General features: G+C 59.4%; 52 protein-coding genes and 1 other RNA gene (2 of these 53 running past the window's edge). 37 read left to right on the top strand and 16 right to left on the bottom strand.

The window, feature by feature from the left end; translation table 11 throughout:
* The 4 genes from ACQZ6F_RS08370 to ACQZ6F_RS08355 all read right to left on the bottom strand — a co-directional run.
* Window positions 1–624, bottom strand: the 5' portion of a protein-coding gene (locus ACQZ6F_RS08370) for a lytic murein transglycosylase (protein WP_449092139.1). Its footprint begins 621 nt before the window's first position; 624 of the gene's 1,245 nt are visible here — the first part of the coding sequence; the start codon lies at window positions 622–624; the stop codon falls past the left edge of the window.
* 73 nt (window positions 625–697) lie between these two features.
* Window positions 698–1,495, bottom strand: coding sequence for a glycoside hydrolase family 25 protein (locus ACQZ6F_RS08365; RefSeq protein ID WP_077469082.1), 798 nt, complete (start codon window positions 1,493–1,495; stop codon window positions 698–700).
* Window positions 1,496–1,709: 214 nt separating this feature from the next.
* Window positions 1,710–2,384, bottom strand: a complete 675-nt coding sequence (locus ACQZ6F_RS08360; RefSeq protein ID WP_449092140.1) for a class I SAM-dependent methyltransferase — start codon at window positions 2,382–2,384, stop codon at window positions 1,710–1,712.
* Window positions 2,381–3,628 carry a DUF3419 family protein gene (locus ACQZ6F_RS08355; protein WP_449092141.1) on the bottom strand — a complete coding sequence of 416 codons (1,248 nt, stop codon included), beginning with the start codon at window positions 3,626–3,628 and terminating at the stop codon, window positions 2,381–2,383. Before ACQZ6F_RS08355 ends, ACQZ6F_RS08360 begins: the two co-directional genes overlap by 4 nt.
* 191 nt (window positions 3,629–3,819) lie before the next feature.
* On the opposite strand from ACQZ6F_RS08355, the gene ACQZ6F_RS08350 reads away from it, so the two are divergent.
* Window positions 3,820–5,208, top strand: coding sequence for a serine hydrolase domain-containing protein (locus ACQZ6F_RS08350; protein ID WP_077469077.1), 1,389 nt, complete (start codon window positions 3,820–3,822; stop codon window positions 5,206–5,208).
* A 29-nt stretch (window positions 5,209–5,237) separates the two neighbouring features.
* Here the strand turns inward: ACQZ6F_RS08350 and ACQZ6F_RS08345 are convergent, their stop codons facing one another.
* From ACQZ6F_RS08345 to ACQZ6F_RS08335, 3 genes are all read right to left on the bottom strand, one after another.
* Window positions 5,238–6,380, bottom strand: a complete 1,143-nt coding sequence (locus ACQZ6F_RS08345; protein WP_449092142.1) for a transglycosylase SLT domain-containing protein — start codon at window positions 6,378–6,380, stop codon at window positions 5,238–5,240.
* Window positions 6,381–6,513: 133 nt separating this feature from the next.
* Window positions 6,514–7,149, bottom strand: coding sequence for a LysE family translocator (locus ACQZ6F_RS08340; protein ID WP_449092143.1), 636 nt, complete (start codon window positions 7,147–7,149; stop codon window positions 6,514–6,516).
* 80 nt (window positions 7,150–7,229) lie between these two features.
* The gene (locus tag ACQZ6F_RS08335; protein ID WP_449092144.1) at window positions 7,230–8,441 is read right to left on the bottom strand and encodes a pyrophosphate--fructose-6-phosphate 1-phosphotransferase; all 1,212 of its coding nucleotides are present in this window, start codon (window positions 8,439–8,441) and stop codon (window positions 7,230–7,232) included.
* Window positions 8,442–8,729: 288 nt separating this feature from the next.
* Here ACQZ6F_RS08335 and ACQZ6F_RS08330 point away from each other — a divergent pair, with 288 nt between their 5' ends.
* The 17 genes from ACQZ6F_RS08330 to murB all read left to right on the top strand — a co-directional run bounded on the left by ACQZ6F_RS08330 (window position 8,730) and on the right by murB (window position 27,336).
* Window positions 8,730–9,440, top strand: a complete 711-nt coding sequence (locus tag ACQZ6F_RS08330; protein WP_068398364.1) for a J domain-containing protein — start codon at window positions 8,730–8,732, stop codon at window positions 9,438–9,440.
* Window positions 9,437–10,198, top strand: coding sequence for an N-acetylmuramoyl-L-alanine amidase (locus ACQZ6F_RS08325; RefSeq protein WP_077469069.1), 762 nt, complete (start codon window positions 9,437–9,439; stop codon window positions 10,196–10,198). The genes ACQZ6F_RS08330 and ACQZ6F_RS08325 overlap by 4 nt, the downstream gene beginning before the upstream one ends.
* Before the next feature lie 266 nt (window positions 10,199–10,464).
* On the top strand, window positions 10,465–11,022 hold the full coding sequence (locus ACQZ6F_RS08320) for a lytic transglycosylase domain-containing protein (protein ID WP_077469067.1): 558 nt from the start codon (window positions 10,465–10,467) through the stop codon (window positions 11,020–11,022).
* Window positions 11,023–11,104: 82 nt separating this feature from the next.
* Entirely contained in the window at window positions 11,105–12,298 is a 1,194-nt protein-coding gene (locus ACQZ6F_RS08315) for an NAD(P)/FAD-dependent oxidoreductase (protein ID WP_449092145.1), read from the top strand.
* Window positions 12,299–12,364: 66 nt separating this feature from the next.
* An RNA gene (gene rnpB, locus ACQZ6F_RS08310) (RNase P RNA component class A) lies at window positions 12,365–12,764 on the top strand.
* 429 nt (window positions 12,765–13,193) lie between these two features.
* Window positions 13,194–13,634: a division/cell wall cluster transcriptional repressor MraZ gene (gene mraZ / locus ACQZ6F_RS08305; protein ID WP_034476995.1), complete on the top strand. Its 441-nt coding sequence runs from the start codon at window positions 13,194–13,196 to the stop codon at window positions 13,632–13,634.
* 14 nt (window positions 13,635–13,648) lie between these two features.
* Window positions 13,649–14,674 (top strand): 16S rRNA (cytosine(1402)-N(4))-methyltransferase RsmH, encoded by a 1,026-nt coding sequence (gene rsmH / locus ACQZ6F_RS08300; RefSeq protein WP_449092146.1) that lies wholly within the window; start codon window positions 13,649–13,651, stop codon window positions 14,672–14,674.
* Between the two features lies 1 nt (window position 14,675).
* The gene (gene ftsL, locus ACQZ6F_RS08295) at window positions 14,676–15,200 is read left to right on the top strand and encodes a cell division protein FtsL (RefSeq protein ID WP_068398382.1); all 525 of its coding nucleotides are present in this window, start codon (window positions 14,676–14,678) and stop codon (window positions 15,198–15,200) included.
* Window positions 15,200–16,954: a peptidoglycan D,D-transpeptidase FtsI family protein gene (locus tag ACQZ6F_RS08290; RefSeq protein WP_077469059.1), complete on the top strand. Its 1,755-nt coding sequence runs from the start codon at window positions 15,200–15,202 to the stop codon at window positions 16,952–16,954. The genes ftsL and ACQZ6F_RS08290 overlap by 1 nt, the downstream gene beginning before the upstream one ends.
* 65 nt (window positions 16,955–17,019) lie before the next feature.
* A complete protein-coding gene (locus ACQZ6F_RS08285) occupies window positions 17,020–18,483 on the top strand; it encodes a UDP-N-acetylmuramoyl-L-alanyl-D-glutamate--2,6-diaminopimelate ligase (protein ID WP_449092147.1) in 1,464 nt (487 codons plus the stop codon).
* Window positions 18,480–19,940 carry a UDP-N-acetylmuramoylalanyl-D-glutamyl-2,6-diaminopimelate--D-alanyl-D-alanine ligase gene (locus ACQZ6F_RS08280; protein ID WP_449092148.1) on the top strand — a complete coding sequence of 487 codons (1,461 nt, stop codon included), beginning with the start codon at window positions 18,480–18,482 and terminating at the stop codon, window positions 19,938–19,940. The genes ACQZ6F_RS08285 and ACQZ6F_RS08280 overlap by 4 nt, the downstream gene beginning before the upstream one ends.
* A gap of 11 nt (window positions 19,941–19,951) precedes the next feature.
* Complete coding sequence (mraY, locus tag ACQZ6F_RS08275) at window positions 19,952–21,073, top strand: phospho-N-acetylmuramoyl-pentapeptide-transferase (RefSeq protein WP_077469054.1); 1,122 nt, start codon at window positions 19,952–19,954, stop codon at window positions 21,071–21,073.
* 7 nt (window positions 21,074–21,080) lie between these two features.
* On the top strand, window positions 21,081–22,493 hold the full coding sequence (murD, locus tag ACQZ6F_RS08270; RefSeq protein WP_449092149.1) for a UDP-N-acetylmuramoyl-L-alanine--D-glutamate ligase: 1,413 nt from the start codon (window positions 21,081–21,083) through the stop codon (window positions 22,491–22,493).
* A gap of 1 nt (window position 22,494) precedes the next feature.
* Complete coding sequence (ftsW, locus tag ACQZ6F_RS08265; protein WP_077469050.1) at window positions 22,495–23,649, top strand: putative lipid II flippase FtsW; 1,155 nt, start codon at window positions 22,495–22,497, stop codon at window positions 23,647–23,649.
* Window positions 23,650–23,831: 182 nt separating this feature from the next.
* Window positions 23,832–24,953, top strand: a complete 1,122-nt coding sequence (murG, locus tag ACQZ6F_RS08260) for an undecaprenyldiphospho-muramoylpentapeptide beta-N-acetylglucosaminyltransferase (RefSeq protein WP_077469049.1) — start codon at window positions 23,832–23,834, stop codon at window positions 24,951–24,953.
* Window positions 24,950–26,365 carry a UDP-N-acetylmuramate--L-alanine ligase gene (gene murC, locus ACQZ6F_RS08255; RefSeq protein ID WP_449092150.1) on the top strand — a complete coding sequence of 472 codons (1,416 nt, stop codon included), beginning with the start codon at window positions 24,950–24,952 and terminating at the stop codon, window positions 26,363–26,365. Before murG ends, murC begins: the two co-directional genes overlap by 4 nt.
* On the top strand, window positions 26,362–27,336 hold the full coding sequence (murB, locus tag ACQZ6F_RS08250) for a UDP-N-acetylmuramate dehydrogenase (protein ID WP_077469046.1): 975 nt from the start codon (window positions 26,362–26,364) through the stop codon (window positions 27,334–27,336). The genes murC and murB overlap by 4 nt, the downstream gene beginning before the upstream one ends.
* A gap of 89 nt (window positions 27,337–27,425) precedes the next feature.
* On the opposite strand, the gene ACQZ6F_RS08245 is transcribed toward murB, so the two are convergent.
* Entirely contained in the window at window positions 27,426–28,757 is a 1,332-nt protein-coding gene (locus ACQZ6F_RS08245; protein WP_068398409.1) for an MFS transporter, read from the bottom strand.
* 255 nt (window positions 28,758–29,012) lie between these two features.
* On the opposite strand from ACQZ6F_RS08245, the gene aqpZ reads away from it, so the two are divergent.
* The 10 genes from aqpZ to ligA all read left to right on the top strand — a co-directional run bounded on the left by aqpZ (window position 29,013) and on the right by ligA (window position 42,828).
* Window positions 29,013–29,699 (top strand): aquaporin Z, encoded by a 687-nt coding sequence (gene aqpZ, locus ACQZ6F_RS08240; protein ID WP_077469044.1) that lies wholly within the window; start codon window positions 29,013–29,015, stop codon window positions 29,697–29,699.
* 299 nt (window positions 29,700–29,998) lie between these two features.
* Complete coding sequence (locus tag ACQZ6F_RS08235) at window positions 29,999–30,925, top strand: D-alanine--D-alanine ligase (protein WP_449092151.1); 927 nt, start codon at window positions 29,999–30,001, stop codon at window positions 30,923–30,925.
* Window positions 30,913–31,845: a cell division protein FtsQ/DivIB gene (locus ACQZ6F_RS08230; RefSeq protein WP_077469041.1), complete on the top strand. Its 933-nt coding sequence runs from the start codon at window positions 30,913–30,915 to the stop codon at window positions 31,843–31,845. Before ACQZ6F_RS08235 ends, ACQZ6F_RS08230 begins: the two co-directional genes overlap by 13 nt.
* Window positions 31,842–33,173 (top strand): cell division protein FtsA, encoded by a 1,332-nt coding sequence (gene ftsA, locus ACQZ6F_RS08225; RefSeq protein WP_068398421.1) that lies wholly within the window; start codon window positions 31,842–31,844, stop codon window positions 33,171–33,173. The genes ACQZ6F_RS08230 and ftsA overlap by 4 nt, the downstream gene beginning before the upstream one ends.
* 103 nt (window positions 33,174–33,276) lie before the next feature.
* The gene (gene ftsZ, locus ACQZ6F_RS08220) at window positions 33,277–35,010 is read left to right on the top strand and encodes a cell division protein FtsZ (RefSeq protein WP_077469039.1); all 1,734 of its coding nucleotides are present in this window, start codon (window positions 33,277–33,279) and stop codon (window positions 35,008–35,010) included.
* A gap of 333 nt (window positions 35,011–35,343) precedes the next feature.
* The gene (gene lpxC, locus ACQZ6F_RS08215; protein ID WP_449092152.1) at window positions 35,344–36,300 is read left to right on the top strand and encodes a UDP-3-O-acyl-N-acetylglucosamine deacetylase; all 957 of its coding nucleotides are present in this window, start codon (window positions 35,344–35,346) and stop codon (window positions 36,298–36,300) included.
* 284 nt (window positions 36,301–36,584) lie between these two features.
* A complete protein-coding gene (locus ACQZ6F_RS08210) occupies window positions 36,585–37,454 on the top strand; it encodes an outer membrane protein assembly factor BamD (protein WP_205910640.1) in 870 nt (289 codons plus the stop codon).
* Between the two features lie 12 nt (window positions 37,455–37,466).
* Window positions 37,467–39,140 carry a DNA repair protein RecN gene (recN, locus tag ACQZ6F_RS08205; protein ID WP_449092153.1) on the top strand — a complete coding sequence of 558 codons (1,674 nt, stop codon included), beginning with the start codon at window positions 37,467–37,469 and terminating at the stop codon, window positions 39,138–39,140.
* Window positions 39,141–39,218: 78 nt separating this feature from the next.
* Window positions 39,219–40,481 carry a serine hydrolase domain-containing protein gene (locus ACQZ6F_RS08200; protein ID WP_449092154.1) on the top strand — a complete coding sequence of 421 codons (1,263 nt, stop codon included), beginning with the start codon at window positions 39,219–39,221 and terminating at the stop codon, window positions 40,479–40,481.
* A 193-nt stretch (window positions 40,482–40,674) separates the two neighbouring features.
* Window positions 40,675–42,828: an NAD-dependent DNA ligase LigA gene (gene ligA / locus ACQZ6F_RS08195; RefSeq protein WP_449092155.1), complete on the top strand. Its 2,154-nt coding sequence runs from the start codon at window positions 40,675–40,677 to the stop codon at window positions 42,826–42,828.
* Window positions 42,829–42,867: 39 nt separating this feature from the next.
* On the opposite strand, the gene ACQZ6F_RS08190 is transcribed toward ligA, so the two are convergent.
* Window positions 42,868–43,404 carry a GNAT family N-acetyltransferase gene (locus ACQZ6F_RS08190; RefSeq protein ID WP_449092156.1) on the bottom strand — a complete coding sequence of 179 codons (537 nt, stop codon included), beginning with the start codon at window positions 43,402–43,404 and terminating at the stop codon, window positions 42,868–42,870.
* A 338-nt stretch (window positions 43,405–43,742) separates the two neighbouring features.
* Between ACQZ6F_RS08190 and ACQZ6F_RS08185 the strand changes: the two genes are divergently transcribed.
* From ACQZ6F_RS08185 to ACQZ6F_RS08175, 3 genes are all read left to right on the top strand, one after another.
* On the top strand, window positions 43,743–44,069 hold the full coding sequence (locus tag ACQZ6F_RS08185) for an ArsR/SmtB family transcription factor (protein ID WP_449092157.1): 327 nt from the start codon (window positions 43,743–43,745) through the stop codon (window positions 44,067–44,069).
* Between the two features lie 38 nt (window positions 44,070–44,107).
* Window positions 44,108–44,551: an SRPBCC family protein gene (locus tag ACQZ6F_RS08180; protein WP_449092158.1), complete on the top strand. Its 444-nt coding sequence runs from the start codon at window positions 44,108–44,110 to the stop codon at window positions 44,549–44,551.
* A gap of 173 nt (window positions 44,552–44,724) precedes the next feature.
* Window positions 44,725–45,219, top strand: a complete 495-nt coding sequence (locus tag ACQZ6F_RS08175; protein WP_267550157.1) for a CreA family protein — start codon at window positions 44,725–44,727, stop codon at window positions 45,217–45,219.
* 269 nt (window positions 45,220–45,488) lie between these two features.
* Here ACQZ6F_RS08175 and ACQZ6F_RS08170 read toward each other — a convergent pair whose 3' ends face one another.
* Complete coding sequence (locus ACQZ6F_RS08170; protein WP_068398452.1) at window positions 45,489–45,953, bottom strand: chemotaxis protein CheW; 465 nt, start codon at window positions 45,951–45,953, stop codon at window positions 45,489–45,491.
* A 448-nt stretch (window positions 45,954–46,401) separates the two neighbouring features.
* Between ACQZ6F_RS08170 and ACQZ6F_RS08165 the strand changes: the two genes are divergently transcribed.
* Genes ACQZ6F_RS08165 through ACQZ6F_RS08155 form a run of 3 tightly spaced genes read left to right on the top strand, consistent with a single transcriptional unit; the run spans window position 46,402 to window position 49,059 of the window.
* A complete protein-coding gene (locus ACQZ6F_RS08165; protein ID WP_449092159.1) occupies window positions 46,402–47,004 on the top strand; it encodes an SCO family protein in 603 nt (200 codons plus the stop codon).
* 8 nt (window positions 47,005–47,012) lie between these two features.
* Window positions 47,013–48,161, top strand: a complete 1,149-nt coding sequence (locus tag ACQZ6F_RS08160; RefSeq protein WP_449092160.1) for an FAD-dependent oxidoreductase — start codon at window positions 47,013–47,015, stop codon at window positions 48,159–48,161.
* A gap of 19 nt (window positions 48,162–48,180) precedes the next feature.
* The gene (locus ACQZ6F_RS08155) at window positions 48,181–49,059 is read left to right on the top strand and encodes a 50S ribosomal protein L11 methyltransferase (protein ID WP_077469022.1); all 879 of its coding nucleotides are present in this window, start codon (window positions 48,181–48,183) and stop codon (window positions 49,057–49,059) included.
* A 190-nt stretch (window positions 49,060–49,249) separates the two neighbouring features.
* Here the strand turns inward: ACQZ6F_RS08155 and ACQZ6F_RS08150 are convergent, their stop codons facing one another.
* The gene (locus tag ACQZ6F_RS08150) at window positions 49,250–49,390 is read right to left on the bottom strand and encodes a hypothetical protein (RefSeq protein WP_168807084.1); all 141 of its coding nucleotides are present in this window, start codon (window positions 49,388–49,390) and stop codon (window positions 49,250–49,252) included.
* 340 nt (window positions 49,391–49,730) lie between these two features.
* Between ACQZ6F_RS08150 and ACQZ6F_RS08145 the strand changes: the two genes are divergently transcribed.
* Window positions 49,731–51,566 (top strand): aminopeptidase P family protein, encoded by a 1,836-nt coding sequence (locus ACQZ6F_RS08145; RefSeq protein WP_449092161.1) that lies wholly within the window; start codon window positions 49,731–49,733, stop codon window positions 51,564–51,566.
* A 51-nt stretch (window positions 51,567–51,617) separates the two neighbouring features.
* On the opposite strand, the gene ACQZ6F_RS08140 is transcribed toward ACQZ6F_RS08145, so the two are convergent.
* Together ACQZ6F_RS08140 and ACQZ6F_RS08135 are read right to left on the bottom strand one after the other, a co-directional pair.
* Window positions 51,618–51,929, bottom strand: a complete 312-nt coding sequence (locus ACQZ6F_RS08140; protein WP_449092162.1) for an AzlD family protein — start codon at window positions 51,927–51,929, stop codon at window positions 51,618–51,620.
* A gap of 2 nt (window positions 51,930–51,931) precedes the next feature.
* Entirely contained in the window at window positions 51,932–52,654 is a 723-nt protein-coding gene (locus ACQZ6F_RS08135) for an AzlC family ABC transporter permease (RefSeq protein ID WP_077469018.1), read from the bottom strand.
* 244 nt (window positions 52,655–52,898) lie between these two features.
* Between ACQZ6F_RS08135 and ACQZ6F_RS08130 the strand changes: the two genes are divergently transcribed.
* The gene (locus ACQZ6F_RS08130; RefSeq protein WP_077469016.1) at window positions 52,899–53,150 is read left to right on the top strand and encodes a DUF2164 domain-containing protein; all 252 of its coding nucleotides are present in this window, start codon (window positions 52,899–52,901) and stop codon (window positions 53,148–53,150) included.
* Between the two features lie 7 nt (window positions 53,151–53,157).
* Here the strand turns inward: ACQZ6F_RS08130 and panB are convergent, their stop codons facing one another.
* The 3 genes from panB to ACQZ6F_RS08115 form a co-directional block, all read right to left on the bottom strand.
* Window positions 53,158–53,979 carry a 3-methyl-2-oxobutanoate hydroxymethyltransferase gene (gene panB / locus ACQZ6F_RS08125; RefSeq protein ID WP_449092163.1) on the bottom strand — a complete coding sequence of 274 codons (822 nt, stop codon included), beginning with the start codon at window positions 53,977–53,979 and terminating at the stop codon, window positions 53,158–53,160.
* Between the two features lies 1 nt (window position 53,980).
* The gene (gene panC / locus ACQZ6F_RS08120) at window positions 53,981–54,856 is read right to left on the bottom strand and encodes a pantoate--beta-alanine ligase (RefSeq protein WP_449092164.1); all 876 of its coding nucleotides are present in this window, start codon (window positions 54,854–54,856) and stop codon (window positions 53,981–53,983) included.
* A gap of 278 nt (window positions 54,857–55,134) precedes the next feature.
* Window positions 55,135–55,839, bottom strand: coding sequence for an SDR family oxidoreductase (locus ACQZ6F_RS08115; protein ID WP_449092165.1), 705 nt, complete (start codon window positions 55,837–55,839; stop codon window positions 55,135–55,137).
* 123 nt (window positions 55,840–55,962) lie between these two features.
* Between ACQZ6F_RS08115 and gcvA the strand changes: the two genes are divergently transcribed.
* On the top strand, window positions 55,963–56,667 hold the 5' portion of the coding sequence (gene gcvA, locus ACQZ6F_RS08110; protein ID WP_449092166.1) for a transcriptional regulator GcvA. It continues 186 nt past the right edge of the window; the window shows 705 of its 891 coding nt (coding positions 1–705); its start codon is at window positions 55,963–55,965; its stop codon lies beyond the right edge, outside the window.

The following is a 56,667-nucleotide window of genomic DNA, read 5'->3' as shown; positions in this document are numbered from 1 at the left end:
CTGCGTCTGGCCGATTTCGCCGGCCCATGCACCTGTCGTTGTGGCAGGGTCGACATCGCCGCGCTGCACCAATTCGATCAGCGCGATGAGGCGAGGGCGGAAGAATTCCGGCCGGCGGCAGTCGTGAGCGAGGGTGACCAGGGCGTTGCGGGTGTTGAAATTGCCTTGAACGGCACCGAAATCGGTCTCCATTGCCCAGAAAGCAGTGATGACACCGGGGGGAACACCATAATCCTTTTCAGCCTTGGCGAAGACGTCGGCATATTGCTTCATCTTCTGGCGACCGATATCGAGACGACCCTGGCTGACGGTGCGTTGTGAGAATTCGAGGAAGGTCTGGCGGAATACGCCCTGGCTACGATCCATCGCCAGAACCTTGGGGTCGATCTGCGCGCCGGCAAATGTCTTGTCGGCCGATGCAGCGTCTGCGCCATCGGCAATCGCCTCGGTTTTCACTCCAGCCAGAAAGGCCGCAAGATCGCCGCCGCAGGCCGCTTTGGGAGTAGCGTCGCTGCTTGCGGGCGGCACGGTGGCCGGAGCGGCACTCTGAGCAATCGCCGTGCCGGCGACAGCTGAGGCGAAGATCAACGCGAGCGCGCTGCGTCGAATGGTGTGACGGTCCATGAGCGATCCTCTTTGGTCATAGAATAGGGTCGCTTTCACAGAAGATTGTGACATAAGCAAGAGAGAACTGGTCTCAGTCTGAAGAATTTCCTTGCTTCTGTACTGCCGCCACCCAGTTGTGCCAGTTCTGTTCGGAACCGGCAAACACATTGATATCCATTGGCCCCTTGATGCCGGGGATGACACCGGTGGATGTATACTGCCAGAAGGCCCACTCACGGTCCGCGTAAATCTCCCTCGGATGCTTTGCGACCGAGCGGACCCAGAAGTGGTAATCCTTGAAATAACCGGCGAGATTTTCGCGATGGAAGTCAACCGAAGTGTAGATGATCGGGCGCTTGCCGTAATAGGCTTCGAGGCGATCCATGAAGCGCTTCATTTCCGTCCGCACCGTTTCGGGGGCCGGTCTGGTACGGCAGGTCGGGGAGCTGGGATTCCATTCGACATCGATGACCGGCGGAAGCATTGTGGCGTCCTTCGGTACGTTGCGGATGAACCAGTCTGCCTGATCGTCAGCGGTCGAGCAGAAATAGTAGAAATGATAGGCGGTATGAAGAAGTCCCGCAGCAGCAGCTTGGCGCCAATATTCGGTAAAGCGCGGATCGATCCGATCCTTGCCTTCCGTCGCCTTGATGAAGGCAAAGGCGACGCCGGAGGACTTGACGGCCTGCCAATCAATATCGCCCTGATATTTGGAAATATCGATACCGTGGATTGGATGGCGCCCAGGATGGTCGCGGCCGAAATCCTGCGGCTTGGTATCGCTGAACCTGGTCTTGGCAATGGACGTCGTCGAGAGGGCGTCATAGCCCGTCGTGCAGCCATTCAAGAAAAAGGCGAGCGGCAGTAGGCACAACAAAAGTCGGCGCATGTTTATCCCGTTATGACGCGAGTGACCTGGCTGCCCCAAGATTTGGCTTCCGCAACATGGTCCCCGAGAATCCAGAAGAGCGGCGGACCATGCTGTTTGCAGCCGATCTTGCCACTTTATTCACCATATCAACGTAAAAAATGCGTTATCTTCAAGCAAATTCTTATGCTTGCGACATTGTGTGGATGGATTTTGCGCTGAAATCGCCCGCTGTTCAAGCGGAGTGCTTGGTGACAACGGCTCGCCAGGCGTAGCCACGACCGATTTTTTCGGTCTTGAGCGACATGCCGCGCGCTTTAGCTTTTTCTTCCAGAACGGTGAGGAGATCGGCGCGGGGAGTGACGTGAAACTTCCTCAGCCAGCCTTTGAGGAGGGTCTGGAACCAGTCCGGCAAGCCTTCCTGCTGGCCGAAATCGACGATGTGGAGTTCACCACCCGGCGCGACGGCATCGAGTGATGCATCGATTGCGCTCTTCCAGTCCGGGATCATCGACAGCGCGTAGGAAACCATCACGCGGTCAAAACCGGTGGCATCGAAGTCGGAGGGCGAAAAGGCTGTGGCGTCGGCAACGCGAAAATCCGGCATCTGCTTCAGGCCGCGAAAATTGCTGCGTGCCGAGATCAACATCTCCTGCGAGATGTCCAGACCATAGAGTTTCGCGGAAGGAAAGCGGCGATAGGCCAGCAGCATATTGCGGCCCGTGCCGCAACCGACTTCCAGCAGAGAGCCGCCGTCGGGCACGTTCAGGTGGGCGATGGTGCGATCGCGCCCGAACAGGTAGTATTTGCGGGTCAGGTCATAGATGTGGCGCTGATAACGGTACATGCCGTCCATCAGCCTGGCATGATTGTTGGAACTGGTTTCGATACCCGTGTCCGCCTGGCTCACGCTTTTTTCCCATAGATGTGGAAGCCACCGTAGATGGCCGAACGATCGAGTGCGTTAAGCTCCTGTGAGCGTTCTTCGAAATAGACCCACTGGTCACGGATGGCCGGAGACAGGCGGCCCTCGATGATGCTCTTTTCAGCGGCCGTGCGGAAGATAACGCGGGCGCCTTCGCGGGCCGTGCGGGTGATTTCCGCCCAGAGGCTGTTGAGCTGTTCGTCGGTCATCCAATCCTGGGCATCGAGCAGGATGTAACGGTCGCGCGAGGCGGCGGGCTTGGAAGCGAGCAGCTCGGTGAAGTTGGCATGATGCACGTCGACGCGGTCGGCATTGGCGCGGATCGCAGCATAATGCTCCGGCTTCAGATAGGTGGGCAGGGGTCCCTGATGCTGACCTGCATAACGGCGTGCGAAGGCCTGCCAGGCGAAGTAATTGTCGCGCATCGGGAAATGACAGGCGAGCTTTTCCAGGCGATGCTTCAGCACGGCCGAGATGGAATCGTCGCCGGCAAGGCTTGCTAGCTCGTCATATTGCTGCGGCGGGATGCCGAGACCGAAGAGCGAGCTCTTGCGGCCGAGCAACCAGCGCACCGCCGGCCGATCGAAGATCGGAGCGATCTCGTTTTCGAAGAACTGGCGTTGTTCGCGCAGCGTGCGGGCTTCCGTCATTTTGGCCAGGCGCACGCCATGCAGGCGCGCCAGCACATGGGCTGCACCGATGAAACGGCCTAGGAGGCCGGTCTTGTAGATGTTGCGGTTGAAGACCGTAACGCGGCGGCGGCCGTAGAGATCGCGGCCATCCCAGTAGGATGCCGTCGCAGCATCAAGCCGCGGTGCGATGAACTGGTCAAAGGCGTGGCTGTTGGCGGCAACGCCCGGCGTCGCGAAGAAGCGCACCAGATCGGTGTGGCCGGGCAGCAGCCGGAAGGCCGCGAGCTTCAGCTTGTTCAAGGCGATATGGTGACGGTTGAGGTCAACGACATCGATCGAGGCGGGGCTCTGCGAGAGGTAGGCGAGCATGTTGCAGCCGCCCGAACCGATCGTCACGATGCGATGATGCGACTGAAGCTCCATCGCCTGCATGTCGACATCCGGATCTTCCCAGATCTGCGGATAGACGAGGCCCGAAAACAGCATCCCGAAAAGGCGCTCCGAGAAGCCTGCTTTCGACAGCGCCTTGTGCTGTAGGAGAGCGTCCTTGAGTTTCCGGTTCTTCTGGAGACCGGCATCCGGGGCGAATTCCGTCATCTGAGTCTTGCTACCGATTTTTAAGGTTCAGGGCGTGTAACGCGGCAATGCTACAGTCTGATGACGTGACCTGTTGGTATATCTGGCGCAAACGGGCTGTCGCACCTATTTGAGAAGCCTCGGTGACGATAGGTCTTTCATCTTGCAGCGTTTCCTGATTGTCTCCGCGTACCTTTAGGAGGGTATGTAATATGCGTTTGATTTCGAGAGTGATCGGGGCACTTGTTGTTTTGCTGCTGATCATTGTCGCAGGCGGAGCCGTCTGGCTGTCCGTCTATCCGCCGGAGCTGCTCAGGGTCGGTGATGGCTATGCCGCCAAGATTGTCTGCTCGAACACGTTCGTCGCCAAGCGGGACCCGGATCATGTGCTGGCCGATGATGTGCAGGCTCCCGGAAATCCGGCATTGAAACTCATCCGGGTTTCGGTCGATCGTGACGAGGGGGTGGTCAGAGCACGTTTCCTCGGCATGTTTGCGCCCAATTATGCGCTCTATCGCGGAGCGCTCGGCTGCACTGCTGTGCCCGATGGTGATCTGCAGGCAGCACGCAGCGCCGTCTTCCTCAACAAGATCAAGGCGCCGAAGAGCGATGCGCTTTGGCCGGATGGAGACACGGTCAATCTCGGCCAGGACGAGCAGGGCACCAAGCTCGGCAACATAGTGACCAATCCGGATCTAGCCGGTCCGGCCATGCGTGCGATCGTCGTCGTCAAGGATGGGCATATCGTTGCCGAGGCCTATGGCGACGGCTTCAGCAAGACAACGCCCCTGATTGGCTGGTCGATGACCAAAACGGTCAATGCCGCCATCATCGGCCGCCTCATGCTGACTGGCCGCATGTCTTTCGATGACCAAAATCTCCTTGCGCAATGGAGCGACGATGCGCGCAAGGACATCAAGCTCAGCGATCTCCTCGCCATGGAGAGCGGTCTTGCTTTCAACGAGTCCTATGGCAGTGTTTCCGACGTGACCCGGATGCTCTACCTCGACCCGGATACGACAAGTATCGTCGCCAATGCGCGCCAGGTTGCGGCCCCCGGAGAGCGTTTCAGCTATTCTAGCGGCACTGCTACGCTGCTTTCACGGATCTGGATGAACCGCCTTCCAAATTTGAGTACGGCGATAGCCTATCCGCGCGAGGCGCTCTTTGGGCCGCTCGGTATGCATAGCGCGGTATTCGAAGCCGACGAGCGCGGAACCTTCGTCGGCAGCTCCTATCTCTATGCCAATGCTCGAGACTGGGCGCGCTTCGGCCAGTTCCTGCTCCAGGATGGTGTCTGGAAGGGAAGTCGTCTTCTACCTGAAGGCTTCGTTGGTGCAATGCGCACGCCGACAACGGCTTCCGAAGGCGTGTATTCGCAGGTTCAGGCCTGGCTTGCAGGTCCAGGCGGCTCAAATGCGCAGTTCGGCCTGCCGGCGGATACGTTCTGGATGACCGGTCACGACGGCCAGACTGTCACCATCGTTCCCTCAGCCAATCTGGTCGTGGTGCGCATGGGACTGACACCGACCTGGGCCGATTATCGTCCGCAAATCCTGGTGAAGCGGATCATGGACGTCATAAAGCCGGCCTCGAACTAGGGCCGGCTTCGTAAGCTCTTCTGGAAAATTCAATAGTTGCCGTTGGCGACGTCGCTCAGGCCCTTACGCTTGGCGTCGTAGTAATAGCCGCGGGCGTAGAGCTGGACGGCATTGGCTTCCTTGTTTTCAGCCTTGCTGTCGGCCGTCATCCAGGCACCGCGCAGATATTTGGCGGCGTATTTGATGTTCGTCTCGGCATCGAGCAGGCCGGATGCCGGTCCCTCGTAGCCCATTGACTTGGCGGTGTTGTATTTGATCTGCATCAAGCCGAAATAGCCGGCCCTGTTATAGGCTTTCGGATTGTAGCGGCTCTCGCGGTGAACGACGCGATGGATCAGTGATTCCGGGATCTCGTAAATCTTCGCGTATTTCTGAATGAGCCTCGAGACGTAGCTCTTTTCGGCAGCCGGCACGTCAGAGTCATAATTCTGGGTGGTCATGACAGCCGGAACGACCGTGGGGCCGGTGCTGTCGAAATTGAAATCGTAGTGCGGGCGGTTGTCTGCATAGCGCAGGAGACCGATCTGTGCCGGCGTTGCGAAGGCTACCTCGGCCTGAGCTACGGAATCGGGGCGGGGCGTGGGTACTGCGACCTGGATAGCGCCGACATCCGATGTCATCGGAATGATGGGCTCTGCCTGTACAACTGAACCGGATACCGGCATCAGTGCCGCATCACCAGGACGGGCCGGATTGGGCATCGGGATCGCAACGACTGAAGGAACAAGCGACGCATCGGACGCGGCATAGGCAGCGGCTGCAGTCGTATTGGCTGCAGGAGCGCCTGTCGCTGCGGCGATGGCAACGGCTCCATCGTTGGGAGCGTTTGCTGCTGCTACCATGGGCTGGCCGAAACGGGACTGCGCGGCGTCGATCTGCTGCTGGTTTACTGTACCGGCCGTAACCCGGCCGGACTTTACCATTGCTATCTGCTGTGGCTGGTGCGGCCCGATGAAACCAGGGTTAACTGCGGCCATTGCTACACCGCCGGCAGGCGCAGTTGCGCCACTAGCGGTCAGGCTCGTATTCGGATGCGGCACGTTGGTGTGTGCCGACGGGAGATCTGCCTGAGACGTCTGCTGCTGAGTGCTTGCACACCCGGCAAGAGCGCCGCACATCATTGCCGATACGGCAACGCTGCGCTTCAGGCTGGGAAATCCGATCGCTACCATTCTGTCACTTTCGAAAAAACCAAACCTATCTGCGATGCAATTCGGTCACAGGACCCACAATTCGGTCACAGGATCGATAAAATTATGAATCCCCATTAACCTATCCGTGATCGCGCCGCAACCCTGGCCGACCTCAAGCAGCCATTCGGCGGTATCCGGCGGTCACCGCGCCGGCCGCAATCAACAGGGTTCCGCCCGTTCTGTTCACAGCGCGTTGCACGCTTGCCTTGCGGATAAACCCGCGCGCCATGTCGGCGACAAAGACGTAAACCAGCGAATTCAATGCCGCCAGAGTAAGGAAGGTTGCCTCCAAAATAAGCGTTTGCTCAAGAAATGGCTTCGACATGTCGAGGAACTGCGGCACGAAAGCAACGAAGAAGACGATACTCTTTGGATTTAGGGCTGTCACAACGTAGGCGTGCAGCATAATCTTTAACGGTTTTTCCTCAGGGAGATTGTCGTTATCACCCATCGGCCCGGTCACGATCGGGGCTCGCCAAAGCTTGATTCCGAGGAAGACGAGATAGGCCGCGCCGATGAGCTTGAGAATCGTGAACAGCGATGCCGAGGTAGCGAGGACAGCGCCAAGACCGGCAAGGGAAGCAGTCATCGCCGTGAAGTCGCCGAGCGTCACGCCGGTAACGGTCGCCAGCGCCGTTTTGCGGCCGTGGCCGAGGGCATAGGAGATGACAAGGAGGATAGTCGGGCCTGGTATGGCCAGCATAATGCAGGATGCGGCGGCGAAAGCGAGCCAGGTTTCGATGGACATGGAATCCTCCCCTATTCCTATTTCGCCGCCAGCAAAGACATCGGATTTACGATCCGTCAATCCGGTAGATTAGCAATCCATCAGGCTTGCGCGTATTTTTGTCCGATATGGCCCATCACATCGGTGAACCACTTTTGTGAGATATCGAATGCCTTGCCGCCCTTGATGCGGGGGAATTCGATGACGCGCAGCTTGCCGCCCTGGCCCTCGTCATGGCCGGTAACACCTGATACCTTGTTGAGCGCGCTTTCGACTGCGAGATCGACCATGCCCTGGATCAGGCGGAGATCGTCGCCGTTGGCGGGAGCGGAGCGGGCAAAGTAGCCCGACTTCTGCACCATCGAACGCTCGGCACCGATGATCGAGGCAAATTGCTTCTGGAACCAGCCACCGACATTGATGGTGTCGATCTTCACGTGGCCGAAGGCATCACGCTTGATGGTTTCGCCAGCGGCTTCGCGTTCGGCGACAATGGCGTCAAGCGCCGCGCCTTCCGATACGAACAGCGTTACCTGGCCGGTCTTTTCCATGATGGTCCGCAGGCGCTCGCCTTCTCCTTCGATGTCGAAGTCCAGTTCGGGCAGATAGAGGCCGTCGATGCTCTTCATCTGGGCATTCATCATGAAGCCATCGACATACTCGTTGGCGCTGGTCTTCTGGATATAGGCGCGGGCAGTGGCTGCCGTCAGCCAGCCACAGTGGCGTCCCATCACTTCATGGATGACCAAGGTGCGAGGCGCTGCGGTCTGTTCGTTGCTGACATTGTCAAAGAAATGCGCGCCGACTTCGGCTGCCGTCCAGGCGCCGAGAGACTGGCGGATCGGCACGACGTCGTTGTCGACCGTTTTCGGCAGGCCAACCACGGTCAGATCGTAGCCGTTGGCGCCGAGATAGGCGGCGAGATCGGCCGCAGTCGTATTGGTGTCGTCACCGCCGATCGTATGAAGAATGGTGACGCCATCGGATGCGAGGCGCTCGGCTGCGACGCGCAGCGGGTTTTCACCTTCCTTGACCAGGCCGCGCTTGACGCAGTCGGCGGCATTGGTGAGTTTTACGCGGCTGTTGCCGATCGGCGAACCGCCATAGCGATGCAGAAGGTGGGCGCGCTCGCGCATGGCCGGTGTCACCGCGATGCTGTCGGCCAGCAGAACTCCCTGGTAGCCAGAACGATAGGCTATCATGTCGAGATCGGGCGCCACGTCGGTATAGCGCTGGATCAGCCCTCCAACGGCTGAGGACAGGCAGGGCGCCAATCCACCGGCGGTGAGCATTGCGACTTTTTGTTTGGCCATGGAGATCCTCCTTGCAGTCAAGCTGCTTCATTTCGATGGTTGCCGTGGGAATGGATGCGACAGGTGTGCATGGCTGTAAAGTAAAGAATTTACGAAATCCGCGGTTTGTTTCGCCCCTCAAGCGCGGTTGGATGCGCTCGCATCGGGTCGAGGAACGCAGGCGCAGAATACGCTATCGTTACCAAATTGTGAAAAGTGTTTTCGGCCTTGCGACGAATGGACAGCTTGCAATGGCAACCATTATTTGATCAAGGTATTCTACTGTTTACGGAGCCGTTTGGACTACATATGTCGTTTTGGGAAAAATTGCTGAATGCTATCGGTAGCACTGCCGGCAATGCCCTGTCGGCGGTGGTCGAAGCTATCCGCACCGTGTTCGAGGGTGATCCTGAAACGCGCCGCAAGGTGGCATTTTCCGTCGCAATCATCGCGCTTTCTGCCAAGATGGCGAAGGCAGACGGCGTGGTGACGGAAAAGGAGGTCAATGCGTTTCGCGAGATCTTCGAGTTCCCGCCGGATCAGGCCAAAAACGTTGCCCGGCTTTACAATCTTGCTCGGCAGGATGTGGCTGGCTACGAGGCCTATGCGGAGCGGCTCTCGACCCTTTGCGAGACCTGCACCAAGGATTGCCCGGTACTGGAAGACGTGCTCGACGGTCTGTTCCATATCGCCAAGGCCGACGGGCTGATCCACGAAAGTGAGATGGCCTTCCTGCAGCATGTCGCCCAGATATTCCATATGAGCGAAGAGCGGTTCGACCAGATCATGGCTCGCCACGTGATTGCCGGTGGCCGTGACCCCTACAGGGTGCTGGGCGTATCGCGTCAGGACGATTTTCCGACGATCCGTCGCCGGTATCATGGTCTCGTCTATGAGAACCATCCAGACCGCCTCTATTCGCGCGGCGTGCCGGAAGAGTTCCAGGCCATAGCCAATGAGCGCATGGCGGCCCTGAATGCGGCTTACGCCGAGATCGAGAAAGAACGCCGCGCGGCATGAGTGCATTCCCGGCCGACTTTGCGGGCGCCAAGGTACAGCCGTCGCCGAACCATGGCGAGCGGCAGGATGGGCGCAAACCCGAGATCATCCTTCTGCATTACACCGGCATGGGGACTGCGGAAGGTGCTCTGGATTGGCTCTGTCGGAGCGAGAGCCAGGTATCGAGCCATTATTTCATCTTCGAGGATGGACGGGTCATGCAGCTCGTGCCGGAAGAGCGCCGCGCCTGGCATGCAGGCAAGAGCGCATGGCACGGCGAGGCTGATATAAACTCGCTGTCGATCGGCATTGAAATCGCCAATGCCGGCCATCCCGGCGGGCTGCCTGAATTCCCTGATGCGCAGATCGAAGCGGTCATCGAACTGTGTCGCGATTGCGGCCAACGCTGGGCAATCGCGCCTGAACGGGTGCTTGGACACTCCGATGTCGCCCCTGTACGCAAGGTCGATCCGGGCGAGAAATTCCCCTGGGCTCGGCTGGCTGCGGCAGGTGTCGGGCACTGGGTGGAGCCGACGCCGATCACGGGCGGACGGTTTTTCCAGAAGGGGGATGTGGGGCAGCCTATCGAGGCCCTGCAGTCCATGCTGTCGCTCTATGGGTACGGAACTGAAATCACAGGCGAATTCTCGGAAAAGCTGAAGGGAGAAGTGGAGGCTTTCCAGCGCCATTTCCGTCCCGAGCGCGTCGACGGTATCGCCGATTTTTCGACGATCGATACGCTTCACCGCCTTCTGTCGGCATTGCCTCGTTTCTCATAAGAAAGTGGCCGAGGGCGGCAATATCTATAGCCGGCTATAAGTCGAAAACCGCGTAACCCCCTGCTGCGCCACATCATTTCCCTATTATCTCCGCATTGCACTGGTCTAACCACGCTCGCTAAACGGCGGCCGCGCAGTTTGGTTTTGTGTGTCGCGCGGTCGTAACGACTAATGGGGACTGTGCACTCCGGCGGCTCTTTTTGCCTCCAGCCGGACGTGACGGCTTGACGCTGTCCGCGGTCCCGCGCCTGGAGACAAAAGACTACATGAAAAATTTGATTGTTGCGGCTGCAGCATGCGTTGGCGTGCTGCTCGTAGGGAATGATTCTGCCTTTGCAGGCCAGCGTGATGCGAAGCAGCGAACGGTTCCGCTCAAGACCGTCAGCCGCACCACCGGCTTTCCGGTCCCGAATGTTCCCGCCGAATTACGGCAGGTAGAAAATTCCTTCGTCCGGCAGAATGGCTACTCCGCACTGATTGCCAAATATGCCAAGCAGAATGGCGTGGCGGTTGAATTGGCGACCGCGGTCATCCAGATTGAAAGCAATTTCAATGCAAAGACGCGCGGGAGCGCTGGAGAAATCGGCCTGATGCAGATCAAGCCGGCGACTGCCCGGCTGATGGGCTATTCGGGCCGCACCAAAGGGCTCTACGATCCCGAGACGAACATCAAGTTCGGCATGAAGTATCTTGCCATGGCGCAGAATCTCGGCGGCGGCGCTACCTGCAATACCATCCTCAAATACAATGCCGGCCATGGCGCGACGCGGATGAACCCGATCTCGAAGCGCTATTGCGGCAAGGTCTTGGCGCTTCTGGATTGACATGCGATCCTATCCACATTGCGGGTAGGGTGGCCTTGTTTTCCATGCTATCGAACCCGCAGTGAATTGCGAGGGACATAGCATGGCAGCGGATTTCAGGTTCATCGTCGTCGGTCGAGGAATGATGGGAGCTGCTGCTGCCCGTCATCTCGCGAGGCAAACGGATGGCATTGCGGTTATCGGGCCGGACGAGCCCGAGGATCGCGCCAGCCATCAGGGCGTCTTCGGCAGCCACTATGACGAAGGCCGCATTACCCGCACCATCGATCCCGATACCGATTGGGCTCGCCTCGCGAACCGTTCGATCAGCCGTTATGCGGAAATCGAACGGGATAGCGGCATCCAGTTCTATGCTCCCGTCGGTTGCCTGGTGGCAGGACCGAAGCGGGGCGGCGACAATGATTATGTCGGTGACGTCGTTGACGCTGCAGGGCGGCTGGGCGTTCAGTCCGAGATTTTCGACGATGCCGGGCTCCAGGCCAAGTTTCCGTTTTTCTCGTTCGCACCCGCAAGCGAAGGGGTCTATGAGCCTCACGGCGCCGGCTATATCAGCCCAAGGCGGCTGGTGAAGGCGCAATCCCTGCTGGCGGAAAAGGCGGGAGCACGGGTCATCAAGCAGACGGCCCAGTCGATCCGCGACGAGAATGGACTCGCGGTTGTCACCACCGCCGAAGGCTCGACATTCAGCGCGGAGAAGGTGCTGCTGGCTGCCGGCGGATTCTCCATTGCCGAGAATCTCTTGCCGCGACCTGTTGAGATGAAGGTTTATGGCCGCACGGTCACCTTTTTCGAGGTGAGCGAGGGAGAGGCAGAGGCACTTTCCGGCATGCCGTCGCTGATATCGGTAAGGCCTGATGACGTCGACAGCATCTACATGCTGCCGCCGATCCTCTACCCGGATGGCAAATACTACATCAAGATCGGCGGCGATCCGGATGACCTGCAGTTCGAAACCGAGTCCGAATTGCGCAGTTGGTTCCGCACCGCCGGTCGTGACAAGGCACGCGAGCATCTGGTGCGGATATTCCACGATCTCGTTCCAAGCGTCGCCCGCCCGCCCGCCTTCACCAATTCCTGCGCGGTTTCCTACTCACCATCAGGCTACCCGATGATCGGCTACACGTCGTCGCCGCGTGTTGCGGTCTTGACGGGCGGTTGCGGCACGGCCGCGAAGAGCTCGGACGAGATCGGACGGCTGGGAGCGGAGCTGTTGCTTGCAGGTCGAATCAAGGACGAAGGCTACAGCACAGATTTCTCTGCGCATTTCCGTAATTGATGTCGAGCGCTGCGGCGCCACATATTTCGGTGGCAATTGCCAGCCGTCTCGGTTAATGAGCCAGTGCCAGTTGGCCGGGCAGCCGCGCTTCATCAATGTCGAAAGACGATGAGGTGAGGAAAGTCCGGGCTCCACGGAAACACGGTGCCGGATAACGTCCGGCGAGGGCAACCTCAGGGAAAGTGCCACAGAAAGCAAACCGCCCGGTCTCAGGATCGGGTAAGGGTGAAAGGGTGGGGTAAGAGCCCACCGCGTCTCTGGAAACAGCGACGGCACGGAAAACCCCACCGGGAGCAAAACCGAATAGGGATGACGCGGGGCGCGCAAGCGCTCCAGCCCGTTTCCGGGCCGGTCATCCGGGTGGGTTGCAAGAGGCGTCGCGCAAGCGCCGTCCCAGATGAATGGCTGCCACGTTCCGGTCTCGGCCGGAGCCATACAGAACCCGGCTTACAGGCCAACTGGCAAATCAACACGCTCTTTCAACAAGGCGTTTTCTGCTCTCCGAAAATATTTCCGAGGGCGCTTGGACGCCCTGGATTTCCGGGGTTTCCAACGATTGCCGGTGAGAGTTTTCGCCTGTGAAAACAATCCGTTTCGAGACGTCGGCTGAAGGCATTCCTAACCTTTCGTTAAACTTAACGGCTTATGAATATTCAAGCTGTGGCCGCGCCTGATGCGGCTTCATCCCATTGACGCCCATATGGTCCCATGGTATCCCAAAAGAACACTGCATACGGGCAAATCAGAGCCCAATCATCGCAAAGCCATGATTGCTCCCGTTCCGGGGGTGTCGAAGGGGTGTTCGCTCTTTCGGCTTGCGAAGCTGTGTCCGATTTTGGCTGTGTCTGCGGGCGAATGATTGCTCGCGGAACATGGGGGACGGGTGTTTCGCGTCATGAACCGCTTCCTGTCGAATGCGACCAACCGGATCGATGCCAAGGGGCGGGTTTCCGTGCCTGCGGCGTTTCGTTCCGTGCTGGCCGAACGCAATATCCAGGAGCTGTATTGTTTCCAGGATTTTGTGTTTCCGGCGATCAGTGTCGGCGGCCTCGATCTGCTCGATCGTTTCGAGCGGCAGATTGCGGCGGACGATCCTTTTTCGCCGGCGGCGAACCAGATGTCGCTCCTCATTCATGGGGGCGGGGTCTTTATGAAGCTCGATGCGGAAGGTCGGTTGATGATTACGGATTTCATCCGCGACTTCACCGGCATATCAGGCGATGTGACATTCGTCGGACGGGCGGATCATTTTCAATTATGGCGACCGGAGGCTTTCCTGGCCTTGCAGGCGCAGGCACGAGAGGAGCGCAGGCTGGCGGGCAGGCGCTCGGAATAGAGCGGGGAAACGGAATGGCGGCGAATTCAGGCGGAGGTTCTACTGATGCCGATGGCGGACCGGTTCGCCACATTCCGGTTCTTCTTTCGGAGGTGATCGAGGCGCTGGCCCCATTGCCTGGCAAGGTCATTCTCGATGGAACCTTTGGGGCTGGCGGTTATACCTCGGCCATTCTGGCTGGCGGCGCCGAAGTTATCGCGCTTGATCGCGATCCGACGGCGATTGCGGCGGGGCAGGTGCTTGTCGCTGCCCATGCAGGCCGGCTTAAGCTCATTCAGTCGCAGTTTTCGCAGCTTGCAGATCATGCTCCGGAAGGTGGGCTTGATGGTGTCGTCCTCGATATCGGCGTCTCCTCCATGCAGATCGATGAAGCGGAGCGTGGTTTTTCCTTCAACAAGAATGGCCCGCTCGACATGCGCATGTCAGCGAACGGCGTGTCGGCAGCCGATGTCGTCAACCGCGCCAAGCTTGCCGATCTCATTCGCATCTTCGTGTTTCTGGGTGAGGAAAAGCAGGCGCCGCGCATCGCCCATGCGATCGAGAAGCGCCGCGCCGAGGCTCCTTTCGTTACCACCCGCGATCTGGCCGGTTTGATCGAAGTTGTGACGCCGCGCAAGGCCAAGGACAAGATCCATCCCGCCACACGGGTTTTCCAGGCCCTGCGCATCTTCGTCAATGATGAGCTTGGCGAGCTGGCGCAGGCGCTGTTTGCAGCCGAGCGTGCGCTCAAGCCGGGTGGCCGCCTCGTCGTTGTGACCTTTCATTCGCTGGAAGACCGGATCGTCAAGAAGTTCTTTGCGGATCGCTCCGGCCGGGCCGTCGGATCGCGTCATATGCCTGTTGTAACTGAGCGGCCGGCGACTTTCGAGCCGGTCGGCAAGTCGATGATTTCTGCGAGCGATGCCGAGGCGGACCTCAATCCGCGCGCACGCTCAGCCAAATTGCGGGCGGGGGTTCGCACGTTGGCGCCGGCGGAGATTGCAGATCTTTCTATCTTCGATCTGCCCAATCTCGCCAGTCTCGGAAAGCTCGGGGGGTGAAATGCTGAAGACTTTTGACATCGTGCTGATTGGCGTCATGACGGCGATGGCCAGCGTGACCTATACGATCAAGCACCGAGCCGAGCTGAAGCTGGAAGAGGTTCATCGCCTCGAGGCCGATATCAAGCTTGAGAAGGACACGATCGAACTCCTCAAGGCGGACTGGGCGCTCGTTTCGCAGCCGAACCGTCTCGAGCGTCTCGTCAACAATTACAGCAACGAGCTTCAATTGCAGCCGACCCTCTCGACGGCGATCGTTCAGCCAAGCGAGCTACCGATGCTGCGCTCGCAGGTCCCGCCTCCGATCGTGGCGGATGCGAAGGATGGCACCAAGACCGGCAAGCCAACCGGTTCCAAGGGCAATACCGTTGTGGCATCGAAAAACGGTGACACGACCGATGCGGAGATCAGGAAGGCTATCGCCGATGTGGCAGCCGCCCCTGCGCCACGACCCAAGTCGCCTGCTTTGGCTAAACGCAAGAAGCCAGATGTCGACAATATCGCAACCGGATCGGTGGAGGAATAATGTCTTTTCTCTCCCGTATCATGATCTTGAAGAGCAAGGCGCACTTCTCCACCGACGGCAACAATCGGCCGAACGATCGCTCTTCCCGTTCGACGTTCGAAGGGGCTCGCAAGCGTAAATCCAATCAGGCCAGAAGCCGCGTCGTTCTGTTGGTGGGCAGCTTTATCGCCATCTATTGCGTGATCGGTGGCCGGCTCGCCCAGTTCGCCATGACGCCACCGGAGACCACATCCAGCATCCTGCCGCCGGATCGTCTGATGGCCTCGCGCCCTGACATTGTCGACCGCAATGGTGCGCTGCTGGCGACCGACATCCGTACCGTCTCGCTGTTTGCCGAGCCGAACAAGATTATCGACGCCGATGAAGCTGTCGAGGAGTTGCGTACGGTTCTGCCGGATCTCGATGCAAAATCCACCTACAAGAAACTTTCCGCCAAGACCTCGCATTTTGCCTGGCTCCGCCGGCAGCTGACGCCTAAGCAGCAGAGCCAGATTCTGGCGCTCGGTATTCCCGGCATCGGCTTCCGCCCCGAGAAGCGTCGCTTCTATCCGGGCGGCTCTACCGCCCCCCATATTCTCGGCTACGTAAACATCGACAATCGCGGTGTTTCCGGCATGGAGAAATATATCGACGATCAGGGACTTGCCGACCTTGCTGCCGCCGGTATGACCAACAGCCAGCCCCTCCAGCCGGTGAAGCTTTCGATCGATCTGCGTGTGCAGGGCATCGTCCGCGATGCCGTCGTCAATGCGGTCAAGAATTTCCAGGCAAAGGGTGCAGGCGCGGCGATACTCGACGTCCACACGGGCGAGGTTCTCGGCATGGCTTCGGCGCCGGACTTCGATCCGAACTATCCCAACGAAGGCGCTACGGAAGGCTGGCTCAACCGCATGACGAACGGCACGTTCGAAATGGGATCGACCTTCAAGACCTTCACCATGGCCATGGCGCTCGACGACGGCAAGGTAACGTTGCGCGATGCCTTCGATGCCACCAACCCCATCCGCATCGGCGGATTTACCATCAAGGATTTCCACGGCCAGCGTCGCGTTTTGACCGTTCCTGAAATTTTCCAGTACTCCTCGAACATCGGCACGGCCAAGATTGCCGATATCGTCGGTATCGATGGTCACAAGGAATTCCTCACCCGCATCGGCCTGCTCTCGAAGATGCAGACCGAATTGCCCGAGGTGAAAATGCCGTCGCAGCCACGCGTCTGGAAGAAGATCAATTCTATCACGATCTCCTTCGGTCACGGTGTCTCCACGACACCTCTGCAGACAGCGGTCGCGGGAGCGGCACTCGTTAATGGCGGTAAGCTGATCGAGCCGACCTTCCTGCCGCGCACGCGCGACCAGGCTGACGCAATCGCCAGAATGGTCGTCAAGAAGAGCACCAGCGATGACATCCGCTACCTGCTCGAATTCAACGGCACCAGGGGCTCGGGTCGTAACGCCCGCGTTCCCGGCTATAATGTCGGCAGCAAGACCGGCACGGCCGATAAGGTGGTCAACGGCCGATATTCCAATACGCTGAACTTCAATACCTTCATGGCGGTGTTTCCGATCGACAATCCCCAATACATCGTCATGACCTTTATTGACGAGCCGAAGAGCGGCGAGCGCGGCGGCGGGACGATTTCAGCCTACACAGCCTTGCCGATCGCCCGTGATATCGTCGCCCGTTCGGCGCCGATTCTCGGAGTGCAGCCCAGTTTTGGAAAAGATGACTCGGCCTTGCTGGCGTCTTATTAAGCGTGGAAGAATACACGGGTCGATTCGCGAGAGGGTGGGTCGATCAAAAGCGAAAAGTATAGTCGATGAAACTGCGGGATATCGCCGGAGATGGATTTCCGGAAATCAACACACAGGTTGGCGGAGCGCTTGGCGATCTCGAAATAACCGGCATTTCCGCCGACAGCCGTAACGTCTCGCCGGGCATGGCCTTTGTCGCCGTCGCCGGCACGAAGGCAAACGGCGCGAGCTTCATCGCCGATGCGATTTCACGCGGAGCTTCCATTATCGTCGCCGGTCCCGGAGCCGCCGTAAATGGTGCGCCGTTGCTGTCTGTTTCTGAGCCGCGCCGCTTTCTGGCGATAGCCGCCTCGCACTTCTATGGGCGACAGCCGGAAACCATGGTTGCGGTAACCGGTACCGCCGGCAAGACCTCCGTCGCGTCCTTCACGCGGCAGATCTGGGCTTTTGCCGGTCACCCGGCGGCAATGATCGGCACGACGGGTGTCGTTTCACCAACCCGCAATGAATATGGTTCGCTGACGACGCCGGATCCGGCATCGCTGCACGAACTGCTTGCCGAACTTGCCGATGAAGGCGTGACCCACGCGGCCATGGAGGCATCCAGCCACGGCCTCGATCAATTCCGCCTCGACGGCGTCAGGCTTACCGCCGCGGCCTTCACCAATCTCGGTCGCGACCACATGGACTATCATCCCACGGTCGAGGACTACATGGCCGCGAAGATGCGGCTGTTCAGGGATTTGTTGCCGAAGGGCTCGCCCGCAGTGATTTTTGCCGATGATGCCTGGTCGGCCCAAGCGATTGCCGCCGCTCGCGACGCCGGGCAGGATGTGCGCACGGTCGGGCGCAAGGGTGATTTTCTGACACTGAAGCGCGTCGAGCATTTCCGCCACAAGCAGATTGCCGAAGTTCATTTCGGCGATGAGATTTTCGAGATCCATATTCCGCTGGCCGGTGACTTCCAGGTCGCTAATGCGCTTGTTGCGGCTGGTCTTGCCATTTCAACGGGTGTCGCTGCATCGGTCGCCATGGCAGCGCTCGAGAAGCTTGTCGGTGCATCCGGCCGTCTGGAGCTCGTCGGCCATACGCACGACGGCGCTTTGGCCTATGTCGACTACGCTCACAAGCCGGACGCTCTGGAAAATGTTCTGAATTCGGTACGGCCGTTCACGACGGGCAGGGTGATCGTTGTTTTTGGCTGCGGTGGCGACCGAGATCGCGGCAAGCGCCCGATCATGGGTGAAATTGCCTGCCGTCTCGCCGATGTCGTCGTGGTCACCGATGACAATCCGCGTTCGGAAGATCCGGGTGCCATCCGTACCGAGATCATGGCGGCTGCTGCATGTGCTACTGAGATCGGCGATCGCGCCGAGGCGATCCGCAAGGCGGTCGGCATGCTGAAATCCGGCGATACGCTGATTGTCGCCGGCAAGGGGCATGAGGAAGGTCAGACGATCGGCAGCGTGACGCTGCCGTTCTCGGACCACGCCGAACTGCGCAAAGCATTGGAGGAATTGAAGTCTTGAACTGGCTATGGACTACTGAGGATCTGATCACCGCAATCTCGGGCCGCTTCATAGGAACGCTGCCTCAGGGCATTACGGGCATTTCCATAGACAGTCGTTCCATCAAGCCGGGCGAGGCTTTCTTTGCCATCAAGGGCGATCGTGTCGACGGCCATGACTATGCCAATATCGCCATGGCGAATGGCGCGGCCTTCATCGTGATCAGCGAAGCGCGTTTGCCGGCCATGGGCAGCCTTGCCGTACCGAAGGTCGTCGTCGAGGATGTCTTGGCGGCTCTGGCGCGACTGGGCGTCGCGGCCCGTCAGCGGACGCAGGCCAAGATCATTGCCGTCACCGGCTCCGTCGGCAAGACGACGACGAAGGAGATGCTGCGGCGTACGCTTGAACCCTCGGGCAAAGTTCATGCCTCCGTTGCCTCGTTCAACAATCACTGGGGTGTTCCGCTCACGCTTGCGCGCATGCCGGAAGATACTGACTTCGGTGTTTTCGAAATCGGCATGAACCATCCCGAGGAAATCAGGCCTCTGGTCAAGATGGTGCAGCCGCATGTGGCGATCATCACCACGATCGCACCGGCGCATCTCGGCAATTTCAACAGCATCACGGAGATCGCAGCCGCCAAGGCGGAGATTTTTGACGGCGTCGTGCCGGGCGGTCATGCCATTCTCAACCACGACAATGATCAGTTCGAGATGCTGGAGCAGGCGGCCATAGCAGCCGGCATCGAACATGTGCACAGCTTCGGCCAGCACGCCAAGGCCGATGTTCGTCTCGCTGAATTCAACGCTTCGGAAGAAAATTCGACGCTGTGGCTGACCATCGGTGGCGAGACCATGGAAGTGGCAATCGGCGCACCGGGCCGTCACATTGCCGAAAACGCGCTTGCCGTCCTCGGCGCTGTCATGCTCGTGGAGGCCGATCTCGACAAGGCTATCGATGCACTCGCAGACCTGCAGCCGGAAAAGGGCAGGGGACAGCGCCATAAGCGCGCGATCGGCAACGGCTACTTCACGCTGATCGACGAAAGCTACAATGCCAATCCTGCATCCATGCGCGCGGCTATCGCGCTGCTGGCGACGACATCGCCGAATGCGGGTTTCGGTGGTCGCACGGGCAGGCGGATCGCTGTTCTCGGCGATATGTTGGAAATGGGGGATTATGCCCAGCGTGTACATGCAAACCTTGCCGGACCGCTTCTGGCGGCCGGGATCGAGCATGTCTGGCTGGCGGGTCCGGAGATGGCGGCTTTGAGGGATGAGCTGCCGGAAAGTGTTCATGTCGAATATCGGGAGACGACGGAGGAACTCTCGGTATTCGCGCTCAATACTGTCGCCCCTGGCGACGTGTTGATGGTGAAATCGTCGCTGGGAATGGGGTTTGGAAAGATCGTTGCGGGCTTGCTTGACAAGTTTCCCGCATTTTCCGACACGGGCACTCACACCCATCAGGGGCTTTAGAAAGGGCTCGCATGCTGATCTGGCTAGCCGAACTGTCGGACCATATTCATTTTTTCAGTACTCATTTCAGATTTCTCAATCTGTTCAGATACATCACGTTCCGTACCGGCGGCGCTCTCTTCACGTCTGCGTTCATCGTTTTCCTCTTCGGGCCGCGAATCATCTCCTCCCTACGCGTACGTCAGGGCAAGGGACAGCCGATTCGCGCGGACGGTCCGCAGACTCACTTCAAGAAAGCCGGCACACCGACCATGGGCGGTCTGATGATCCTTGCGGGGATCGTCGTCTCGTCGCTGTTGTGGGCCGACCTTGCCAATGTCTATGTCGTCGCCACCTTGCTGGTGACCCTCGGCTTTGGTGCAATCGGTTTCTACGACGACTATCTCAAGGTGACGAAGCAGAGCGACAAGGGATTTTCCGGCCGCGCGCGTCTCGGCATCGAATTCGTCATCGCGGCTATCGCTGTGTATTTCATGATGACCACGGCGCTGTCTTCCGGACCTGCCGGCTCGACCTTCGGCTCATCGATCGCCTTCCCCTTCTTCAAGAGCCTGCTGCTTAATCTCGGCATGTTCTTCGTGTTCTTCGGCGCTTTCGTCATCGTCGCGGCCGGTAATGCTGTCAACCTGACGGATGGTCTTGATGGGCTTGCCATCGTGCCTGTCATGATCGCGGCCGCTTCCTTCGGCGTCATTGCTTATCTTGCCGGCAACTTTGTCTTTGCCGATTATCTGGCGATCAATTTCGTGCCGGGTACGGGCGAGTTGGCGGTGGTTCTCGGCGCAGTTATCGGTGCGGGTCTCGGCTTTCTCTGGTTCAATGCGCCGCCGGCTGCGATCTTCATGGGTGACACCGGCTCGCTGGCGCTGGGCGGCCTGATCGGCTCGGTTGCCGTCGCCACCAAGCACGAGATCGTTATGGCGATCATTGGCGGTCTGTTCGTGCTTGAGGCGCTTTCAGTCATCATCCAGGTCGGCTTTTTCAAGCTGACCAGACGCCGCGTCTTCCTGATGGCGCCGATCCACCATCATTTCGAAAAGAAGGGTTGGACGGAGAGTCAGGTTGTCGTGCGGTTCTGGATCGTTGCGGTCATCCTGGCCATGGTCGGCCTCTCCACCCTGAAGCTGCGGTGAGGCGTCGATGATCCCGATCACCACGCTAAAAGGAAAAAAGGTCGCCCTTTTCGGCCTCGGCGGCTCCGGCTTTGCGACGGCGCGTGCGCTGGTCGCGGGCGGCGCCGAGGTCACAGCCTGGGATGACAATCCGGACAGCGTGGCCAAGGCGGCTGCGGAAGGAATAGCGGTCGCCGATCTCAGAACCATCGACTGGAGCGGACTATCGGTTTTCGTCTTGTCGCCCGGCGTGCCGCTGACGCATCCGAAGCCGCACTGGACGGTGGATCTTGCCCGTGCTGCCGGCGTCGAGGTCATAGGCGATGTCGAGCTGTTCGTGAGGGAGCGTCGCGCGCATGCGCCGGACTGCCCGTTCATCGCGATCACCGGCACCAACGGCAAATCGACGACGACGGCGCTGATTGCCCATATCCTGCAATCGAGCGGCCGCGACACGCAGCTTGGCGGCAATATCGGCACGGCCATTCTGACGCTCGACCCGCCAAAGGCTGGTCGCTTCTATGTCGTCGAATGCTCTTCCTACCAGATCGATCTGGCGCCGACGCTCAATCCTTCCGCCGGTATCCTGCTGAACCTGACGCCCGATCATCTCGATCGGCACGGCACGATGCAGCATTATGCCGATATCAAGGAGAGGTTGGTTGCCGGTAGCGGTGTCGCCATTGTCGGTATCGATGACAGCCATTCTTCGCTGATTGCCGATCGCATTGAGCGTGCGGGCAGCAAGGTCACCCGAATTTCCCGTCGGCATGTGCTGGCGGATGGTCTCTATGCCGAAGGCAGCCGCATCATGCAGGCATCGGTCGGAGCAATGACCGAGATATCAGATCTCGACGGAATCCAGACGTTGCGGGGCAGCCATAATGCTCAGAATGCCGCGGCGGCAATTGCCGCATGCCTGGCAGTCGGCGTTTCTCCCGACGATATCCGCGCGGGTTTGAAATCCTTTCCCGGTCTCAACCATCGCATGCAGCCCGTCGGCAAGCGCGGTCGGGTCGTCTTCGTCAACGACTCCAAGGCAACCAATGCCGATGCAGCCGCACCGGCGCTTTCGAGCTACGAGAATATCTACTGGATCGCAGGCGGCCTGCCAAAGGAAGGTGGGATCACGACGCTCGCACCGCTCTTCCCACGCATCGCCAAAGCCTATCTGATCGGCGAGGCAGCGCCTGCCTTTGCGGCGACGCTTGGCGAGCAAGTGCCTTACGAGATTTCAGGCACGCTGGAGCGTGCCGTCGCGCACGCAGCTAACGATGCGGACAAGGACGAACATCCATCCGCAGCGGTAATGCTGTCACCGGCCTGCGCAAGCTTCGATCAGTATAAGAATTTCGAGGTCAGGGGTGACGCGTTCGTCAGCCATGTGGCTGCGATTGAGGGCGTCACCATGCTGATCGGTTCAGCAACTGGAGGCAAATGATATGGTAAGCCGCGTTGAACGTGGGGCCTTGGCCGAATGGTTCTGGACCATCGACCGTGTTTTCCTGGCACTTTTCATCCTGCTGATCGGTATCGGCTTCATGCTCTCCTTCGCGGCCTCGCCCGCGGTTGCCGAGCGCATCGGGCTCGAGCCTTTCCACTTCGTCAAGCGCCACGCCTTGTTCCTGATCCCGGCGATTTCGGCGATGATCGGAATTTCCTTCATGACGCCCCGGCAGGTGAGGCGCACGGCGGTCATCCTGCTGGTCGTTTCACTGGCGATGATGCTCTTTGCCCTGTTCTTCGGCATCGAGGTCAAGGGATCGCGGCGTTGGGTCAATATCGCGGCGCTGTCGATCCAGCCGTCGGAATTCATGAAGCCGGCCTTCGTCGTCGTCTGTGCCTGGCTTTTTGCCGAGCATGCGCGCCAGCCGGAGATCCCCGGCAATCTCTTCGCCATCATTCTCTTCGGCATCGTCGTCGCACTGCTCGTGGCCCAGCCGGACCTTGGTCAGACGATCCTGACGACCGCAGTATGGGGCGGCATGTTTTTCATGGCCGGCATGCCATGGCTATGGATCATCGTCCTTGGTGGCCTTGGCGCAGGTGGCTTTGTCGCGGCCTATTACGTCTTCGATCACGTGGCGCAGCGCGTCAATAAATTCATGACGGGTGAGGGCGATACGTTCCAGGTCGACACCGCCAAGGAAGCGATCATTCACGGCAACTGGTTCGGCGTCGGTCCGGGCGAGGGTATCGTCAAGCGCATCATCCCTGACGCCCATACCGACTTCATATTCTCGGTGGCGGCCGAGGAGTTCGGCGTCATCTTCTGCATGGTGCTCGTCAGCATTTTCGCGGTCCTCGTCCTTCGCGGCCTATCCCATGCCTACAAGGAGAAGAACGACTTCAACCGGTTTGCCGTCGCAGGCTTGGTCCTGCAGATCGGTATTCAGTCGATCATCAATATCGGCGTGAACCTCCAGCTGCTGCCGGCCAAGGGCATGACCCTGCCGTTGATCTCCTATGGCGGTTCGTCCATGACAGCGATCTGCGTCACTGCGGGCTTTATTCTGGCCCTGACGCGCCATCGTCCGGAAAAGCGCGCGCAGGATCGCAGCCTGTTTCGCGTGACGCATGGACTGCCCGCGGAGTAAACGGTCTTGAATTTGCCTGCATTCCATCCCCAAAACCTCCCGTCGTCTGTGCAATCTCCGGTCGCTTTTCCTGGAGTGGCGGTCTATGACGAGGGTTTGGTCCGCGCAGATGACGCGGTGGTGGCGACTTCCTATATTAGGGAGATGCCCCGAGTAATGGGGTGTTCGCGGGAGCGAAAATTATGAGTAAAGGCATTGTCCTGCTTGCCGCCGGCGGAACCGGCGGCCATGTATTCCCGGCCGAAGCGCTGGCTTATAAGCTGAAGGAGCGCGGCTATTCCGTGCACCTCGTCACCGACAGCCGTGCTGAGCGCTACGCCGGCAAGTTTCCGGCCGATGAGATCCATGTCGTGCCGTCTGCAACGATCGGGTCGAAGAATCCCCTGAAGGTCGCGCGTGCCCTGTGGACGCTGTGGACCGGCATGCGCGCCGCGCGCAAATTGATCCAGAGGATCAAGCCGGTTTGCGTTGTCGGCTTTGGCGGCTATCCGACTGTTCCACCTTTGCTGGCCGCCACGCGCATGGGCGTGCCGTCCATGCTCCATGAGCAGAATGCCGTCATGGGCCGCGCCAACAAGATGCTGGCGACGCGGGTGCGCGCGATCGCCGGCGGCTTTCTGACAGACAACGGACCTTTTGCGGAGAAGACTGTCACGACCGGCAACCCCGTGCGCCCGGCCGTCATCGAGGCAGCCAAGCAGCCTTATGTGCCGTCTGGGCCGGACGACCCGTTCAATCTGGTGGTTTTCGGCGGCAGCCAGGGTGCCCAGTATTTCTCCAAGGCGGTTCCGACGGCCATCAGCCTTTTGGAAGAGCCATTGCGCAAGAGGCTGCGGATCACGCAGCAGGTTCGCCCGGAGGATATGGAGACGGTCAACAGCTGCACCAGACGGCTTGAGATGGGCGCCGATGTCGCGCCGTTCTTCAACGACATGGCAGAGCGTATTGGAGCCGCGCATCTCGTTCTTTGCCGGTCCGGTGCCTCCACGGTATCCGAGCTCGCCGTCATCGGCCGCCCGGCGATCCTGGTGCCTTATCCGCATGCGCTCGATCATGATCAGGCAGCCAATGCGGCAGCGCTCGCCGCAACCGGCGGCGTCAAAGTCATCGTTCAATCGGAGCTGACGCCGGAGAAGCTTTCGACGATCCTTCGCGGTTCGATGACGATGCCGGAAAAACTCGCCAAGATGGCCGCTGCCGCCAAGCAAGCCGGCAAGCCGGATGCGGCAAACTTGCTCGCCGACATGGTTGAGGCTATTGCCGGCGGACGTTCAATTCAGCAATTCAAGGGGGCAGGCGTATGAAGCTGCCGAAGGCAATCGGCCTTGTGCATTTTATCGGTATCGGCGGTATCGGGATGAGCGGCATTGCCGAGGTTTTGCATAACCTCGGTCATCGCGTTCAGGGATCCGATCAATCGGAAAGCGCAAACGTGCAGCGGTTGCGCGACAAGGGCATTCCGGTCCATATCGGTCACAAGGCTGAAAATCTCGGCGACGCCGAAGTCGTGGTCGTTTCCACCGCCATCAAGAAGAACAATCCAGAACTCATCGCCGCGCGCGAAAAGCTGCTGCCGGTGGTGCGCCGTGCGGAAATGCTGGCCGAACTCATGCGCTTCAGAAGCGCGATCGCCATCGGCGGTACGCACGGCAAGACCACGACGACATCGCTTGTGGCCACGCTTCTCGAAGCCGGTGGTCTTGATCCCACAGTGATCAATGGCGGCATCATCAACGCCTATGGCACAAATGCGCGTATGGGTGCCGGCGAATGGATGGTGGTCGAGGCCGACGAATCGGACGGCACCTTCCTGAAGCTGCCTGCCGATGTCGCCGTCGTCACCAATATCGATCCGGAACATCTCGACCACTACGGCAATTTCGATGCCGTGCGGGCTGCCTTCCGGCAGTTCGTCGAGAACGTGCCGTTCTATGGCTTCGGCGTTCTCTGCATCGACCATCCGGAAGTGCAGTCGCTGGTCGGACGCATCGAGGACCGAAAGGTCATCACCTATGGTGAAAATCCGCAGGCGGATGTGCGTTTCTCGAATGTGCGCATCGATGGCACGCGGTCGCTCTTCGACGTCGAGATCCGCAGGCGCCGTACAGGCAAGGTGATCCATATCAAGGATCTCGTAATGCCGATGCCTGGGCGCCACAATATCTCCAATGCGACAGCGGCAGTTGCCGTTGCCAACCGGCTTGGCATTTCCAGCGAGGCGATTGCCAAGGGATTGGCCTCCTTCGGCGGAGTCAAGCGTCGCTTCACGCTGACCGGTGAATGGAACGGCATAAAGATCTTCGACGATTACGGACATCACCCTGTCGAGATCAAGGCGGTGCTGAAGGCAGCGCGCGAGGCTTGCAACGGCCGCGTCATCGCGGTGCATCAGCCACATCGATTTACGCGCCTGTCGAGCCTGTTCGAGGAATTCGCCGCCTGCTTCAACGATGCCGACAGCATTTTCCTGGCGCCCGTCTATGCCGCCGGTGAAGATCCGATCGAGGGCGTTGATTCGCAGGCACTCGTTTCGCGAATCAAGGCCAACGGTCATCGCGATGCGCGCTATCTATCATCTCAGGAAGATCTTGCCGCCATGGTTGCAGAGATTGCGCAACCGGGTGATTTTGTGGTTTTGTTGGGGGCTGGCAGTATCACATATTGGGCAGCGTCATTGCCAAAGGAATTGGAAGGCCTCTCGGGTAAGTCCGCATGAAACAGGTAAACGGGGAAAAGCTTCTGGCGTCGCTCGGCGACGGTGTAAAGGATATCAGGGGTCGACTGACGCCGGACGCGCCGATGGACCGCGTCACATGGTTTCGCGCCGGTGGATTGGCGGAACTGATGTTCCAGCCGCACGACACGGACGATCTGATCGCGTTCCTGAAGATCCTTCCGGAAGAAGTGCCGCTGACGGTTGTTGGCGTAGGGTCGAATCTATTGGTGCGCGACGGAGGTATTCCGGGGGTCGTGCTTCGACTTTCCGCCAAGGGCTTCGGCTCCGTCGAGCTTGCCGGCGAAAATCGTATTTTGGCCGGTGCCATATGCCCGGACAAGCACGTTGCCGCCATGGCCATGGATAACAGCATCGGCGGCTTCCATTTCTATTACGGTATTCCGGGGACAATCGGCGGCGCCGCACGGATGAATGCCGGCGCCAATGGCGGCGAAACGCGCGAGCGTCTCATCGAGGTGCATGCCGTCGACCGCAAGGGCGAGAAGCACGTGCTTAGCAATGCCGAGATGGGCTATAGCTATCGGCATTCCGATGCGTCGGAAGATCTGATCTTTACCCATGTTCTGTTCGAGGGCTATCCCGAGGACAAGGCCAAGATCCGTGCCGAGATGGACGCGGTACGCGCGCATCGCGAGACGGTGCAGCCTATTCGCGAAAAGACTGGCGGATCGACCTTCAAGAATCCTGAAGGTCTTTCGGCGTGGAAATTGATCGATGAAGCGGGCTGCCGCGGTCTCGTTATTGGCGGTGCGCAGATGTCGTCGCTGCACTGCAATTTCATGATCAACATGGAACAGGCGACAGGCTACGATCTCGAATATCTCGGCGAGCAGGTTCGCCGCGAGGTTTTTGAACATTCCGGTGTCAAGTTGGAATGGGAAATCAAACGTCTCGGCCACTTCATGCCCGGCCGCGAGGTTCGGCCTTTCCAGGGCGTGACGACGGAATAAGACGCTTCGATCCGTCCGCAGCTCACAAATTGATTCAAGAAAAAGGCCGGGTCGAAACCCGGCCTTTTCAATTGGTTATTTCAAGAACCTCAGATCTCGTCGTTACCCGACAGCAGGATGCCGATCAGCGAGAGCAGGGCGGCCGCTGCCAGATAGTAGCCGACATAGACGAGGCCATAGGTCGTCGCGAGCCATGTGGCGATGTAAGGCGCCAGGGACGCACCGACGATGCCGCCGAGATTGAAGGTCATCGATGCACCGGTATAGCGCACGGTGGTCGGGAAGGGCGCGGCCAGGGCAGCGCCGATCGGACCGTAGGTGAAGCCCATCAAGGCCAGGCCGATGATCGAGCAGGCAAACGCGCCCGCAAGGCCGGCGGTCAGCAGCGACGAATAGAACAGGCCGAAAATGAGGATGCCGATGGTCGTGAGGATCAGGACCAGCCGGCGAGAATAACGGTCGGACAACAGGCCGGAAACCGGGATCATCAGGCCGAAGAAGACGACGCCGACGAGCTGGACGACGAGGAACTGACCCTGCGAATAGCCGAGGCCTGCCGGGAGTGCGCCGGTGCCCACCGGTCGGGTGCCCCAGCTCAGCGTGAAGGCCGTCATCAGGTAGAACAGCACGAAGGTTGCGACTGCAATGATGGTGCCGAGAATAAGGCTGCGGAGGTGCGAGCCGAAAATGACGGCGATCGGAACGGAAACGCGTTCTTCCTTTTCGATCGCACGCTGGAATTCCGGGGTTTCTGTGATCTTCAGACGGACATAGAGGCCGACTGCAACCAGCACGATGCTGATCAGGAACGGGATACGCCAGCCGAAGCTCAGAAAGTCCGTATCGGCCATGCTTTCGCGCAGGATCAGGAAAAGGCCTGCCGAGAGGATGAAGCCGATCGGTGCGCCGAGCTGCGGGAACATGGCATACCAGCTGCGCTTGCCTTCCGGAGCATTCTCCGTGGCAAGCAGCACCGCGCCACCCCATTCGCCGCCGAGGCCGAGACCCTGGCCGAGACGGCAAAGCGCCAGCAATATCGGGGCGAGAACGCCGATCGATTCGTAGGTGGGAAGCAGGCCGATCACGACGGTCGACAGACCCATGGTGAGCAGGGCCGCGACAAGCGTCGCCTTACGGCCGATGCGGTCACCGAAATGGCCGAAGATCATCGCTCCGATCGGGCGCGCAAAGAAAGCGATCGAGAAGGTCGCGAAGGATTGCAGCGTCGCCGAGGTCGGGTCGCTTGCCGGGAAGAACAGCTTCGGGAAGACGATGACCGCCGCCGTTGCATAAACATAGAAATCGAAGAATTCGATCGTTGTGCCGATGAGGCTCGCGATCAGAACACGCGCCGGAGAATTCGCGGCGGCGTTGTTCGATGACGAGGGGGTCGGCGATAGAGGCGATATCGCGTCAGTCATAATCCCACCAATTTAGATGACGTTGAGTTTTCTTAGGGGCTAAAATCTGTGCTTAGCGTAATTTTTGATCAGCGCAAACGCCAACTGCGCAAGAAATCAACGGTTGCATGCTATTATTTAGCCGTAATTGTTGATTCGCGAGCAATTGGGCGAGCGTTTGCCAGGGCGTGGGGATGTCTCCGGCGGGTCTTTTCCGGACCATTTTTCATGGACTGCTGATTTTCGCCTCGGTTGAGGGCAGAGGAGAAGGGTTTCATGCAGAAAAAGCTTATCGCTGAGTTTCTTGGGACGTTCTGGCTCGTATTCGGCGGTTGCGGCAGCGCAATATTCGCCGCCGCATTTCCGAGCCTCGGTATCGGTTTTCTAGGTGTTGCTTTCGCGTTCGGTTTAACTGTCTTGACCATGGCCTATGCGGTCGGTGGGATATCAGGAGGGCATTTCAATCCAGCCGTGTCGGTTGGATTGACTGTGGCCGGCCGTTTTCCCGGTAGCCAACTGATTCCTTATATCGTGGCACAGGTTGTCGGTGCCATCGTGGCGGCAGCCGTGCTCTATCTGATCGCCAGCGGCAAGGCGGACTTCCAGCTCGGTGGCTTTGCCGCAAATGGCTACGGCGAACATTCGCCCGGCGGCTATTCGCTCGTGTCGGCACTGGTGGCCGAGATCGTGTTGACCTTGTTCTTCCTGGTCGTGATTCTCGGCTCGACGAGCAGCAAGGTGCCGGCCGGCTTCGCGCCAATTGCCATCGGCCTGACGTTGACTTTGATCCACCTGATCTCGATCCCGATCACCAACACCTCTGTCAATCCGGCCCGTTCGACAGGGCAGGCCCTGTTCGTCGGTGGCTGGGCGCTGCAGCAGCTTTGGCTGTTCTGGGTTGCGCCAATCGTCGGCGGTGCGCTGGGCGGGCTTGTCTGGAAACTGGTCGACGACAGCGAGTGAGATCAGCGTCGTCTTAATGCTTTCAGGCCCGCATCGGACGTCCGGTGCGGGCCTCTTTGTTTAAAAAATCTAAATGTAGATATTTCAAAAGTAGCAACGCTCTGATTCCAATGGCAGAATTCTTTAAGTCGGTTTGATTCGAATAATTCGATCGTCGGCCGAGCGGCGGAAAGTTAACGAAAGTAAACGCTTCATTAACCTTAATGTCGTTCTAATCGGCCTATTGAAAGCGGAGCTAGAATCGCTGTTAGGCGAGGCTGAGTAACCGCAAAACAGAGATCGTGAGACCGGGGGTATTGATGGGTGGCAAGCATGTGGCTGTCCTTTTGGGCGGATTTTCCTCGGAAAGGCCTGTCAGCCTTTCCTCAGGGAAAGCATGCGCTGACGCCCTTGAAGCCGAAGGCTTTGAGGTCACCCGTGTCGATGTCGATCATGACGTCGCCAGCCGCTTGGCGGAACTGAAGCCCGAAGTCGTCTTCAATGCTCTTCACGGCCCCTTCGGCGAGGACGGCACCATTCAGGGCATCCTCGAATATCTGCAGATCCCTTACACCCATTCCGGCGTGCTCGCTTCGGCTCTTGCGATGGATAAGTCGCGGGCAAAGACGGTCGCCGCTGCGGCCGGCATTCCGGTTGCCGGCTCAGTTGTCATGGATCGTTTCGATATTGTCGGCGAACATCCGATGAAGCCGCCCTATGTCGTCAAGCCGGTGCGCGAAGGATCGAGCTTCGGTGTCGTGATCGTCAAGGAAGATCAGACGCATCCGCCGCAGATCGTTACCTCTTCGGAATGGCGTTATGGCGATGAAGTGCTCGTCGAACGCTATATTCATGGCCGTGAGCTGACTTGCGGCGTTATGGGTGACAAGGTTCTCGGGGTCACTGAGATCGTGCCGCTCGGCCACAGCTTCTATGATTATGATGCCAAGTACGCCAAAGGTGGATCAAAACATGTCCTCCCGGCGGAAATTTCACCGAATCTTTACCAAAAGATACAAACATTATCGTTAAGGGCGCATGAAGCTATCGGCTGCCGCGGCGTCAGTCGATCTGACTTCCGTTTCGATGATCGCTTTTCCGAAGAAGGTGAACTTGTCTGGCTTGAGGTTAACACTCAGCCCGGCATGACCCCTACCTCGCTGGTGCCTGAAATGGCCGCTCATGCCGGCTACTCTTTTGGTGAATTTCTCCGGTGGATGGTGGAGGACGCGTCTTGTTTGCGCTGACGGTCAAAAATATGAGGCGGTCCCGTCATCGCGTCCCTCTCGCCATCGATGATGTCGAGGATGCGTTCGTTCTGCCGCGCCCGCTTCGTCGCGCCGTGCGCTTCCTGGTCAGCCTTGGCTCCGGGCGCGTCAATATTCCCAATCACACGGGTACGGTTTCCGCCCTGCTGCTGTTTGCTGCCACGGGCCTCTACGGCATGTCGGTCGGTGGGCATGGTCAGGCCGTTGCGGAAGCGACGACGTCCGCGGCCGGTTTCGCCATCGAAGATGTCAAGGTTTCCGGTAACGACGAGACATCGGAAATCGAGATCCTGCAGCTGCTCGGCCTCGACGGCACGACATCGCTTGTTGCGCTTGATGCCGATGCGGCACGCCTGAAGATCGCGAACCTGCCCTGGGTGCAGACCGTCCAGGTTCGCAAGGTCTACCCGAAGACTGTCGAAGTGAAGCTGACGGAGCGTAAGGCCTATGCCATCTGGCAGCATGGTTCCGAGCTTTCCCTGATCCAGAAGGATGGCAGCGTCATTGCGCCGCTGCGGGATAACAAGTTTGCAAAACTGCCGCTCTTTGTCGGTCGCGATGCTGAAACCGCCGCCGCTTCTGTCGATGATGTCTTTGCCAAGTGGCCCGACATTCGCAACCATGTGAAGGCCTTTGTGCGCGTCGCCGGGCGCCGCTGGGATCTGTATCTCGACAGCGGCGTCATCATCAAATTGCCGGAAGATAATATCGACGGCGCGCTCGCGCGGCTCATCGATCTCGACAAGGATCAGAACCTTCTGCAGCGCGATATCGCTGCCGTCGATCTTCGTCTCGACGATCGTACCGCAATAGAATTGACCCCGGACGCAACGCTTCGCCGCCAGGCCGCCGTCGATGCGAGAAACAAGGCTTTGAAGAAAGCAGGGCAGGATACATGAGCTTATTCGGTTCGTCCCATTTCGGCCTGCCGCGCTTGAAGCCGCTGTCTTCGAAGCGATCGCATATCGTGTCGGTCCTCGACATCGGCTCGACCAAGGTCGTCTGCATGATCGGTCGGCTGACGCCGCGCGAGGAGAGCCAGGTTCTCCCGAACCGCACGCATAATATCGAGATCATCGGCATCGGCCATCAGCGTTCCCGCGGTATCAAGACCGGCGTCATCGCCGATCTCGACGCATTGGAAAGTGTCGTCCGGCTTTCGGTCGATGCTGCCGAGCGCATGGCGGGCCTCACCGTCGACAGTCTGATCGTCAATGTTTCCGCCGGCCGGCTCGGCAGCGATATCTATACCGCGACCATCGATCTGGGCGGTCAGGAAGTCGAAAGCAACGATCTCAAGAAGGTTCTGGCTGCGGCCTGCCAGCAGTCGATCCGCCAGGAGCGCGCCGTGTTGCATTCGCTGGCCACGGGCTATTCGCTTGATGGCGAACGCGGCATTCGCGACCCGCTGGCAATGTTCGGCGATGCGCTCGGTGTCGACATGCATGTGGTGACGGCTGAGCGCGCAGCTTTGCGCAACCTCGAGCTCTGCATCAATCGTGCGCATCTTTCGGTGGAAGGCATGGTGGCAACACCTTATGCCAGCGGCCTTGCCGCGCTCGTCGACGACGAAGTCGAGCTTGGCTGCGCTGCGATCGACATGGGTGGTGGCACGACGACGATTTCGGTCTTTGCCGAGGGTAAGCTGGTACATACCGACGCGGTCAGCCTCGGCGGCCATCATGTCACCACCGACCTTGCGCGCGGTCTTTCGACCCGCATCGAGGATGCCGAGCGGCTGAAGGTGGTACACGCTTCGGCGCTGGCAAACTCCTCGGATGAACGTGAACTGATTTCCATCCCGCCGATCGGCGAAGACGAGCGTGACCAGCCGACACAGGTGCCGAAGGCTCTGGTGTCACGCATCGTCAAGGCCCGTATCGAAGAGACCCTCGAACTGATTCGCGATCGCATTCAGCGCTCGGGCTTCAGCCCGATCGTCGGCAAGCGTGTCGTTCTGACCGGCGGTGCCAGTCAGTTGACCGGTCTGCCCGATGTGGCGCGTCGTGTTCTTGCCCGCAATGTCCGCATCGGTCGCCCCATGGGCGTATCCGGCCTGCCGACGGCGGCCAAGGGGCCGGCCTTTTCGACGGCGGTGGGCCTGATGATCTATCCTCAGGTCGCAGACATGGAGACACACGCGCCGAGCAGCGGACTGCTCTCGTCGCTTGGAGGGAACAACAGCCGCATCGGCCGCGTCGGCCAATGGCTGAAAGAGAGTTTTTGAGTGCCTGATCCCGGGAATGTTTCCCGGGGCAAGCGTCAGGCAAGTGAAATCGAGTGAATTGGCCGGCGTGGCGATGCGGCCATAAAGAGAAGGAACGGGTACAATGACTATCAAGCTGCATAAGCCAGATATCACCGAGCTTAAGCCGCGTATCACCGTGTTCGGTGTTGGTGGCGGTGGCGGCAATGCCGTCAACAACATGATCACGGCAGGCTTGCAGGGCGTCGATTTCGTCGTCGCCAACACTGATGCCCAGGCGCTGACCATGACGAAGGCGGAGCGGATCATCCAGCTCGGCGTCAACGTCACGGAAGGTCTCGGCGCCGGTTCGCAGCCGGAAGTCGGCCGTGCAGCTGCCGAAGAGTGCATCGATGAGATCATCGATCATCTGAACGGCACGCATATGTGCTTCGTCACCGCCGGCATGGGCGGCGGCACGGGTACGGGTGCTGCTCCGGTCGTCGCACAGGCAGCCCGCAACAAGGGCATCCTGACCGTCGGCGTCGTCACCAAGCCTTTCCACTTCGAAGGCGGCCGCCGCATGCGTCTCGCCGAGATGGGCATCCAGGAACTGCAGAAGTCGGTCGACACGCTGATCGTCATCCCGAACCAGAACCTGTTCCGCATCGCCAACGACAAGACGACTTTCGCCGACGCGTTCTCGATGGCCGATCAGGTTCTTTATTCGGGTGTTGCCTGCATCACCGACCTGATGGTGAAGGAAGGTCTCATCAACCTCGATTTCGCCGACGTTCGTTCGGTCATGCGCGAAATGGGCCGTGCGATGATGGGCACCGGCGAAGCTTCCGGCCAGGGCCGTGCGATGCAGGCTGCTGAGGCCGCTATCGCCAACCCGCTGCTCGACGAAACCTCGATGAAGGGCGCACAGGGCCTGCTGATCTCGATCACCGGTGGTCGTGACCTCACCCTGTTCGAAGTCGATGAAGCCGCGACCCGTATTCGCGAAGAAGTCGACCCAGACGCCAACATCATCCTCGGCGCAACCTTCGACGAATCGCTTGAAGGCATCATCCGCGTCTCCGTCGTTGCAACCGGTATCGACCGCGCAATGAACGAAGCAGCCGACCGGGGCATGGAGTTCCGCCCGGTGGCAAAGCCGGCTATCCGTCCTTCCGCGGCCGCCGCTCCGGCAGCGGCCGCAGCTCAGCCTGCCCATGTCGCGCAGGCCTACACCGCACCGGCCGCTGCTCCAGCTCCCCGTACCGTGGATCCTGTCGCGCAGACGATTCGTGCGGCGGAAGCCGATCTCGAACGCGAACTGGAAATCCAGATGGCCCGCCAGGCTCATGTCCAGCAGCAGCCGGTCATGCAGCAGCCCGCAGCACAGGAAGACAACTTCCGTCCGCAGAGCCGCATCTTCGCAGCCGCGCCTGAAGCCCAGCCTGTCCGTCAGGCTCCGGTTCAGCCGCAGCCGGCTCCGGTCATGCATCAGCAGCCGATCATCCGTCAGGCTCCTGAGCAGGTCCGCATGCCGAAGGTGGAGGACTTCCCGCCGGTGGTTAAGGCTGAAATGGAACACCGCGCCCAGCCGGTTGCCGCTCAGGCTGCCGAAGAGCGCGGTCCGATGGGCCTGCTGAAGCGCATCACCAACTCGCTTGGCCGCCGTGAAGAAGACCCGGCGTTCGACGATATGATGGCTTCCACCAACACTGCTGCTCCGCAGCAGCGCCGCGCGCCTTCGCCGGAAGCTAGCCTCTACGCTCCGCGTCGCGGCCAGCTCGACGACCAGGGCCGGCAGGTTCCGTCGGCACGCATGGCAAGCCATGAAGACGATCAGCTCGAAATTCCGGCCTTCCTGCGCCGCCAGTCGAACTGATCCGACATTGGGCAGCCTTTTAATAGGTTGCTAACCATCCTGACGAAATCCGGGGCTGAAAAGCTCCGGATTTCCTTATTTTAGACTTGATGCCGTATCTGAAATTATCCAGCAAATTCAATCAGCTGCTTTCGTAACAAAGCGAAAGAAACAGTGATTTGGAATGAGATGCCTCGGCGAGTATGTAGAGAACAAGCAAGCCTGCGGAATCACATTCGTCGATGAATGTATGTGACGCCCGCGGCAGGATTAACAGACTGAACCGGCAATATGGGTAAGTGTCCGAAGAATGACCGCCCCAGCCTGGATCAGATAGACGAAGGCAGAATTTATATGGCAATCGGATTGCTGGGTTTTCAGACCACCATTGCAAATCCCGTGACACTCTCAGGTATAGGCGTTCATTCCGGCGCCAATGTGTCGATCACCTTATATCCCGCAGAAGCTGGTACTGGTGTCGTTTTTCAGCGTCAGCATGACAATGGCGACGTGACGGAACTGCGCGCGGTTTCCTCGCAGGTTGGCAACACCGATCTCTGCACTGTCCTCGGCTTCTCGCCGCTGCGCTCGGTTGCGACGGTTGAGCATGTCATGGCGGCGATCTACGCGATGGGCCTCGATAACGTCGTTATCGAAGTCACCGGCGCTGAAATGCCGATCATGGACGGCAGCTCCTATCCGTTCATCGAAGCCATCGAGCAGGCCGGTATCGTGTCGCTCGGCGTCAAGCGCCGCTATATCAAGGTCATCAAGCCGGTTCGTATCGAGGCTGGCGGCTCCTGGTGCGAGTTTCGTCCGTATGACGGCACGCGATTCGAAATCGAGATCGATTTTGCATGCCCGCTCATCGGTCGGCAGAAGTGGGAAGGCGATCTGACCGCCGAGACCTTCAAGACTGAATTGTCGCGCGCTCGTACCTTCGGCTTCATGCGCGATGTCGAGCCGCTGTGGGCTTCGGGTCACGCGTTGGGTTCGTCGCTGGAAAATTCGGTCGTCATCTCTGACGACAACACCGTCATCAACGTCGAAGGCCTGCGTTATCCCAAGGACGAATTCGTTCGTCACAAGGCGCTGGACGCCGTTGGCGACCTGGCATTGGCCGGCGCACAGTTCATCGGTCACTACCGTTCGTATCGCGGTGGTCACCGTATGAATGCGAATGCCCTGAAGGCATTGCTCAGCGATGCGAGCGCCTATGATGTCGTCGAAACTGCGGCGCCGCGCCAGCGTGCTCACAGCCGCGATTTCGTTTCGGTCAATGCGCCGGAATTTGCGCCCTGGTCGGCGTGATCTTTTGGAACAGAGATAAAAAATTAGCCGCTCCGATGAGGAGCGGCTTTTTTTTGGCGAGAGATTCGCAAGGTTTATTTTTCGTCGGCGTGCAACATCGAAGTCAGGCCGTCCAACGAAAGAATTCATTGTCAAAACAGTGATTAAGCCTGCCGATATGCGGTCTTTGCCACAAAAATGCGTTAATGCATCATCAATGCGTTGCCCTGATGGTGTTTTTGCGGCTAGAAACGCCAGCGAGAGAATGCCGTCTCCGCAACGACGGCTAGTGGGACAGTGATCCGATGGGTTTTGCAAGGTCTGAAAGCATGAATGTCACAGCACGGGCTCTGCTCGTATCGCTTCTCCTCGCTGGTACCGGTGCGGTGGTGACGGGTTGTAACACCAAAAAGGATATCGACATCACCAAGCTGGGTGTCGAGACCGATCCGCCGGAATTGCTCTACAATCAGGGCCTTGCCAACATCAAGGCTGGCAACATGACGGAGGCGGGCAAGAAGTTCGACGCCATCAACCAGCAGCAGCCCTTCTCGGAATGGGCGCGCAAGGCGATGGTGATGAGCACCTTCGTGAAATACCGCACAGGTCGCTATGACGATGCCGTGCAGACGGGCAACAGCTATCTGAAGCAGTATCCGGGCTCCGAGGATGCCGATTACGTCCAGTATCTGGTCGGTTCGTCCTATGCCAAGCAGATCGTCGACGTCACGCAGGATCAGCGTGCTGCGGCGCAGACGATCGAGGCGATGACCAAGCTCGTCAACAACTATCCGAAGTCGCAATATGTCAGCGACGCGCAGGAAAAGATCCGCTTTGCCAAGGATCAGCTCGCCGGCAAGGAAATGCAGGTCGGACGCTACTATCTTGAGCGCAAGGACTATCTTGCAGCCATTTCGCGCTTCCGCATCGTCGTGGAGCAATATCCCACGACGAACCAGATTGAGGAAGCTCTGGCACGCCTGGTGGAAGCCTATTATGCGATGGGCATCGTTCCGGAAGCGCAGACGGCAGCTGCCGTTCTCGGCCACAACTATCCGGACAGCCGCTGGTATGCCGATTCCTACAAGCTGCTGAAGAAGGGTGGCGTGGAGCCGAGCGAGAACTCCGGTTCGTGGATTTCCAGAGCGGGCAAGAAACTTCTTCTTGGGACGTGAGATTGAGCGAAGATGCTGATCCAGCTTTCGATCCGCGATATCGTTCTGATCGAGCGGCTGGATCTTGCCTTCGAGTCCGGTCTCTCGGTTTTGACCGGCGAAACGGGTGCAGGCAAATCCATTCTGCTTGATAGTCTGTCGCTGGCCCTTGGCGGGCGCGGCGATGGCGGTCTCGTGCGCCATGGAGAAGATCGCGGCCAGGTGACTGCGGTCTTCGATGTGGGCACGCAGCATGCCGCCCGCAAACTCCTGCGTGACAATGGTATCGATGACGATGGCGACCTGATTTTTCGCCGCGTCCAGTCGGCCGACGGCCGCACCAAGGCCTTCGTCAATGATCAGGCACTGAGCGTGCAGCTCATGCGCCAGGTAGGCCAGCTCCTCGTCGAAATTCATGGGCAGCATGACGACCGCGCGCTGGTCGATACCGACGCGCATCGCATGCTGTTGGATGCCTTCGCGGGCCTTGCCGAGGAAACACAGGTCGTTGGCAGGCTTCACAAGGTCTGGCGCGATACCGAGCGGACGCTGAAGAAGCAGCGCGAGCAGGTGGAGAAGGCGGCGCGCGAGGCGGATTATCTGCGCGCTTCCGTCGAGGAGCTCGAGAAGCTCTCACCGCAGGATGGCGAAGAGGATGATCTGGCAGAACGCCGCGCGCGGATGATGAAGGCCGAGCGCATTGCCGGCGATATTGCCGAAGCCTCCGAGTTTCTGAACGGCAATGCGTCTCCCGTGCCGCATATCGCCTCGCTGGTGCGAAGGCTGGAGCGCAAGAGCCACGAGGCTCCGGGCCTGCTGGAAGACACCGTAGCGCTGCTTGATGCGGCGCTGGATCAGCTTTCCAATGCGCAGATGGAAGTCGAGGCCGCACTCCGCAAGACCGAATATGATCCGCGGGAGCTGGAGCGGGTCGAGGAACGTCTGTTCGGGCTGCGGGGAGCCTCGCGCAAATATTCCGTGCCGGTCAGCGAGCTTCCGGCATTGGCCGTGAGAATGATCTCCGATCTTGCCGATGTCGATGCCGGCGAGGAAAGGCTGGCGCGCCTGGATAGCGAGCTGGCTGTCGCCAAGGCGGACTACGATGCCGCCGCGCGCAGCCTGTCCGACAAGCGTCATCACGCTGGCGCGGCGCTTGCCGCCGCGGTCATGGCGGAATTGCCGGCACTGAAGCTTGAGCGGGCGCGTTTCATGGTGGAAATTACCAGCGATCCGGACGCCGGTACGGCTGACGGTATCGATGTGGTCGAATTCCACGTTCAAACCAACCCGGGCACGCGTCCGGGCCCTATCACCAAAGTCGCTTCCGGCGGTGAGCTGTCGCGTTTTCTGCTGGCGCTGAAGGTGGCGCTCGCCGATCGCGGGTCTGCGCCGACCCTGGTGTTCGACGAAATTGACACCGGTGTTGGCGGTGCGGTGGCCGATGCCATCGGCCAGCGGCTGAAGCGGCTCTCCGATCGTGTCCAGGTGCTTTCCGTTACCCATGCACCGCAGGTCGCGGCGCGCGCTGCAACCCATCTCCTGATCTCCAAAGGGCCAATCGCGGATGGCTCGGAAAAGATCTCGACGCGCGTTGCGACCATGGAGCCGAAGGATCGCACTGAAGAAATCGCCCGCATGCTTGCAGGCGCTTCGGTGACGGAAGAGGCGAGGGCGGCTGCAAAGCGGCTGCTGGCTGGCAACGGCTGATTGCCGGGATAATTCGTCAAATGCCTGTTACCGGGCTTTGCTAGACGACGTCGCATTTCTGTTGAGAAGGGTTTTTACGTGAGGCTTTGGGGCAGCATTGTCGCCATCTTTTTTGGAGCACTTTCCATTCAGGCAAGTGCTGCGCCTTTGCAGCCACAACCGAAAGCCGTTCCCGTCTTTTCTCAGACCGGGCCCGATGCTGCGGATTATGGCGAGAAGCTCGGTTATCCCGTCGGTCTGCCGTTCAAAGACCAGCCCCACATGGTCGGCAATTACACGCACGCGGACCGACTTTGGCCGACCCACACGGTAGCCGCCGCCGAACAGCCATCGACGCTATTGCGAGCACCGGCCGAGCTTTCGACCAGCTTTAAATTTGGTACCGAAACCACTTCGTTGATGAAGTATCTCGACACCAATCCAACGACTGGGCTGCTGATTGCGCATAACGACGTGATTCTGTTCGAACATTACCAATATGGCCGTACCGATCAGGACCGCTTTCTCTCCCAATCCATGGCAAAGACCTTGACCGGCATGCTCATTGGAATTGCGATTTCCGAGGGCGCCATTCATTCGATCGACGATACCGTGGAGACCTATGTACCGGAGCTGAAGGGCACGGAAATGGGCGTAACGCCGATTCGGGCGCTGCTCCATATGGCTTCCGGCATCGCTTTTACCGAAAGCTTCGGCACACCTCAGGATGCGGAAAAGCTTCGCAACTCATTGCTTGGCCCGGAACAGCTCAATCCGATTGCGGCTGTTACGAGGTTCAACAAGCGGGTTGCCGCTCCCAACACCGTTTGGCACTACAGCAATCTGGACACAGAGGGGTTGAGCCTGGTGCTGACCCACGCCACACACATGACGATGGCGGAGTATCTTCAATCCAAGATTTGGCAGCCGATGGGCGCGGAGGCGAGCGCGAATTGGCAGGTTGACAGCACTGGTCAGGAGGTCGGCTATTGCTGCTTCAGCGCGACGCTTCGCGATTATGCTCGTTTCGGCATGCTGCTCGCCCATGACGGCGCCTGGAACGGCCGACAGATCATACCGCGTCAGTGGCTGCTGGATGCCACACAGCCTGCGACGCAAGGTTCATTCCTCGCAGTCACCCAAGAAGCTCACCCCTGGGGTTACGGCTATCAAACCTGGCTGATGCCGGGTCCGCACCGAACATTTTTCATGGACGGCCTGGAAGGGCAGCGCATCCTCGTCGATCCGACGACGCATGTGGTGCTCGTCCACACCGCCGTACGTACGAAGATGCATGGAATAGGGAATGCCGAGTTGGTCGAGCTTTGGTCCAGCATATTGAAACAGTTTGCGAGCAACTGAGCGGTCTTTGCGGTCGGGGTGACAGGACGATCCTGTTGACGGTTTGCGGCGCGAAGTTGTGTCCCGGTGACCGGTGCCTGCGATCGAATTTCAAAGTTTTTCTCTTGGTATTTGCGCGCCCCGAGTGGAAAACCGCTTCGCACTTTTCCTCGAAGTGCTCTAAAACATCTTCAAAATCGGGGAGTGTCGATTCATGAGCACCGAACAGAAACCGGTCGAAGATCTGACCGAAGAGGAAGCGGCCGCTGCACTTGCCTATCTGGCTGCGGAGATCGCGCGCAATGACGCGCTTTATCATGCTAAGGACGCACCAGAGATTTCGGATGCCGCTTACGATGCGCTGAAGCGGCGCAACGATGCCATCGAGGCGCGGTTTCCGGAATTGATTCGCGCTGACAGCCCGTCGCGGCGTGTGGGCGCCGCACCATCGGAAACCTTCGCTCCCGTCGTCCATGCCCGGCCGATGCTGTCGCTCGACAATACGTTCTCACAGGAAGACGTCGAGGATTTCGTCGCGAGCGTCTATCGCTTTCTCGGCCGCTTGCCCGACAACTCGATTGCCTTTACCGCCGAGCCGAAGATTGACGGGCTGTCGATGTCCATTCGCTATGAGAATGGCCGGATGGTGAGTGCTGCAACGCGCGGCGATGGCACGACCGGCGAGAATGTTACCGCCAATATCAGAACCATCAAGGAAATCCCCCAGACCCTGCCAGCGGGCGCGCCTGATGTCGTCGAGGTGCGCGGTGAGGTCTACATGGCCAAGAGCGACTTTCTGGCGCTTAACGCCCAGATGGAGGCAGAGGGCAAGCAGACCTACGTCAACCCGCGCAACACCGCGGCGGGTTCGCTCCGGCAGCTCGATGCGAAGGTGACGGCAAGCCGCAAGTTGAAGTTCTTTGCTTATGCGTGGGGCGAGATGTCGGAAATGCCGGCCGATACGCAATTTGGCATGGTGCAGACTTTCAAGGCATGGGGTTTCCCGATCAATCCGCTGATGGAGCGGCTGAGTTCGGTCGCCGACATTCTCGGCCACTATCAGGAGATCGGCCTGCAGCGGCCCGATCTCGATTATGACATCGACGGTGTCGTCTATAAGGTCGACAGTCTGGAGCTGCAGGGCCGCCTCGGTTTCCGTTCGCGTTCACCGCGCTGGGCGACGGCGCACAAGTTCCCGGCGGAGCAGGCATTCACGCGGCTGGTCGGCATCGATATCCAGGTTGGGCGTACCGGAGCGTTGACGCCAGTGGCGCGGCTGGAGCCGATCACCGTCGGCGGTGTCGTCGTCACCAATGCGACGCTGCACAACGCCGATTATATCAAAGGTATCGGTAACAAGGGCGAGCCGATCCGCGATGGCCGCGATATCCGCGTCGGCGATATGGTGATCGTGCAGCGTGCCGGCGATGTCATTCCGCAGATCGTCGATGTCGTCATGGAGAAGCGCGAGCCGTCTAGCGCGTCTTACGAGTTTCCGAAGGTGTGCCCGGTCTGCGGCAGCCATGCGGTGCGCGATATCAACGAGAAGACCGGCAAGATCGACGCCGTGACCCGTTGCACCGGCGGCTTCATCTGCCGCGCGCAGGCGACGGAGCATCTCAAGCATTTCGTCTCGCGCAATGCCTATGACATCGAAGGGCTGGGTTCGAAGCAGATCGATTTCTTCTTCGAGAGCGAGGATCCGGCGCTGCAGATCAGGACCGCGCCTGATATCTTCACCCTCGAGCGGCGTCAGCAATCGTCGCTTGCCAAGCTGGAGAATATCGATGGCTTCGGCAAGGTCAGCGTCGGCAAGCTTTATGCGGCAATCAACGAGCGACGCCAGATTGCGCTCCACCGCTTCATCTTCGCACTTGGCATCCGCCATGTCGGCGAAACGACAGCCAAGCTGCTCGCACGTTCCTACGGCACTTATGGGGCTTTCGAGGCGGCGATGAAGGAGGCGGCCCCGCTGGCGGGTGATGCCTGGAGCGACCTCAACAATATCGAGGGCATCGGTGAGGTGGTGGCGCGCACGCTTGTCGAATTCTACAAGGAGCCCCGCAATACCGAGGTGATTGCAAGGCTTCTGGAGGAGGTTCAGCCTCAAGAGGCCGAACAACCGGTGACCTCTGGCAGCCCCGTCGCGGGCAAAACGGTGGTTTTCACCGGCTCGCTGGAAAAATTCACCCGCGATGAAGCCAAGGCCAAGGCGGAGAGCCTGGGCGCCAAGGTTTCGGGCTCGGTCTCGAAGAAGACTGACATCGTCGTGGCCGGACCGGGCGCGGGTTCGAAGCTCGACAAGGCGCAGGAATTCAATGTCCAGGTCATGACCGAGGACGAGTGGCTCGAGCTCATCGGCGGGTGAGGAGAACGGCGGTAGCGTAATCCGCCGCTCTCATATCGCTCAGAATCTCAGCCGCGCCATCGTGAACGCATCGACATATTCGCCGTTGCGGAAGGCAAAGGCGCGCAAGCGCCCTTCGGTCTCGAAACCGAACTTCTCGTAAAGGCCGATTGCTGGCGTGTTGTCGATATAGACGGTCAATTCCAGCCGCTTGAGCGCCAGCCAGTTGTCGGCGGCGTCGACGAGCGCGGCCATAAGTGCCGAGCCGATACCGCAGCCGGTGAAATCATCGTGCACGCCCATGCCGATCTGGCCGATATGAGCTCGCCGGCCGGAAAGCCGCCTCAGGTCGGCACTGCCGACCACTTGCCCATCCACTTCCGCAACAAGACGGGTTGCGTAGAGATCCTGCTTGTCCAGCCAGCGCCGCGTCTCCTCGACGCCTTGAAAGGGCAGGCGGAGTGTGCCGGCGCGGAAACCGGGGAGATTGGCGATGGCCGCGATTGCCTCGGCATCGGCCGGGTGGGTTGCGCGAATCGTCACCAGGCCGACCTTGGCGGGTCGTCGTTTGGCAGGTTCTTGCTCTTCGAAAGACATGTGCTCTCCTTGATGTGGGGGAGGAGAGCAAGGCGTTTTCAACCCTGCTCGCCTCGGCAGGGTTGAGATGGATCGCGGCTACTTCAACGCAACACGCCGTCCACTCGCCCTGCGAAGGGGGAGATGGTGTGAAGGTGCGTTACCATGGTGCGGTTTGCGATCATGGGTGGATGATCCAACGCGATGCGACCATTGTCAATCGCGCCTCTCCCAAATTGCGTCGACTGAGCGACCGCGCGCTGAGTGCGCAGGATTGTCGTTTCCCAGGATATTGCTTGACAGGCAACCATTTGGTTGCTTATAAACTCTATAATAGGCAACCAAATGGTTTCGTATCTGTGGATGATGATGATGCAGTCTTCAAGGCGCTGGCGGATGCCAGTCGGCGGCTGTTGCTCGACAGGCTCTTTGAGCGCAACGGGCAGACCCTGAACGCGCTCTGCGAGGACTTGGCGATGACGCGTCAGGCGGTCGCCAAGCATCTCGCCATTCTGGAAGAGGCCAAGCTGGTCTCCTCCGAGAAACAGGGACGGGAGAAGCTGCATTTCATCAACGCGGTTCCGATCAACGGCATTGCCGAGCGCTGGATCAACAAGTTCGAGCGCCGGCATCTCAATGCGCTTTCGGCGCTGAAGAAGGCGTTGGAAGACGAGGGTGGCCAATAATCGTCCCGCGAGCAATTATTGAAACAAGGAGAAATGACATGACCGGAAGCAAGTTCGTCTACGTCACCTTCATCCGCACCACTCCGGAAAAGCTCTGGTCGGCCCTGACCACACCCGAATTCATCAAGCAGTACTGGTTCGATATGGTCCATCACACCGAGTGGAGGGTCGGATCACCGTGGAAGATGCTTTTTCCGGATGGCAGGGTCGCGGATGCCGGCGAGATCGCGGAATTCGATCCGCCCAAACGCCTCGCTTTCAAATGGCGCAACGAATGGCGCCCGGATCTGAAGGACGAGGGCTGGTCTCGCTGTGTGATGGAACTGGAGCCGGCGGGCGAGACCGTGAAGCTGACCGTTCGTCACACGATCGAGGTCGAGAACTCGAAGTTCATCGACGCCGTATCAGGCGGTTGGCCAAAAATCCTGTCGAATCTCAAGTCGCTTCTGGAAACGGGAGCGGTGGCGATGAGCCAGAAATGAGGCGGGCACGCCGTGCCTCCGTTGCAGGCGTTGCCTAATCAAGGGTAATGCCTGCGATTTCGCGCATCAGGCAGGCAGTGTGGAGAAGAGCAAAGCTATCTTGCATCGCCCGTAGGCCATCCTACCTTAGCCAAGCCGCTTTCGCTCCCGGCGGCTTTATTGGAGGATGATCGATGCATTCAGCGAAGTTCTTTGCCGCGATTGCCGCGTCTTTTCTGGCAGTGGCGCCTGTTTCCGCGTCCGCCGAGGTTGTTGGCAAGGTTGGCGTGGACTGGACGGGCAATGATATTCTGGTCGATGCCGTGCCCGATCCGGGCGTTACGGGCGTCACCTGCCACGTCACCTATTTCGATCGCAGCGTCATAGACCGTTTGCGCAAGGGCAACTGGTTCGAAGATCCCTCCAACAATTCCATCGATTGCCGCCAGACCGGGCCGATCGAGATCGGCGATATCAATCTGTCGCAGAGCGGCGAGGAAGTGTTTCGCGCCGGGCTATCGCTCATCTGGAAGAAGCTGGTGGTGACGCGTATCTACGACAAGAAGAACGATACGCTGGTCTACCTCATTCACTCGCGCCAGTTGACGAACGGGTCGGCGAAGATGGCAATTTCGACGATACCCTTGTTCGGCCAAAATGTTAGCTGGAAAAACGGCAAGCCGAAGTAACGCTACCAGGATACCTCAACGGCAACCGAGGGAAGGGTAATACCAAAAAAAGTCTTACTCTTGAGTTGTCTAATTCCCTCTGGTTGCTTTCGGTTTGCACCTTTTTGATGCAATTTCGAAAGCGAACAGGGGAGTGAATCTCCCGCTTGTTCACGGCCTGCATGACTGGCGCGTTGGCTACACCCCTGCCAATGCTGGTCAGCTAGAAAATCGATCGCCCTGAAGCCGAGGCTCCAGGGCGATTTTCTTTTTGGGCTAATGCATTGAAATCAGGCGGCTTGTGCCAGCTGATCCGCAATGATCGTGTCGAGGTTGAGGAAGCAGACCATCGATTTTTCCAGCGCCACGATGCCGCGGCAGAAGGCGCGCTGCGCCTCCGGAATGATTTCCGGCGCCGGCTGCAGATCTTCGCTCTTGATGGTCATCATGTCTGAGACTTGCTCGACCAAGAGGCCGACAAGCTTGCCGGCGATATCGGTGACGATGATCGCCGAACGCTCGGAGGGCTCCGTCATCTTCATACCGAGGCGGCAGGCCATGTCGATGACAGGGATCACCGCACCGCGCAGGTTGATCAGGCCGAGCACGTAAGGCGGCGTGTGCGGCATCGGCGTTACCGGTGCCCAACCGCGGATTTCGCGGATGGCCATGATGTCGATGCAGAACTCCTGATCGCCGAGGTGGAAGGAGACGATTTCCAGATAGGCGCCGGATTGCTTGATGGCGTTCGTCATGAATGAGGACTTCCCGTTGGGCGCCGATGGCAAACGACGCTAGCGATTGAAAAGAGAGATCGGCTGGAGCGGCTTTGGCAGCGGCAGCGTCCGGTGCTCAAGCTGATAATGCTTGGCTGCTCCGGCGGGCGTCATGCCCTTCTGAAAATCGGTCTGCCGCGCGTTTCGGCGGCGGTCGAAGTCGTGTTCGACATTTGATGCAGATGTTCGCGCGGACAGGTTAGGATTACTTTAACACTGAAGCAGAATTCGCCTTGAGGGACTTGCGAAATCATAGTGGTAGAACAGTCAAGTTCTCTGGGGATCGAGCCGACTGCTGCGACGATTTCGGCCTGCCCGGAACATCTTCTTGAATTGCGTCCTCTACTTCGAGCCGTTACACCGGCTGGGAGACCGACCGTACCGCCTTTCAGGTGCCGTCGCCGGGGTTGGATGAGGAATGGCAGTCATGAGAAGTGTGCGGATTGGTGTCTGGGTAGTCGTGTTGATCATTGCCGGCGTATTGGGCTGGCTGAGTTTCGGGGGTAGCAAGGCGCCGCAGGTGGCTGCCGAGGGACCCTATGGCGTGCCCTTCACGCTGGTCTCGCAGAACGGCAAGTCGATCAACGAGCAGGCGTTTCGCGGCAAGCCTTCGGCGGTGTTCTTCGGCTACACGCATTGTCCCGATGTCTGTCCGACGACGCTGTTTGAGCTCAACAGCTGGCTGGAGAAGGTCGATCCCGATGGCACCAAGCTCAACGCCTATTTCGTGACTGTCGATCCGGAGCGCGATACGCCTGAGATCATGGACCAGTATGTGTCCAACGTCTCCAAGCGGATTACTGGCATTTCGGGCGATCCGGCCAAGGTGATGGACATGGTCAAGGGCTTCCGTGTCTATGCCAAGAAGGTGCCGACCGACGACAAGCAGCCCAACGGCGACTATACGATGGATCACACCGCTTCGGTCTTCCTGCTGGATTCGTCGGGCGGCTTTGCCGGAACCATCGCCTATGAGGAGGATCCCGACGTGGCGGTGAAGAAGCTGGAGAACCTCATCAAGAAGGGGTAGGGGCTTAGATGGGTGAGAGGATCGGCGGAGAGGCGACATTCAGATCCATTCTGATTGCCGGAGCAGGGCCTGTTGGTCTCACTGCAGCGCTCGAACTCGCCCGGCGCGGTTTCACCCCACGGATCATTGATGATGGTCCTGGCCCGACGCCGGTGGAAGAGAGCCGGGCTCTGGGTGTCAATGCCCGGACATTGACGCTGCTTTCCCCGTCCGGTGTCGCAGAGCACATCGTCGAAGCTGCCCAATCCATAGACTGCTTCCGTGTCCGCGCCGGTGAAAGAACTCTCTTCGAACTGGATGCAAGCCAGGTGAAGGGCCGGTTCAGCGCCATTCGCGGTCTGGCTCAGGGGCAGACGGAGCGTTTGCTTCTGGAGGCGCTGTCGACTTATGGCATTGTGCCGGAGTGGCAGACGGCGATCGTTGCGGGCGAAATAGCTGATTTCCAGAGGCCGGAGGTTACAGTTCGGCGGCCTGACGGCGCTATGGAAACGGTTCGGCCTGATATTCTGGTGGGTGCTGACGGCGCCCATTCCGTCGTTCGCAAGGCTCTCGGTGCGGGTTTCCCGGGTGAAGCGCTGGAGGCTTATTTCTATCTGGTTGATTTTCGCTATTCAGGTCAGATCGATACACATTTCGGCGAGGTTTCGATCTTCGATCCGGGCATGATCGGGCGCTTGCCGGTGGCATCGGATGTCATTCGCTATATCTCGACGCTGGAAGATTTCGAAAGCCGTATCGTTCATCCGGCCACCATTGCCGAAAGGCTGTGGGCTTCGCAGTTCCGCATTCATTTTCGTCACGTCGAGCCTATGGCCAAAGGCAATGTCTTTCTGGCCGGCGATGCGGCGCATATCCATTCGCCGGCCGGTGCGCGCGGTATGAATCTCGGTATCGAAGATGCCTGCTGGCTTGCCTGGCTCATTGCGGAAGGCCGCGAACAGGAGTATTCGGCGCTGAGAATTCCCGCCGTGAAGCAGGTGTTGAAGCAGACCTATGGCCTGACGCGGCTGATCACCATGACAAATCCGCTGGCGATCGCGATGCGCAATCTCATTGCACCGCTGGTCCTGCGCTTCGGCCCGGCCAGACGGGTTTTGCTTCGAAGCGTGGCTGGTTATGATACTCCAAAGCCGCCTTGGATCGATTGGGCCGAATAAGACAAGAAAGAGCGACGAGTTGAGTGAAATCCGCCTTTATGTGACGACGACCGAGAAGAAGGCCGAACAGGTCCTCGATCTGATGACGCCCGTTTTCGAGGACGAGGAACTGCCGATCGCGACCAGCGAGATCGATGAGAAGAGGGATATCTGGGAAACCTCGATCTATCTCTATGCGGAAGATGAAGACGATGTTCGTCCTCGCTTCGCAGCCTTGTTGGAGCAGGCTTTTCCGGAACTTGCCATCGAAAAGGAAATCATTCCCGACGTCGACTGGATTGCCAAGTCGCTGGAGGGATTGAAGCCGGTTCGCGCCGGACGCTTCCTGGTGCATGGTTCTCACGATCGCGACAAGGTCGGTTCGAGCGATATTGCCATCGAGATCGATGCAGGGCAGGCCTTCGGCACCGGTCATCACGGCACGACGGCCGGTTGCCTGGAAACCATCGAGAAGGTTCTTGCCAGCCGACAGGTCCGCAACGCCCTCGACCTGGGTACCGGCAGCGGTGTGCTGGCGATCGGAGTGCGCAAGCTGCGCAATATTCCGGTCCTGGCGACCGATATCGATCCGATTGCCGTCCGTGTTGCGCGCGAGAATGTCCGCCGCAACGGCATAGCCTCCGGAATTGCGCTTGAAACGGCGCCGGGCTTTCACTCGACGGCCTTTTCGCGTCATGGACCGTTCGATCTGATCATTGCCAATATTCTTGCGCGTCCACTGATCAAGATGGCGCCGCAGCTTGTGGCACATCTAGCGCCGGGTGGCTCGGTCGTCCTGTCGGGCATTCTCGCCGAGCAGCGCTGGAAGGTTCTTGCGGCCTATAATGGTGCGAAGCTCCGCCATGTGCGCACAATCTGGCGCAATGGCTGGGTGACCATCCATCTTGACCGGCCTTGAGCCGGTCATCCGTCTATGCGGAAAACAAAAAAGGCGGTGCCGAGGCACCGCCTTGAGATCGGCCTAGACCGATCTTGCCCGCGAGCGTGTGGAGGAGGAGTGCTCAAGCGGGCTCTAGCGTTCTGATCATGATCCGGGGAGGGAGGAGGAGAACCGGATCGCGATCTGGTGAACGCGTAGCTGATAACTGTTAGTGGCGATCACCACGGCTTGCGCCGATTGCCTTCGACGTTTCGACTTCGAGCTGACGAAGCGAGCCGACAGAGTGGCGTACGGTGCGACGCTCGCCAGCCAGCGCCGGGCTAACATATGCGGAGCGAGAGATAGGCATTGTCTTTAGTCCTTTTCGGTTGGGTTCTTCGTGAACCCCGTTTGATGTGGCGGATATAGCGACTCGTTCGCTCGCGTGGCAGGGGGGAGGCTTCATGGGAGCTATGCGCGATATGCATATTGCCTGCCGTGAAGATGTCATATTTGACCTGTCATGCTCACGAAATGGGCGGATTCGTTAACAGCGCCTATGGCGAACCTGGCAGCACGGCAGGCTTGAATCGCCACATCACCGACAGTTTTCGCTCTCCCCCGAAAATCACGTCGCACTTCCTGCAATCATGTTCTAACATACTGGCACTATTCAGTTTCACGGATTCCCACCAGTCTCGGATTAAGCCATGTTCCAGTCTTTCGACGTCACTTCCACCCCGCAATTCGGCCGCGAACGGGTCGCTGGGCTGCGCAATGCCTTTGGCGATCTCGGTATTGACGGCTTCCTGGTGCCGCGTGCCGACGAGTATCAGGGCGAGTATGTGCCCAAATGTTCAGAGCGGCTCGCCTGGCTCACAGGCTTCACTGGATCGGCGGGTGTTGCACTTGTGACACACACGCAGGCCGTGGTTTTCGTGGATGGCCGCTATGTGACGCAGCTTGCCGAGCAGGTGGACCGCAGCGTCTTCACCGGTGGCGATCTGGTGAACGAGCCACCGCATATCTGGCTGCCGCGCCATGCCAAGAAGGGATTCCGGCTCGGGATTGATCCTTGGCTGCATACCGGGGCCGAAGTCCGCCGGCTGGAAAAGGCGTTGAGCGAGATCGACGGCAAGCTGGTCTTTCTTCCCCATAATCCCCTCGACAAGCTCTGGAGCGACCGACCCGCAGAGCCGCTTGGCGGCGTCATTATCCAGGATATCGCCCAGGCCGGCATATTGGCGAAGGACAAGCTCGCGACGATTGCAGCCAGTCTCAAGGAAAAGAACCTCAAGGCTGTATTGATCACCGATCCGTCTTCGGTTGCCTGGATCTTCAATATTCGCGGCAGCGACGTGCCGCACACGCCGCATCCGCTGGCGCGTGCCATCATTCATGCCGAAGGCGAGGCTGAGCTCTTTCTCGACAAGCGCAAGACCAAGGTCGAGGCGGAAGCCTATCTCACCCAGATCTGCAAGCAGCTGCCGCCGTCCGAGCTGGCCAGGCGGCTGGCTGCCGCGGCCGCAAATGGCGGGCGCATCCTGGTCGATCCGGATCTCGCTTCCTATGCGCTGACCGATATCATCCGTCATGAGGGCGGCGAAGTCGTCGAGGGCAATGATCCCGCCAAGCTGCCGCGCGCCTGCAAGAATGCCGCCGAGATCAACGGATCGGCGGCCGCCCATCTGCAGGATGGCGCCGCCATGGTGGAGTTTCTCTACTGGCTGGAAACCAGCAAGCCGGGCACGGTGACGGAGATTGCCGCCGCCGAGCGTCTGGAGGCCTGCCGCGCCCGCGTCGGCCAGAGCATGCAGAACCCGCTGAAGGACATTTCCTTCGATACGATCTCGGGCGCCGGCGAGCATGCGGCGATCATGCATTACCGCGTGACGACGGCTAGCGACCAGATGATTCAGGCCGGCGAGCTTTTCCTGATCGATTCAGGCGCTCAGTACATCAATGGCACGACGGATATCACCCGCACGGTCGGCATTGGTGCTGTCTCGGAAGAAAAGAAGCGTCTCTTCACGCTGGTGCTGAAGGGAATGATCGCCATCAGCACGGCGCGCTTCCCCAAGGGCACGCGCGGCTGCGATCTCGATCCGCTGGCGCGCATTGCGCTGTGGAAGGCGGGCGTCGATTTCGCCCATGGCACCGGCCATGGCGTTGGCTCCTATCTCTCGGTGCACGAGGGGCCGCAGCGCATTGCCCGGCTCGCCCTACAGGAGTTGTTGCCCGGTATGATCCTGTCGAACGAGCCCGGCTATTATCGCCCTGGCCATTTCGGCATCCGCATCGAGAACCTGATCTACATTCGCGATCCGGAGGAGATCGAAGGCGGCGATATGCCGATGCTCGGCTTCGAAACGCTGACCTTCTGCCCGATCGATCGCAGCCTGGTCCTCGTGGAACTGCTGACGCACGAAGAGCTGCATTGGCTGAACGAGTATCATGTGAAGACGCGCGAAGCGCTGATGCCCCTCATCCATGATGCGGACATTCGGGCCTGGCTGGAGAATGCGACGCTGGAACTCAGCCACTGACAATCTATGCCATCCCGCTTTCGCTTGAGAGCGGGATGGCCTTGCGATGGCTTAGGCGCCGATCGAATGTCGCCACGCCATCACGACGATCCATCCCGCGACCAGCATGTAGGTCGAGGGGTAGCGCAGGCCGACGAGAAGCGCGGCAAGCAGCCCCACCTTGGTATCCCATCCTCCGATGAAGAAGGCCGGCGCGACGAGCGTCGTCAGGACCGCTGCGGGTACGGCATTCAGCGCGGCTTCGACGCGCGGCGGAATGCGGGTCATTTTGACGATAAGGATATAGCCGCCGATGCGCGTGAGGAAGGTCATGATGGCGGCGGCCAGAATCAGCAGGACCATATTCGCGTTGAAATCGAACATGCTCAGACCTCGTGGTTTTCGCGAGCGAGATCGGGCTTGCGATTCGCCTTCACCGGCGGCAAGAACGCGGCGACGGCGACGCCTACCAGGGCGCCGATACTCACATGCCAGGGCGAGCCGATGTAGCGGTGGGCGATGGCCGATGCGGCGGCACTCGCCACCACCACCGGCAGGAAATTGTCACGTTTGCGGAAGCCGATGACAATGCCGAGGAAATAGATCGGCAGCAGGATATCGAGACCGATCGACCTGGGATCGCCGATAAGGCTGCCGAGCAAGCCACCGGCAAAGCTTGCCAGCACCCAGGGAATGTAGATCATCGTCGCGGAGCCGATATACCACGCGAAGGTTACGGGCTTGCCGCTTTCGTCGCGCTTGATCGTTTCGGCAAATTGCGGATCGACCAGGAAGAAGAAGGTGAGGAATTTTTCGACCAGCGAGAAGCTCCTGATATAGCGGGCGATCGCCGCCGAGTAGAGTACGTGGCGGAAATTGACTGCCAGGATCGACAACACGATCAGCCAAGCCTGGACGTTGTGACCAAAGAGATCGAGACCCACCATCTGGCTGGCGCCGGCATAGACCGTGCTGCTCATCAGCGTCAATTCGCCGACCGACATGCCCTGGTCGCGCGCCAAGGCACCGAACAAGGCGCCGAAAGGTGCCGTTGCGAGGCCGACGGGGATGCCGCCCTTCAACCCGTCAATAAAATCCGCGCGACCCATCGTCCGCTCTGTCCTTCATGGAAAATCCGGTGCCTGGGCCCAGATGCTGTGTTTGCAGTTCCGGCACACAGATCGAGCGCGACTTACAACCGTGATCGCCGCTTGCGCATCTGCGCCCAAGCGCTGTTCAATGGCGGGAGCTGTAAGCCGCGCGCCAGGAGGCGGCAATTGAATTTACTTGATGGATCAATTGATTTCCTTGAAGCAGCCCCCAAGACTGCTCGCAAATCGGGAGATACGGAACATGCAGAAGATCACCTTCACCAAGGAAGAAAAGGCAGCGATCGTCGCGCGCATTCAGCGCTATTTCTCTGAAGAACTCGACCAGTCGATCGGCACATTGCCCACGGAATTCCTGCTGGATTTCTTTACCGCCGAGATCGGCCCCTATTACTACAATCAGGGTCTGCGCGACGCTCACGCCGCTCTGATGAGCAAGATGGAGGATTTCGGCGAGGCGATCTATTTGCTGGAGAAGGAGCCGCCCAAGGGCTGATCCGGCTTCATTTCTTCGGTTGAAACGTGTGCTCCAGGGCCGGGAAGCTGCGGGCTTTGACTTCGTCAGCATAGGCTTCCACAGCCTTCGAGATCGCCGGCGCCAATTCGGTAAAATGCTTGACGAAACGCGGCTTGAAATCGTTGAAGAGGCCAAGCATGTCATCGGAGACGAGGATTTGCCCGTCGCAGGCGGCCGACGCGCCGATGCCGATGGTGGGGATGGAGACTGCAGCGGTGATTTCGCGGGCGAGGGGTTCGATCGTGCCTTCGACAACCATCGCGAAAGCACCGGCCTCGGCAATCGCCCTGGCGTCGCGCCGGATCTTGTCTGCTTCCTTCTCGGAGCGGCCAAGCGAGCGGTAGCCGCCGGTGGTGTTCACGAGCTGCGGCATGAGACCGATATGGCCGAAGACAGGCACGCCGCGGGCTGTGAGGAAGGATACGGTCTCGGCCATTTCCTCGCCACCCTCGAGCTTCACGCCGTCGCAGCCGGTTTCCTTCAGGATGCGCGCGGCATTGCGAAAGGCCTGTTCCTTCGATTCCTGATAGGCGCCAAAGGGAAGGTCGACGATGACGCAGGCATGCTTGACACCACGCATGACGGCCTGGCCATGGGCAATCATCATTTCCATCGTGACGCCGACTGTGGTCTCCATGCCGTAGAGCACCATGCCGAGGGAATCGCCGACCAGCAGCAGGTCGCAGTGTGGATCAAGCAGGCGGGCGATGGGCGTCGTATAGGCGGTCAGGCTGACGATCGGGCGCGTGCCCTTCATCGCCTCGATGGCTGCCGGTGTGATGCGTTTGATCTGTCCTACGGTGCTCATCTCATGCAGCCTTTTCGCCGGCAGTCTGCTTGCGGCCGATCACGCGGTTGTCGAGCAGGCGGGTGGAGCCGATGCGCACGAACAGGGCGATGAGCACAGGCTGGCCCTGAAGCTTCGTCAGTTGCTCCAGCGTGTCGGGATCGCGAACGGCGGCGACTTCAGCGGTTGCGAGCGGCTCGCTTTCGATGAAAGTTCGTAATGCCTCCTCGAATGCAGAGGGATCATCGGTACCGAGATCATAGAGCCTTTCGGCTTCCGCCAGTGCCTGTGGGACGATAGCCGCCGCTGCCCGCTCCTCCTTCGAGAGGTACACGTTGCGGGAGGACAGAGCGAGCCCGTCCACATCACGGACTGTTGGCACCGGCACGACCCGAACGGGCTGGGCGAGATCCTCCACCATACGGCGGATGATCGCCACCTGTTGATAGTCCTTTTCGCCGAAATAAGCGCTGCCCGGCTGGACGATATTGAAGAGCTTGGTGACGACCGTGGCGACACCGGCGAAATGGCCAGGGCGCACTGCGCCCTCCAATTCGGCACCAAGTTTCGGCACGTCGACGACCGTTTCCATCGGGCGGGGATACATATCGCTGACGCCAGGCGCAAAGAGGAAATCGACGCCACCGTCTCGCAGCATGGCGCTGTCGCGCTCAAGATCGCGCGGATATTTCGCCAGATCCTCATTAGCGCCGAATTGCAGCGGATTGACGAAAATGGAGGTGACGACAATGTCGTTCTCGGCTTTTGCGCGGGAAACGAGTTCCATATGCCCGGCATGCAGATAGCCCATGGTCGGCACCAGGCCGATTCTACGGCCGGCCTTGCGATGCTGGCCGAGCTTCTCGCGCAGTGCCGCTATCGTGTTGATGACGTCCATCGTGGCACTCCTCCCGAGGCAGCGCCGCCCCATGCCGCCCATTTCCATCCCGTAATTTGGCGGCCCTTCTAACGTGTGCAGTGCAAAAAAGCAATTCAAGGGAACGAGCGCTTCGCGTCTTGCCTGCGTTGCTCGTCGCTCCCGGCGCCGGCAAGGCCGGTCCCGTGGCAGATTCTGCGGGGGGCGGGAAATATATGAGTTCTTGTACTCCAAAATAATATCGCTCTCCCAAGCGATGCCTGGGAGAGCGACGGTGATACTGCTGGCTTATTTTGGGCTTACACCGATCGGGTCAATCCGCCATCGACCTTGAGGTTCTGGCCGGTGATGTAGCCAGCCCCATCGGAGGCGAGGAAGGCGACGGTGGCGGCGATTTCGGCGCTGGTGCCGTAGCGCTGCATCGGCACGCTGTCGCGGCGCTCTTCGGTGGCGGGCAGGCTGTCGATCCAGCCGGGCAGCACGTTGTTCATTCGCACATTATCGGCGGCATAGGTGTCGGCGAATATCTTGGTGTAAGAAGCAAGGCCTGCGCGGAATACGGCCGAGGTCGGGAACATCGCGGAGGGTTCGAACGTCCAGGCTGTGGAGATGTTGACGATCGCGCCGGACTTCTGCTTCTGCATGATGGGGGCGACGAGCCGGACCGAGCGGATGACGTTCATCAGATAGACGTCGAGGCCGGTGTGCCATTGTTCATCGGTGATATCGAGGATCTGAGCGCGCGGGCCGTGGCCGGCGCTGTTGACGAGCACATCGACCCGTCCCCACTTTGCCATCGTCGCATCGACCAGGCGCTTGAGGTCGTCATTGGACTGGTTGGAGCCGGTGATACCGATGCCGCCGAGTTCTTCTGCAAGAGCCTCGCCCTTTCCGGAGGACGAGAGGATAGCCACCTTGAACCCGTCGGCGGCAAGACGCCTGGCGCTCTCGGCGCCCATGCCGCTGCCGCCCGCAGTGATGATCGCGACTTTTTCTATTGACATATTCGTCTCCTCTTTGGTCTTGCCCGGATGGGCTGATTGCTTCAGACTTGCCGATGAAATATCATCTTCCTCGCGCGAGGGCGAAGCAGTTGCACTCTTATTTGCCAGTAGAAAAACTATTGCATGAACGGCTCACTCGGTAAACTTCCTTCTCTGAACGGCCTGAAGGCATTCGAGGTGGCGGCGCGTCATCTGAGCTTCAGGGTGGCGGCCGAGGAACTTGGAGTTACCCAGGGTGCGGTAGCGCAGCAGGTGCGCGGGCTGGAGGCCGAACTTGGCGTAAAGCTTTTCGAACGGATGCCGCGAAGCCTGGTTCTGACCGGCGAGGGGCGCGGCTATATCGCCGATATCAGGCGCGCCTTTGAAATCATCGCCCAGGCGACTGGTGATCTCCGGCCGCAACCGGTCAGGCTCACCATCAGCACCACGCCGACATTCGCATCGAAATGGCTGATCCCGCGCCTGCCGGATTTTACGAGCCGTCATCCCGATCTCGATCTTCATATCCTCGCCACCGAGCGCATGTCGGGGTTTCAGGCGGATGGAGTGGATCTTGCGGTTCGCTATGGGCGTCCGCCCTTCGGGCCGGGCTTGGCGACCGAACTGCTGTTCGAACAGGAAATTATTGCGGTTTGCAGCCCCGTGTTGCTGCGCGACCGAGAGCCGCCGAAGACCTCTGAGGAGCTTGCAGGCTATGCGCTCCTTCACGACGCCCATAATTCCTGGCCCGAATTCATCGATACCCATTTCGGAGGGGCGGCGCAGCCCTCCTATAAGGGTATCAGCTTCAACCAGACATCGCATGCGATAGAGGCTGCCATTGCCGGG

It is taken from the genome of Rhizobium sp. A22-96, assembly GCF_053521805.1.
This window is presented reverse-complemented; position numbering and strand designations above follow the sequence as displayed.

What these genes read in the sequence shown, in the direction of transcription:
- ACQZ6F_RS08175 (WP_267550157.1), top strand. Translation starts at nt 44,725, where the DNA reads ATGCATTCAGCGAAGTTCTTTGCCGCGATTGCCGCGTCTTTTCTGGCA.
- panC (WP_449092164.1), bottom strand. Translation starts at nt 54,856, where the DNA reads ATGGACGTCATCAACACGATAGCGGCACTGCGCGAGAAGCTCGGCCAG.
- ACQZ6F_RS08355 (WP_449092141.1), bottom strand. Translation starts at nt 3,628, where the DNA reads ATGACGGAATTCGCCCCGGATGCCGGTCTCCAGAAGAACCGGAAACTC.
- murD (WP_449092149.1), top strand. Translation starts at nt 21,081, where the DNA reads ATGATCCCGATCACCACGCTAAAAGGAAAAAAGGTCGCCCTTTTCGGC.
- mraY (WP_077469054.1), top strand. Translation starts at nt 19,952, where the DNA reads ATGCTGATCTGGCTAGCCGAACTGTCGGACCATATTCATTTTTTCAGT.
- ftsL (WP_068398382.1), top strand. Translation starts at nt 14,676, where the DNA reads ATGCTGAAGACTTTTGACATCGTGCTGATTGGCGTCATGACGGCGATG.
- aqpZ (WP_077469044.1), top strand. Translation starts at nt 29,013, where the DNA reads ATGCAGAAAAAGCTTATCGCTGAGTTTCTTGGGACGTTCTGGCTCGTA.
- ACQZ6F_RS08180 (WP_449092158.1), top strand. Translation starts at nt 44,108, where the DNA reads ATGACCGGAAGCAAGTTCGTCTACGTCACCTTCATCCGCACCACTCCG.
- rsmH (WP_449092146.1), top strand. Translation starts at nt 13,649, where the DNA reads ATGGCGGCGAATTCAGGCGGAGGTTCTACTGATGCCGATGGCGGACCG.
- ACQZ6F_RS08140 (WP_449092162.1), bottom strand. Translation starts at nt 51,929, where the DNA reads ATGTTCGATTTCAACGCGAATATGGTCCTGCTGATTCTGGCCGCCGCC.
- ACQZ6F_RS08135 (WP_077469018.1), bottom strand. Translation starts at nt 52,654, where the DNA reads ATGGGTCGCGCGGATTTTATTGACGGGTTGAAGGGCGGCATCCCCGTC.
- ACQZ6F_RS08285 (WP_449092147.1), top strand. Translation starts at nt 17,020, where the DNA reads ATGAAACTGCGGGATATCGCCGGAGATGGATTTCCGGAAATCAACACA.
- ACQZ6F_RS08290 (WP_077469059.1), top strand. Translation starts at nt 15,200, where the DNA reads ATGTCTTTTCTCTCCCGTATCATGATCTTGAAGAGCAAGGCGCACTTC.
- ftsW (WP_077469050.1), top strand. Translation starts at nt 22,495, where the DNA reads ATGGTAAGCCGCGTTGAACGTGGGGCCTTGGCCGAATGGTTCTGGACC.
- ACQZ6F_RS08245 (WP_068398409.1), bottom strand. Translation starts at nt 28,757, where the DNA reads ATGACTGACGCGATATCGCCTCTATCGCCGACCCCCTCGTCATCGAAC.
- ACQZ6F_RS08150 (WP_168807084.1), bottom strand. Translation starts at nt 49,390, where the DNA reads ATGCCTATCTCTCGCTCCGCATATGTTAGCCCGGCGCTGGCTGGCGAG.
- ACQZ6F_RS08325 (WP_077469069.1), top strand. Translation starts at nt 9,437, where the DNA reads ATGAGTGCATTCCCGGCCGACTTTGCGGGCGCCAAGGTACAGCCGTCG.
- ACQZ6F_RS08165 (WP_449092159.1), top strand. Translation starts at nt 46,402, where the DNA reads ATGAGAAGTGTGCGGATTGGTGTCTGGGTAGTCGTGTTGATCATTGCC.
- ACQZ6F_RS08210 (WP_205910640.1), top strand. Translation starts at nt 36,585, where the DNA reads ATGGGTTTTGCAAGGTCTGAAAGCATGAATGTCACAGCACGGGCTCTG.
- ACQZ6F_RS08345 (WP_449092142.1), bottom strand. Translation starts at nt 6,380, where the DNA reads ATGGTAGCGATCGGATTTCCCAGCCTGAAGCGCAGCGTTGCCGTATCG.
- murB (WP_077469046.1), top strand. Translation starts at nt 26,362, where the DNA reads ATGAAACAGGTAAACGGGGAAAAGCTTCTGGCGTCGCTCGGCGACGGT.
- ACQZ6F_RS08145 (WP_449092161.1), top strand. Translation starts at nt 49,731, where the DNA reads ATGTTCCAGTCTTTCGACGTCACTTCCACCCCGCAATTCGGCCGCGAA.
- ftsZ (WP_077469039.1), top strand. Translation starts at nt 33,277, where the DNA reads ATGACTATCAAGCTGCATAAGCCAGATATCACCGAGCTTAAGCCGCGT.
- ACQZ6F_RS08350 (WP_077469077.1), top strand. Translation starts at nt 3,820, where the DNA reads ATGCGTTTGATTTCGAGAGTGATCGGGGCACTTGTTGTTTTGCTGCTG.
- ACQZ6F_RS08365 (WP_077469082.1), bottom strand. Translation starts at nt 1,495, where the DNA reads ATGCGCCGACTTTTGTTGTGCCTACTGCCGCTCGCCTTTTTCTTGAAT.
- ligA (WP_449092155.1), top strand. Translation starts at nt 40,675, where the DNA reads ATGAGCACCGAACAGAAACCGGTCGAAGATCTGACCGAAGAGGAAGCG.
- lpxC (WP_449092152.1), top strand. Translation starts at nt 35,344, where the DNA reads ATGGCAATCGGATTGCTGGGTTTTCAGACCACCATTGCAAATCCCGTG.
- ACQZ6F_RS08190 (WP_449092156.1), bottom strand. Translation starts at nt 43,404, where the DNA reads ATGTCTTTCGAAGAGCAAGAACCTGCCAAACGACGACCCGCCAAGGTC.
- murG (WP_077469049.1), top strand. Translation starts at nt 23,832, where the DNA reads ATGAGTAAAGGCATTGTCCTGCTTGCCGCCGGCGGAACCGGCGGCCAT.
- panB (WP_449092163.1), bottom strand. Translation starts at nt 53,979, where the DNA reads ATGAGCACCGTAGGACAGATCAAACGCATCACACCGGCAGCCATCGAG.
- ACQZ6F_RS08315 (WP_449092145.1), top strand. Translation starts at nt 11,105, where the DNA reads ATGGCAGCGGATTTCAGGTTCATCGTCGTCGGTCGAGGAATGATGGGA.
- mraZ (WP_034476995.1), top strand. Translation starts at nt 13,194, where the DNA reads ATGAACCGCTTCCTGTCGAATGCGACCAACCGGATCGATGCCAAGGGG.
- ACQZ6F_RS08330 (WP_068398364.1), top strand. Translation starts at nt 8,730, where the DNA reads ATGTCGTTTTGGGAAAAATTGCTGAATGCTATCGGTAGCACTGCCGGC.
- ACQZ6F_RS08170 (WP_068398452.1), bottom strand. Translation starts at nt 45,953, where the DNA reads ATGACGAACGCCATCAAGCAATCCGGCGCCTATCTGGAAATCGTCTCC.
- recN (WP_449092153.1), top strand. Translation starts at nt 37,467, where the DNA reads ATGCTGATCCAGCTTTCGATCCGCGATATCGTTCTGATCGAGCGGCTG.
- ACQZ6F_RS08115 (WP_449092165.1), bottom strand. Translation starts at nt 55,839, where the DNA reads ATGTCAATAGAAAAAGTCGCGATCATCACTGCGGGCGGCAGCGGCATG.
- ACQZ6F_RS08235 (WP_449092151.1), top strand. Translation starts at nt 29,999, where the DNA reads ATGGGTGGCAAGCATGTGGCTGTCCTTTTGGGCGGATTTTCCTCGGAA.
- ftsA (WP_068398421.1), top strand. Translation starts at nt 31,842, where the DNA reads ATGAGCTTATTCGGTTCGTCCCATTTCGGCCTGCCGCGCTTGAAGCCG.
- ACQZ6F_RS08320 (WP_077469067.1), top strand. Translation starts at nt 10,465, where the DNA reads ATGAAAAATTTGATTGTTGCGGCTGCAGCATGCGTTGGCGTGCTGCTC.
- ACQZ6F_RS08335 (WP_449092144.1), bottom strand. Translation starts at nt 8,441, where the DNA reads ATGGCCAAACAAAAAGTCGCAATGCTCACCGCCGGTGGATTGGCGCCC.
- ACQZ6F_RS08340 (WP_449092143.1), bottom strand. Translation starts at nt 7,149, where the DNA reads ATGTCCATCGAAACCTGGCTCGCTTTCGCCGCCGCATCCTGCATTATG.
- ACQZ6F_RS08160 (WP_449092160.1), top strand. Translation starts at nt 47,013, where the DNA reads ATGGGTGAGAGGATCGGCGGAGAGGCGACATTCAGATCCATTCTGATT.
- ACQZ6F_RS08130 (WP_077469016.1), top strand. Translation starts at nt 52,899, where the DNA reads ATGCAGAAGATCACCTTCACCAAGGAAGAAAAGGCAGCGATCGTCGCG.
- murC (WP_449092150.1), top strand. Translation starts at nt 24,950, where the DNA reads ATGAAGCTGCCGAAGGCAATCGGCCTTGTGCATTTTATCGGTATCGGC.